Here is a 56,727-nt window from a genome sequence, read left to right as displayed (position 1 = left end):
CGACCGGAAGGGTGCTGGACAGTATCGTACTGACACCGGCGCAGATGATCGAGATCCGCAAGGATCTGCCGGAAGAATTGCAAGGGGCAATCTTCGTCGAAGCGCCCATCGACGAAGGCATGCTCGTCATCCGCTCCTTCGTGCCCGACGACAGCTGGAAGCCGACCGTGTCGCGGTTTCTCGAGCAGAGTTCCTGCGAGGTGCAGGACTACTGACGTCAACCGAAATATGCCGCCGGTTCCGGCCCATGGCTTTGCGAGCCGAACAGGGCTGCGGCGCTCGTTCAAGAGGATAGAGCATCCTTTGCGCGTGGCGCTTTCATTACATGTCGCGCAAGCCGCGACGCGCTTTAATGATGCGGAACAGGCAACGTCCCCGACGTCCCCGGCATCGTCCTTGACGAACCCGGCTTGTCCGGACCGGCGCCTGGCCGCGTCTCGCCCGTCAGTGGCGGTTGCTCGTAGCGGACGCCGGGGAAAATGATCACCGCCGCCGGCGTTCCGGTGTTTCGTTCTGCTCGATTGGTTGCCGCCGTTCGCGGCACGAAAGACAGTACCATTCCCATGGTTCGTGCATTCCTCTCGGTTGCCCCGGAGCACAACGCAACGCCTCCAATCTGATTAAGGAGCCACTAGGTTAACGGAACGCTAACGGATCGCCGCTAATTTGAACTTTGTGCTGAGGTCAGGAAGTCCTGACCCGAGGTAAATGCGAAACCGACACAGCCCCGGTCGAGCATGATCCAGATTGTGTTGAGTGTCAGGCGTATCCTTCGTGTCATCTGCGGATTTCAGGCAAATCGCTATACGGGCTGAATCGGGAAAGGCCGAAAGGCTGTTCCGCGCCACGGTGTCGGCGTTCTGTTCGCTCACCCGCCCTTCGCGCCGGGAGATCGCGCAACTTGAGGACCTGACGCTTCCGCTTTTCGCCGATGTGTCGGTCGAATCGCGCCGCTACGTCGCCGCCGCCCTTTCCGAATGCGAATATGCGCCTGCTGCGCTGGTCCGGCGGCTTTGCGAGGAGCCGGTCGACGTTGCCGCGCCGCTGCTCATCCGCTCGCGCGCGCTCAGCGATATCGACCTCATCGCGCTGATCGGACGCCATGGCCTGCCGCATGCGCGCGCCATTGCGCGCCGCAAGGATCTGAACCCGACCATCGCCCATCTGATCAGGGCGCTTGAAAAGCCGACGCTGGTGAGCGTGCGGCAGCCGGAGGCGAACGCCAAGACGCTGCCCGAAAGCGCCGAGGTCGTCGCCGACAGCCAGCAGGTGCCCAGCGCCGGCGCCGAGAATGCACGGCGCCGGCTGCGGTCGATGATGCGTGATGCCGAGAGCGGCGGCGCGACCATCAATCCGTTCGCCGGCGCTAACACCTATGTCAAACTGCGCGAGACGGCGCTGACCGGCAATGCCGCATTCTTCCAGACAGCGCTGGCCGACGCGCTCGAGATCGATTTTTCAACGGCGCGGTCGCTCACCGCGAACCAGAACTACATGTCGCTGCTGGCCGCCCTGCGCGCGCTCGATCTCGGCGAAGAGAGGGCGTTCCTGATCACCGCCGCCGTCTATCCCGCAGAGTTTTCGCATCCGCAGGGCATCCGCATCTTCCTCGACCGCTACCGGCTGCTGCATCGCGACGCCGCGCTGGACAGGCTAGGCGGCTGGAAAGCCGAGACACTGTCGATGGCTATTCGCAATACCGGACCGATCGCGGCAAACGCCGACGTCCGCAAAGCGGACAGCGACAATACTGCCGCCAGCCCCAGGCGCGTCGCGTCTGAAAAGAAATTCAAGCGAACGCTCTAAGCCTTTGTCTTTCATGCATATCGCTATTGCGACTTGACGGAAATAAGTTTCTCGACGGGAACAGAGCCGGCCTCGATCTCGACCACCCAGATGTCGGGATCGAATTTCTTCTCCCTTTCCAGTCGCGCGTCAAAGACGGCGGCATCGTCGCCGGCACCGAGCAGACTGAAGAAACGATCGTCGGGTTTGGCTGAATCGTAGCTCGTCTGCGGCGCCGGTCCAAACAAAGCAATCTCGCCCATGCGGCCTCGCGCCAGCACGAAGACGGCGCCGGCCTCGGTTGCGCCGCGCTTGACCACGGCGGCAAAGCCGCCGGCGCCGAAAACCCGGCGCAACAGGGCCGACACCCACAGATCGGTGGTTACGCGCATGGCAGGATTCTGAACGACATTGGAGGGTACTTAGAGCGCTTTGCGTTTGGGTGAAACCAAAACCGCGCGCCTCCGCCCATCAGTTGGTCAGGCCGATCTCGCGCATCTTGACGTAGACGACCTCGTCGGGCTCGCCGGTCTCAGGCAGCCCGAACAGCGACTGGAACTCCTTGATCGCTGCCTTGGTGCGGGCCCCGACCACGCCATCGAGCTGCATGTCGTCATTGCCGAATGCCTTCAACCCGGCCTGGATCTTGATGATGCGGGCGTCGGGTGCCTGCGTCGGCGCATCTGCCGGCGCCGAAGCGGAAACGGGAATCGCAGCCATGTCGCCCGGGCGGGGTGCCGGATGCGGCACGACCGTCGAGGCGGTTTGCGTGGCGCCCAGTTGATCGAGCAGAACGCTGTCGATCTCGCCGGAAGCGTTGAGCCCGACCTTCTGCTGATAGGCTTGGATGGCCTTACGCGTGTTGGGGCCGGAAATACCGTCGACGGTGCCGGAATAGAAATCCAGATCCTTCAATATGCCCTGGACCTGCTCGACAACCGGATCGCTCTTGACCGGGGCCGGGTCCGGCCGCACGATGTTGATGGTGGTTTCAGGCTCGTCGGCTGCTCGAGGAAAGCCCTGTATGCTCCTGGTCGCAAAAAAAGCGCCGGCGTGAGGAAAAGGCTGATACCACAAAGCGTTCGCCGAGACGTAGAACAGCGTCACCAGGAAGGCGGTCGAACCGCCAACCAGAACCGGATTGCGTAAAATCTGGCTGCCGACGGCGACCGCGCTGCGCTGGAAGGCATTGCCGCGGCGCTTGACCGCCTTAGGCTGTTTTGCGGAGCGAGCCATGCCTGTCCCCTTTCGTCTCCGCCTTGGCCGCAGGTATCGGCAGTACGCCGGGCTTGTCATTCGAACGTCCTTTCGGTCCGTTCACCGGCAAGCTGATCGTGACCGTGGTGCCCTCCCCCGGCATGCTTTCGATCGACATCGTGCCCTCGTGCAGCGCCACCAGACCCTTCACCAGCGAGAGGCCGAGCCCGGTCCCCTCGAAGCGGCGCGTATAGTCGTTCTGGATCTGCATGAACGGCTTGCCGAGATTGGCAAAGTCTTCCTCGGCGATGCCGATGCCGGTGTCCCTGACCCAGAAATGCAGTCGCGAGCCGATTCGCTTGGCGCCGACGACGACATCGCCGCCATCGGGCGTGAACTTGATGGCGTTGGAGACGAGGTTGATGAGTATCTGCTGCACGGCACGACGATCGGCGTTTATCTCGGCTGCATCCGGTGCGATCTGGGCCTGTAGATCGATGTTCTTTGCCTCGGCCTGCAAGCTCATCATCGACTGGCACATTTCGACCGCTTCCACGAAACGGAATGGTTCCGGCTCGGTTGCGTAGGCGCCGGCTTCGATCCTCGATACGTCGAGTATCGAGGTGACGATCGCAAGCAAATGCTGGCCGGACTCCTTGACCAGGCCGACATATTCCTTCTGGCGCGGATCCTTGAAGGTGCCGAACATCTCATGCAGCAGCATGTCGGAAAAACCGATGATGGCGTTCAACGGCGTGCGCAGCTCGTGGCTGACGACCGCCAGAAACCGTCCCTTTGCCACTTCGGCAGACGCGGCCGCCTCTTTCGCAGCGGCAAGCTCTTCGCGCAAGCCGGCGAGTTCGTCGTTTTCGCGCAGGACGAACGTGAGGACGTCCTGCTGCTCTTCCCCCCGCGCCAATTCAAGCGAAAACGGCCGGTAATTGTCCGCCGTCGGGCCATTGCCGTTTTGCGGCAGCCGGACGCGAAGATCCAGCCGGCGCACCAGCGCGCCATCGCGCATGTCGGCCAGCGCGCTGAGGTATGCGACGCGGTCGGACAGATGGATACGGTCGAACAGGCCGGCACCGAACAGCAGCTCCGGCTGCAGCTTCAGGATCGTGCGCGCCTTTGCCGACGCATCCAGAACCTCGCCATGCCTGCCGGCCCGCAGGACAACGGCGTCGATGATGTTCTCGAGCCGATCGTCGGTCGCCGGATCAAGCTGCGCGCCGGCCGGGCTGCCAAGCGCTGCGACGCGGGGAACGAGGGTAAGCGCCCAGGCCAGCGGCAGCAGCCAATGCCAAGCGGCTGTTACCGCCGGACCGAACGGAAAGACAGAACCGGCAAAAGCCTGCAGCAGGATAGCGACAAATACGGATACGGCACCCCAGAGTGCAGCGCGACGAGACGCGCCGATCCACCAGGCTTCGAACGGCAGCGCCACGACAAGCATGGCGACCGGCGAGGCCATCCCGCCCGCCGCGGCAATGACACCGGCAAGAGCAAGACTGCCCATCACCAGAGCGACCTGGCCGGCGAACGCCATCTTGCCCGATGCTGCCACCAGCAAGGCTGCAAACCAGCAGAGGCCGAACATCGCAAAGATTGCAGCCATGGTCACGGCCACGCCCATGCCCGAAGTGACCAGCGTGACTGCTGCGCCTGCGGCAAAGAACGGAGCGGCCAGCATGACACCGATAAACCGCCTCTGGCACCGGCGGTCGTTCTGTCCGAGGATCGACGGATGAACCATACGTTCGCAACCGGCTGCCATCGCGCCGGGCAACTCAACGTATCTGGCCCTTATCGAACTCAACTCAACGCACTCGCATCTGGTCGTGAACAGCCCTGCTTCGCAGATTGCTTTTGTTGATCTGAAACTCGCATCCAGCGTTTAAGGAATGGATAAGGCAGGACCGATCAATGCCCGGCCCGAGGCAGATATTGGGAGGCCGGCGCGGCCAAACCTTGGCAATTATAGCCATAGTAAATGGAGCGTTATCCGGGCGAACCGCCCTTCCGCCTCCGACAATCGCCCCCGGTACGCCGCGCTTCTGGAAAATAGATATGGAAAACAGCTGGATAGATGGTTAACCTTAAGTAAAGAAAACCGGCTGGATTTGAGACAAATCGATTGCAAAATGCTTCGTTTCGAATTTACCTAAAATTTGAGGAAAATTTTCGCTGACCAGGCAAGCCGTCCTTTGCGCGTCTATGCCACTATCGTAGCCATAAAGAGGTCATGTCGCACGAACGCATGATCCGGTCACGAATGAGGGCATACAGATGGGCTTTCTGATCAGAATGGCTTTCTGGTTTTCGCTGGTGCTTCTGGCGCTGCCGCTGAATGTCGGCTCCGACGAGACAGGCCACCAAAGCGTCGGGCCGATCCAGGCGTTGTTTGCGGCACGCGAAGCGGTTGGCGACATTGCCGGCATATGCGAGCGCAAGCCCGACGTCTGCGAGACCGGCAAGTCCGCGATGCACACGATCACCGCCCGGGCCAAGGAGACAGCCAAGATCGCGGCCGCCATGTTGGACGACAAGACCGCCGAACCTGACACGGCGACAACGACCGGCAGCGTGCCCGAAGACATCGTCTTGCCGGCGAAAGTCGAGTTGCCGGCGAAAAACTGAAATCCTTTCAGCGCAGCTGTCACTGCACCGCAGGCCGTCCGCCCCTAAAGCGCGTCGCATTTGACCGGCCTCCCGCGACGCGCTTCAGGTTGTTGTTTCATGCACGCCGTCATCGCAAAACCGCTGCACACCCTCGGGTCAGGCCCGAGGGCATGCTTTTGCGCGACATGCATTATACGCCTATGGTGTTTTCCTCTTTTTCCGTGACGCAGCGTCGCCGGATGATTATATCCGGGGCTATGACCACGACGATCCAAACGATCCGCGACGACTTCTCCCTGCTTGACGAGTGGGAAGACCGCTATCGCTATGTGATCGAACTGGGCGAGGCCCTGCCGCCATTTCCCGATGAGGAACGCAACCCTGCCAACAAGGTGCCCGGCTGCGTCAGCCAGGTCTGGCTGACCACCGAGTATGGACCGGGGCCTGACCCAGTCGTCACCTTCGCCGGTGATTCGGACGCGCATATCGTGCGCGGCCTCGTCGCTATAATGCTGGCGCTGTTTTCGAGACGACCCGCCAGCGAGATCCAGAAAACCGACGCGGAAGCCACGCTGAAGGCACTTGGCCTCGACGAACACCTGTCGCCGCAACGCGCCAATGGTCTTCGTTCCATGGTCAAGCGCATCAAGCGCGACGCTGAGGCGGCCTTAAAGCAGACCGCCTGATCAGACGAACAGCGCGCGATGGCCCGACATGATCGGAGCCGCAGATGTCGCAACGCATATCGATTGCTCCAGCATCGCCCCAAGATCAAAACGGCGCCGGAGGCGCCGTTGATCATCTAACCCAGGTTGGGAAGAGAGCCGGTATCAGCGCCCCTTGCGCTTGCGGCCGAGACCCATCTTCTTGGCGAGTTGTGAGCGGGCGGCAGCATAGTTGGGAGCAACCATCGGGTAGCTTGCGTCCAGGCCCCATTTTTCACGATACTCATCCGGCGTCAGACCGTAGTGGGTCATCAAGTGGCGCTTCAGCGACTTGAACTTTTTGCCGTCTTCAAGACAGACGATGTAGTCGTCATGGACGGAGCGTTTCGGGTTTACTGCCGGCTTCTGCTTGTCGGCAGGAGGCTGTTCACTGGCCCCGCCCACGCGCCCGAGGGCGGCATGGACATCGGCGATGAGGCTAGGCAGCTCGCCGACCGGCACCGGATTGTTGCTGACATAGGCGGCTACGACGTCGGCCGTCAATTCGATCAGCGCATCACTATTTCTGGAAGGTGATTCGATAATATCCATGGCTTCATAGCCCCAACGTGAGTTGTTTCTACCTGCGCCCTATTTTGACGGGTCGGGCATCGCGCGAAATTTTTGCAGGAAAGAGCCTCTGCGATTCGCGTCGCAGTATCCTAATGAGCCACTAAACCAAGTAAGTCAATTCGCTTCTTGCGCTGTATTCATCGATGGCAATAAAATATACGACGATCAGCTTCACCCTTTCGTGCACTCTGTAATTTTGAGATTTTTTTGGTCCGACCAGCAACGGCTGACGCCATGTCGAGCTACCGTTACATCCTCGATGGCCGGTAAAAGTTTCCAATGCTTGGCTATGCTTGGTTGTGTTACGGGCTATCTGGTTGTTTTCGGAATCTACAAAACCATAGGTTGCGATTTGCTGTTGGAAGCAAGCCTGAAATCAGCCTGCGGACCGCGCCGATCCATCAATGTGGGGTGATATATTTTCCGTAGACCCAGCCGGTGACGAACTTGCCGTTCTGTGCCGGATCGTGCCAGACTTCGCACCAGCGATAGCGGATCTTCTGTTCCTGCGTCCAAACCGGCTGCTTGACGATGTCGAGCAGGTTTATGCCGCCGGTGCATCTCCCGGTCATCTGCAAAACGGCACCGTTGGGATAGGCGGCCTGCTTCTGGGACGATCCCGCCGGATACTTGCGCACGTTGAGCGCGTCGCCAAACGGAACGTTGGTCACTTGCCAAGCTGCGAACACGGTTGCATGAGATGGGCCGGTGAAGGCCAAGACTGTCGAAGCGACGGCGAAAGCCGCAGCAGCGTGAAAACGAAACTTCATTTTTCCCTCTCCTCCGGCTCATCTTCTGGAGCCCGGCAAACATATACTCCGGCTCTTGAACCTGCGCTGATCGGCGTGTTCATTCCCCATACAAGTAACTTCCATAGCGAGACGCAATGACCCGAACCCCAGCATTTCCAACTGTCAGCCCGCCGCAACCAGAGAAGCGACCGGTCTTCGATCTGCATCATGGAGTGACCCGGACGGACGACTATGCCTGGCTGAGAGCCGACAACTGGCAAGAGATGTTCAGGGATCCGTCGCTGCTTGACGCCCAGATCCGCGCCCATCTCGAAGCCGAGAACGCCTATCAGGCAGCGCTCATGGCCGACACCGCCCAGGTGCGGAAGCAGCTTTTCAAGGAGATGAAGGGCCGCATCAAGGAGGATGATTCGTCCGTGCCGATGAAGGATGGGCGGTACGCCTATGGGTCATCTTTCAAGCTTGGCGGCGAGCAGCCGCGTTATTTCCGCACGCCGCGCGACGGCGGCAACCAAGAGATCCTGCTCGACGGCGACCTCGAGGCAGAAGGCAAGGCCTATTTCCGCCTCGGCGGTGTCGACCATTCGACCGATCACCGCAAGCTTCTCTGGGCCTTCGACGACAAGGGTTCCGAATTCTACACGCTTCGCGTCCGCGATCTCGTCGACGGGAACGATCTGGCGGACAGGATTCCGGATACGGGTGGCGGCGGCGTGTGGGATGCCGGAAATGACGGATTTTTCTACACCCGCCTCGATCCCAACCACCGTCCTTCCAAAGTACTGTTCCATGCCCTTGGCGACAGTCCTGAGAACGACCGGCTGATCTATGAAGAAGCCGATCCAGGCTTCTTCATGAATGTCGGCGGCACACGCTCCAACGAGTGGATCATGGTTGGCATCAACGACCATGAGACTTCGGAATATCGCATCATGAGCGCCAAAGAACCGTTCGCCGAACCGAAGCTGGTTGCTCCGCGCGAGACCGGCCTGCAATACGACCTCGAAGAAGGCGGCGATGTCTTCTTCATTCTCACCAACGCCGACGGCGCCAAGGATTTCAAGATCATGACCGCGCCGGCGAGCGACCCGGTGCGCGCCAACTGGCAGGAGTTGGTGCCGCACGAAGCGGGCCGGCTGATCCTTTCGGTGATCGGTTTCAAGGACCACATGGTCAGGCTTGAACGCAAGGAAGGCCTGCCGCGCATCGTCGTGCATGACCGCAACAGCGGCGAGGAACACCTCATCTCCTTCGACGAGGAAGCCTTCTCGCTCGGCCTGTCGGGATCCTATGAATACGATACCGAGATCATGCGCTTTTCCTATTCGTCGATGACAACGCCGGCGCAGGTCTTCGACTACCACATGCGGACCCGCGAGCGCGTGCTGCTGAAGACCCAGGAAGTTCCGTCCGGTCACGACCCGGACCATTACATGACGCGGCGGCTGATGGCGCCCGCAGCCGACGGCGAACTGGTGCCGGTCTCGCTCCTTCATCATCGCGACACGCCGCTCGACGGATCAGCGCCTTGCCTGCTTTACGGCTACGGCTCCTACGGCATCACGGTCCCGGCCGCCTTTAACACCAATTTGTTTTCGCTGGTCGACCGCGGCTTCGTCTACGCGATTGCCCATGTCCGCGGCGGCAAGGACAAGGGCTATGGCTGGTACGACGACGGCAAGCGGGCGCACAAAATGAACACGTTCACCGATTTCGTCGCAGTCGCCCACCACCTCGTCGCCGAACGCTATACGCAACATGATCGCATCGTCGCTCAGGGCGGCTCGGCCGGCGGCCTGCTGATGGGCGCCGTGGCGAATATGGCGCCGGAATGCTTCGGCGGTATTGTCGCCGAGGTTCCGTTCGTCGACGTGCTCACCACCATGCTCGACGCGACCTTGCCGCTGACGCCGCCGGAATGGCCCGAATGGGGCAACCCGATCGCCTCGGAGGAGGACTACCGAACGATCGCCGCCTACTCGCCCTATGACAATGTCGCCGCGCTCGACTATCCGCCGATCCTGGCGCTTGCCGGCCTCACCGACCCGCGTGTCACCTATTGGGAGCCGGCCAAGTGGGTGGCGCGGCTGCGCGACCGCAAGATCGGCGACAATCCGGTGCTGTTCAAGATCAATATGGACTCCGGCCATGCCGGCGCATCCGGCCGGTTTTCCAGGCTCGAGGAAATCGCCTTCACCTATGCGTTTGCGCTGAAGGTGGCGGGCAAGGCCGACCTTGCCACCACAGCGCCGCCCATCCTTTTGGACACGCAAACGGCGCTGTAGGAACTTGATCTTGCGCACGATCCCCAGCGGAGAATTGATTCCGATTCGGCTCAGGGCCTGGTCGATTTTCCGCTCGCAATTGCAATGGCCGCGCGTTACCCAATGCGCGGCTTTTCGCAGCCGCGCCACCCAAAATCATCCAGTCACGTCAAGGGTCCGCCATGTTGCTCGTCGACGTCTACCTCGACAAATCGCCCATCCAGGGCATCGGTGTCTTTGCCAAGAACCACATTCCCCGCGGCACACTGGTTTGGAAGCTCGATCCCAATTACGACCGGCGCATCCCTGTCGAGGTCTATGAGCGCGAAACCGGGCCGATCAAAACTTATCTCGATCGCTATTCCTATCCCGACCGGCGCGACCCGAATTACATCGTCTTCGAAGCCGACGACGCCCGCTACATGAACCATGCCGATGACCCGAATTGCGACGTCTCCTCGCCCGAGGAGACATATGCGTCGCGCGACATCGCGCCCGGCGAGGAAATGACCTGCAACTACAATCATTTCTTCGAAGCCGGCTTCGATTTCCTAGGCGACCGCTGACGCGCCGCCATCCCGCCCGGTTTCGCGTCAGTTCGAAGGCTGCTTGGGCGCCGAATAGCCGTTGGGATGCGGCGGTATGGCCTTCAGATAGGCTGATATCGCCGCCCGGTCCTCGGGCGCCAGCTCGGCCATGTTTCTCTGCACATCGACCATGGCGCCGCCCACCGAATCGAAATCGGGCGTGAAGCCGGTTTCGAGAAAGTAGGCGATGTCGGCCTCCGACCAGTCACTGAGCCCGCCTTCGCCCGAGGTGATGTTCGGCACGATGCCGCTGCCTTCGGCAGCCGCGGCACCCGCCAGCCACTGGCTCTTCCTGGTGCCGCCAGCAAAATCACGCGGCGTGTGGCATTCGCCGCAATGGCCCGGCCCTTCGACCAGGTAGCGGCCGGCCATCACCGGATCCGGCGTGCCATCGGGGAAGGAAACCACCGGCTGGTCACTCAAATAAAGACGTTTCCACAGCCCGATGCCGCGACGGATGTTGAATGGGAATCCCAGCGAATTGGGCGGCGTCTTGCCGGCGACCGCCGGAAGCGTTTTCAGGAAGGCATGAAGATCGGCGATGTCGGCCGGCTTCATGCGTGCGTAGGACGCATAGGGAAACGCCGGATAGAAGTGCTCGCCGCTCGGCGAAACGCCCTTCAGCATGGCGTTGGCGAGGTCTTCGACCGACCAGGCGCCGATACCGTCCTTGGCATCCTGAGAGATGTTCGGTGGCACGAAGATGCCGAACGGCGTCTTGAGTTCGAGACCCCCGACCAGTTGAAGGCGGGCATCGCCTTGCGAGCCTGGCTTCGCATGACAGGATGTACAGCCGCCGGCATCAAAAATGCGCTTGCCCCTGGCGGCATCGCCCGGGCCAAGTTGCGTCGCCAGGGTGTCGGCGTCGAGCCTGACCGGCGCCGACATGAACCAGCCGGCGACCGCGCCGGCGGCGCCCAGAACGAGGGCGGCGCAGACAAGTTTTTTCAGCAGGCGCATCGCCCGCTATCAGCCCTTCTTTATCCTGTATGTCTGGTGGCAGGTGCCGCAATCGCCGCCTATGGTGTTGAACCCCGCCTTCAAGGCATCGACATCGGCAGGAGCGGCGGCCGCGGCAGCCTTGACGTCGGCGAGATATTTCTCTTCAACCGCCTTGAAGCCGGCCATATCTTCCCAGATCTTTGGGGCAGCGGTGGTGTCGCCGGTGTTGCTGCCAGCCGGGAAAAGGGTTTCGACGTTTGCGTGGAATTTCTCGGCGTTGGCCTCCAGCGCCCTCAACGCCGTCAGCACGGCCGCTGCGTCGTAAGGGATCTCGCCCTTGACGACTTTCGACAATTGGCCGGCGATCTTTCCACGTTCCTTCATCAGGGCCTGCCGCTCCTGGATCGGATCGGCAAACGCCGCCGAACCGGTGAAGGCGAGGATCGAGATGGCGAGGATAAGCTTTCTCATTCAATTGGCTCCGTGATGATCATGTTTCGGGTGAAGGTCCGACTGATGGATAACGGCAAAGGTGGCTTGAAAATTCCGGGAATTCGCCTCACGCTTCTGTGAATTTTCGCGACGGTCGTTCTGTGCTGGAAAAGGGCGGCCGATCCTTTGGCACACACAGAAAAGCCCCGGTTTTGCCGGGGCTTTTCTGCAACTCAGTTAGGCCTATACCTTTTCGTAGAGCTCAAGGACATGGTCCCAGTTGATGAGACTGTCGACGAAGGCTTCAAGATATTTCGGCCGGGCGTTGCGATAGTCGATGTAATAGGAGTGCTCCCAGACATCGACGCCCAGGATCGGCGTCGCGCCATGGACCAGCGGGTTCTCGCCGTTCGGCGTCTTCGAGATCGCCAGCTTGCCGTCCTTGACCGAAACCCAGGCCCAGCCCGAACCGAACTGGGTGGTTCCGGCGGCGATGAAATCGGCCTTGAACTTGTCGTAGCCGCCAAGATCGCTGTCGAACGCCTTTTGCAGCGCGCCCGGCAATTTGTTGCCGCCGCCCCCCTTCTTCATCCACTTCCAGAAATGGATATGATTGTAATGCTGACCGGCATTGTTGAAGAGTCCGGGGTTCTTGCCGAAGGACTGTTTGACAACCTCTTCGACCGACAAATCGCCGAGCCCGGCTTCGGCAGCCAGCTTGTTGCCGTTGTCGACATAGGCCTTGTGGTGCTTGTCGTGGTGATACTCCAGCGTCTCCTTCGACATGTAAGGCTGCAAGGCCTCGTAGTCATAGGGCAAGGCGGGCAGTTCAAAAGCCATCGGTCGTACTCCTCGTGGAAAAATCCGGTGTCGGTACCGGACTAACATAGGTCTGGATTGGTGTGGAACAACTCCGGAATGAAGCGCCGGTTCCTCTTTTTGCCAGTCAGCCGGCCGAAGTCGAATGCGCCCAATCCCAATAGAGTTCGCGCGCCTTTTTGGCTACCGGCCCGGGCTGGAGATTGCGATCCTCGATGCGGGTGACCGGCACGACCTTCGAATGATTTCCCGTCGAGAATATCTCGTCCGCTTCGAGGAACTCGCGCACCGACAGCGCCTTTTCGATGGTCTTGAATCCATACTCGTCAAGCAGCGTCATCGTCCGCGAGCGGGTGATGCCGGACAAGAACGTGCCGTTCGGCGCCGGCGTCAGGACATGGCCATCCTTGACCAGGAAAATGTTCGAGGTTCCGGTCTCGGCGACATTGCCCAGCATGTCAAGCACCAGGGCGTTGTCGAAGCCGCGCATCTTGGCTTCAAGGATGGCCCGGCCGTTATTGGGATAAAGGCAGCCGGCCTTGGCGTTGGTCGGCATGGTTTCGATGGTCGGGCGGCGGAACGGCGAGACGGTGACCGAAAAGCCCGCCGGCGAGATCATTGGCGATTCGTAAAGGCAAAGGCAGAAACGGGTCGAGGCCGGATCTGCCGGCACACCCATATAGCCACCATGCTCGGCCCAGTACATCGGCCTTATGTAGACCGCCGTCTTCCCGTTGAACTTCTTCAGCCCGTCCCAGGTCAGCCCGACGATCTTTTCGGCGCTCATGGATGGTTTGAGACCAAGCGCGATCGCCGAAGCGTTCACCCTCGCGGCGTGGCGGTCGAGGTCGGGGGCGACACCCTCGAACCAGCGGGCGCCGTCGAATACGCTGGTGCCGAGCCACATGGCATGACTGCGCGGCCCCAGAATGGCGACGTTGCCCTCGTGCCAGTCGCCATCCACGAAGGTCCATGTCGCGGATTGCGCCGCAGCCGCCAGTGTCATCGCTTGGTTCCGCGTTTCAAAAAGCTGTCCTGTCTCGCCATTGGAAGATGCTTTGGCGCCTGCCGTCAACTGATATGGCTGAGATTTGTTAAGGCCAGCGGCATGCGAATTGCAATCCGTGCTTGCGCCTCGCCTTGCCTCGCCGCAAAACTGTCACCATGCACCATGCGGCTTACGTTTTCGACGCCTACGGCACGCTGTTCGATGTCCATGCCGCCGTGCGCCGTCATGCCGACCAGATCGGGCCAGACGGCCAGCTCCTGTCGGAGATCTGGCGCGCCAAGCAACTGGAATATTCCTGGGTGAGGACGCTGATGGGCGCCTACGCCGACTTCTGGCAACTCACCGAGCAGGCGCTCGATTTCGCCCTGCGCCAGGTTCCCTCCGCGGACAAGGGGCTCAGGGCCAAGCTGCTCGACGCCTATTGGCGGCTGGACTGCTATCCGGAGGTGCCGGCCGTGCTAAAGGCGCTCAAAGCATCGGGCGCCAAGCTGGCGATCCTCTCCAACGGCTCGCCTGAAATGCTGGAAGCGGCGGTCAAATCGGCCGCGCTCGACCAGTTTCTGGACGACATCTATTCCGTCGATGCCGTCAAGCGCTTCAAGGCCGATCCGTCGGTCTACGACATGGTCACGACAGGCTGGCGTCTCTATCCGGGTGCGGTGTCGTTTCAGTCATCCAACCGCTGGGACGTCGCCGGCGCCACCAAATTCGGCTTCCGGACTGTCTGGATCAACCGCTCCAACCAGCCCGAGGAATACCGGGACTTTCCGCCGGCCCTGATCCTGCCCTCGCTCGAAGGCCTGCTCGCCGCAGGCTGACGCATGACGCCAAATCGGAATCGATTTTTTGGAAAGGACCATGTGCAAAATAAAACTGCTACAGCGTTCTTTACCGACGCGCGGCGCTGTGGGGCTGTTGCCTCGGCGCAACAGGGGCGGAACCGTCACAGCTTTGCCTTTGTTTGTTCACCGTCAGGCCAGAATCGGAACCGCCTATCGCGCCAGGCATTGGTAGGGCTGGCGCCGTACTGATCGGCGTATTCCGATCTGAGACCTAGAAAAGGCAACGATGTTCACAACCGAAATCGACTCCTATCGCCTGAGCCGTCGTGGCTTTCTCAACGCCGCTGCGCTCGGCGCCGCCTCGATTGCGGTTTCCGCCTGCACCACGGTGGCGCAGCGGCCGGTCGAGCCGCCGCCGCCAGCCAATGTCGAGCCGCCGTTCCTGGACTATGCAACAATGTACGGTCCGGTCAGCGACAGTGGGTTCGAGCTGCCGGGCATACCTTACGAGAAAATCGACGAGCAATTTCTGCGTCAGATCGTTCCCGATCCGACCGGCCAGCCGCCCGGCACCATCGTCGTCGATACGGCCGGCCACCACCTCTATCTCGTGCGTCCGGGCGGACAAGCCATTCGTTATGGGGTCGGGCTGGGTCGCGCCGGTTTCGAATGGTCTGGTGGTGCCGTCGTCCAGTGGAAGCAGAAGTGGCCGAAATGGACCCCGCCGGCCGAAATGATCGCCCGCCAGCCCGAGCTCGCAGAATACAGCGCCGAGAATGGCGGCATGCCCGGCGGGCTAACCAATCCGCTCGGAGCGCGGGCGCTGTATCTCTTCGAGGGCAACGAGGACACGCTTTACCGCCTGCACGGCTCCCCGGAGTGGTTTTCCATAGGCAAATCGGTGTCATCTGGGTGCGTTCGCTTGATAAATCAGGACATTATTGACCTTTATGACCGTGTGCCCAACAAGACGCCGGTGGTCGTTACCGCCGGTGTCGGTCAGGAACTGGTTGCCACGGCAGACCGCAAAGCCATTCCAATCGATGCGGGCGTGCCGGAAGGATCGATCCTGCTCGGCCCGGCAAGGGCGATCACGGACTCGATCTTTTGAGCTGATCGAAGCGCTGGAGCGGCGGACTTTCGGCGCCGCAATTTTCCGGTCCGATGCTTTTCCCTGAGCATCAGCTTCTCGCAAAACCGGTGCCTGGTTTTGGGTCCGATGCGGTGCTTTCAGCGCCGCCCCCTAGCCAGGCTGCCGAGGATGCCGCGCACGATCGCCCGTCCAACCGACGTGCCGACCGAGCGAACCACCGATTTGATCGCCGCCTCCGCCACCGTCTGGCGATTGGACGCTCGCGGCGCCGGTGCTCGCCTGCCGCCGGTGGGCTGGGGGGCGGGATCGTCATTGCCGAAGCCTGGAATGGTCCAGCGCGAGCCGCCGCTCTCCTGCTGCTGCGCCTCCGCGTCCAAAGCATCCTTGGCTTTTTTCTGCAGCATCTCGAAAGCCGATTCGCGATCGACGGTCTGATCGTACTGTCCCGCAACCGGGCTCTCGGTGATCAGCGTGCGGCGCTCGTCAGGCGTGATCGGGCCAAGTCGCGACGACGGCGGGCGAACCAGCGTCCGCTGGACCATGGACGGAACACCTTTGGCTTCCAGCGTGGAGACCAGCGCCTCCCCGGTGCCGAGTTGCGTGATCACGGTAGCACAGTCGAAGTCGGGATTGGGCCTGAACGTCTCGGCGGCGGTCCTCACAGCCTTCTGCTCCCGTGGCGTGTAGGCGCGCAGGGCGTGCTGCACCCGGTTGCCGAGCTGGGCCAGAACGGTTTCGGGGATATCCAGCGGATTCTGGGTGACGAAGTAAACGCCGACGCCCTTCGAACGGATCAGGCGGACCACCTGTTCGACGCGGTCGATCAGCACCTTAGGCGCGTCGTCAAACAGAAGGTGCGCCTCGTCAAAGAAGAAGACCAGCTTTGGCTTGTCGGGATCGCCGACTTCGGGCAGTTCCTCGAACAGTTCCGACATCAGCCACAACAGGAATGTCGCATAGAGCCGAGGATTCATCATAAGCTTGTCGGCGGCCAGCACGCTGATCGCGCCGCGCCCGTCGCGGGTGGTGCGCATGATGTCGGCGATCCGTAATGCCGGCTCGCCGAAGAAATTCGTCGCGCCCTGCTGCTCAAGAACCAGCAGCGTGCGCTGGATTGCGCCAACCGAAGGTTTCGTCACATTGCCGTAGCGAGCGCCGATTTCTTCGGCGCGTTCGGCGATGTTGGCAAGAAGCGCTTGCAGGTCCTTCAGGTCCAGCAGCAACAAGCCTTCCTCGTCGGCGATGCGGAAGGCGATGTTCATGATGCCTTCCTGCGCCTCGGACAGGTTCATAAGGCGCGACAGCAGCAGCGGCCCCATTTCCGAGACAGTGGCGCGGATCGGATGGCCCTGCTCGCCGAAAAGATCCCAGAAGATGACCGGAAATTCCTGGAAATCATAGGGATCGAGCTTGACCTGCTCGGCGCGCTTGACCAGAAAATCCTGTGCCGTGCCCATCATGGCGATACCGGACAGATCGCCCTTAATGTCGGCGCAGAAGACCGGCACGCCGGCATTGGAGAAACCTTCCGCCAGAATCTGCAAGCTCACGGTCTTGCCGGTGCCGGTCGCGCCGGTGACCAGGCCGTGACGATTGCCATACTGAAGCAGCAGATTTTCGGCGCGCTGGTAGCTGTCATCAGGCTTTCGGCTGGCTCCGATGAAAATACTGGTGTCGTCAACCATGTGTTCGGTCTCCGCAAGCCTGAAGTGTTGAATGCCCCTGATCTATTGAAAGTAACGGGGCTCGCCGCAGGTATAATGACGCCATTGCGCAGCGACAATGGCCATGGTCGAAATTGGGCTTTTTGGAGCTTGCGGATTTTGCGCATGTTTGGCAATCGGTTGGCGGTTCCCCGTAGCAGGACGCGTGTTGCATTGTGATATGCGACGGGGAACCGTAGACTGACGTTCCAGGCCTATCGGCCGAGAAGACGAGGAAAGCGGATGGCCGGTGCCTTGAACCACGATGCCGAACTTCCGAACCCTGACCGGCAGCGGTGGCTGGCCGTTGCGGAAAAAGCCTTGGCCGGCGGATCCTTCGAGGAAAAGCTCGTAAGCCATACGGACGATGGCATCCGCATCGAGCCGCTCTATGATCGTTCGGTCACCGCAGAGCCTCTCGCGCGGGCAAATCCCGGATCGCCCTGGATCGTCAGCCAGCGTATCGACGACCCCGATGTCGGCCGCGCCAAAGCCCAGGCCCTGGAGGACGTCGCACAGGGGGCCACCGGACTGTCGCTTGTCTTCGAAGGCGCGCCGAATGCGTTCGGCTACGGCCTGCCGAGGACTGCCGAGGCGCTGGAGACCGTGCTCGACAGCGTGCCGCTCAACCGGATCCAGGTCCGCATCGACGCGCATCCCTGGAGCCGCGCCGTGGCCGACTGGCTGGTTGCGTTCCTGGGCAAGCGCCGGTCAGACCCGGCAAAGCTCAACCTGTCCTTCGGTATCGACCCGGCGGCGATCTTTGCCGGAACCGGCCGGTTGCGGATGTCGATCGAGGCCTTGCAGGCGTCGATGCCGCAGTCCCTGGCGCACTTTTTCTCGATGGGCGTGCCCGGGGTCCTGCTGGAGGCAGACGGGCGCGTCTTCCACAATGCCGGCGCCACCGAAGCGCAGGAGCTGGGCACCATGATGGCTTCGGCGGTCTCCTATCTCCGGATGTTCGAGGAGGCGCGCCAGCCGCTTGTCTATGCGGCGCCCCATATCGGCTTTGCGCTCAGCGTCGACCAGGACCAGTTCGCGTCGATGGCCAAGGTCAGGGCTTTGCGCAGGCTGTGGGCGCGGGTCCAGGAGGCATGCTCGATCGCGGCTTCCACCGCCAACGTCCATGCCGAAACGTCGTTCCGTATGATGACTTCGGCGGACCCGGAGACGAACATCCTGCGCACCACGATCGCCAGTTTTGCCGCGGCAGCCGGCGGAGCGGATTCGATCTCAATCCTGCCGCATACAATCGCGCATGGCCTGCCGGCGGGCTTTGCCCGCCGTGTCGCCCGCAACACGCAACTGATCATGGCCAACGAAAGCCATATCGATCATGTCGCCGACCCTGCTTGCGGTTCGGGCGCCGTTGAAGCGCTGACTGCTGAACTCTGCGAAGCGGCCTGGGAAGAATTCCAGCGGATCGAGGCGGAAGGCGGCGTGCTGTCCAGCCTGCAGCAAGGGCATATCCAGAAACGGGTTCAGGCCGCCTCCGCCCGCCGCAATGCCGCCTATCAGGCATGCGAGCGGGCCATCATCGGCACGACGCTTCACCCGTTGAAGAGCGAACGTCCGGTCGAAACCTTGGCGGCGGAGCGGCGGCCCGCTGTCACCGAGGGCGTCGCGGTGTGCGAGCCGCTGTTTCCGATCCGCCTCGATCAATCGATCGGAGCAGCATCATGATCCCGGATTTCAGCCAAATCGGCTGGTCGGCGCCGCGCCGGGCGCCGATCGAGGTCAAGGGCCAGCGGATGACCCCGGAAGGACTGGCCATCAAGCATCTCTACAACCAGGGCGACCTCAAGGGGTTGCCGTATCTCGACACTTATCCGGGCCTGCCGCCATTCGTGCGCGGCCCCTACCCAACCATGTATGTTCAGCAGCCGTGGACGATCCGGCAATATGCCGGCTTCTCGACGGCGGAAGAGTCGAACGCCTTTTACCGGCGCAACCTCGCGGCCGGCCAGAAGGGACTGTCGGTCGCTTTCGACCTTGCCACGCATCGCGGCTACGACAGCGATCATCCGCGCGTTGCCGGTGATGTCGGCATGGCCGGCGTCGCCATCGATTCCATCCTCGACATGCGCCAGCTCTTCGACGGCATCCCGCTTGACGAGATGACGGTGTCGATGACCATGAACGGCGCGGTGCTGCCGATCATGGCGCTCTACATCGTCGCCGCGGAGGAACAGGGCGTTGAGCAAAAGGACCTCGCCGGGACCATTCAGAACGACATCCTGAAAGAGTTCATGGTGCGCAACACCTACATCTATCCGCCAAAACCTTCGATGCGGATCGTGTCGGACATCTTCTCCTACACGTCGCAGCACATGCCGAAGTTCAATTCGATTTCGATCTCCGGCTATCACATGCAGGAGGCAGGGGCGACCGCCGACCTCGAGCTCGCCTACACCATCGCCGACGGCATCGAATATGCCCGCGCCGGTGTCGCGGCGGGTCTCGATATCGACCGTTTTGCGCCGCGCCTCTCCTTCTTCTGGGCGATCGGCATGAACTTCTTCATGGAGGTAGCCAAGCTGAGGGCAGCCCGCCTTTTGTGGTCGACCCTGATACTGAAAAACTTTTCGCCGAAGGACGAGCGCTCGCTGTCGCTACGCACCCATTGCCAGACTTCGGGCTGGTCGCTGACGGCGCAGGACCCTTACAACAACATCATCCGTACCATGATCGAGGCGATGGCGGCGACGCAGGGTCATACGCAATCGCTGCACACCAACTCCTTCGACGAGGCGATGGCGCTGCCGACCGACCATTCGGCCCGCATCGCCCGCAACACGCAGCTCATCCTGCAAAAGGAGTCCGGCACCGCCCGCATCATCGACCCGTGGGGCGGCTCTGCCTATCTCGAACGGCTGACGCATGACCTGGCGGCGCGCGCGCTTGCCCATATCGAAGAGGTCGAGAGCCTGGGCGGCATGGCCGCCGCAACCGAAAAAAACATACCGAAGCTGCGCATCGAAGAGGCCGCCGCGCGCACGCAGGCGCGGATCGATTCCGGCGAGCAGATCCTGGTCGGCGTCAACGCCCATCGTCCCGAGACGGATATCAAAGTCGACGTGCTGAAGATCGACAACGCCGAAGTCAAAGCCCGGCAATTGTCGAAACTGCAGCGGCTGAAAGGCACGCGCGACGTCGGCGCCGTCGAGAGCGCACTGAGTGCGCTGAGCCGGGCTGCTGAGAGCGGCGAAAATCTGCTGGAGTTCGCCATTCGCGCCGCGCGCGCCAACGCCACGGTCGGCGAGATCTCGCTGGCGCTGGAAAAGGTTTTCGGCCGCCATGTCGCCTCGGTCCAGACGATCTCCGGCGTCTATCGCAAGGCGCTCGGCGACAATCCGGTGGTCGATCGGCTGCAGGACAAGATCGTGGCGTTCGAGGAGAAGTCCGGCGGCAAGCCACGCATTCTCGTCGCCAAGATGGGACAGGACGGCCATGATCGCGGCCAGAAGGTGATCGCCACCGCCTTTGCCGATCTCGGCTTCGACGTCACCGTCGGGCCGATGTTCCAGACGCCGGACGAGATCGGCAGGCTCGCGGTCGAGCACGACGTGCATATCATCGGCGCCTCGTCGCTGGCGGCGGGCCATTTGACGCTCATTCCCGAACTCAGGGACGCGCTGAAGAAGCTTGGCCGCGACGATATGCTGATCGTTGCCGGTGGCGTCATCCCTCCGCAGGATTACGATGCTGTGATGCAGGCGGGGGCGGCGGAGATCTTCCCGCCGGGCACGGTTATCCCCGAGGCCGCCGACCGGCTGATGGATCGGCTGTTGCAGGCCAGATGAGCCTGTTATAATATTCGTTGCAACTAAGAACGGATGGCGTTATAATTGTTGTTGCAACAAGGGTGCAGCGCCATGAACACGACTATCCGCAAGATCGGCAATTCCGAAGGCGTGATCTTGCCCAAGGAAATTCTCGACCGCCTGAACCTGAAGGCCGGCGACAGCATCGTCATCGTCCAAGAGGGGGATGAGCTTCGCCTGCGCCGCACCGAAGACACTGCCGAGGAATTTGAGCGCAAGATGAAAATCGCGCGCGAGCGTATGAAGAAGTATGAGGTTGCCTACCGCGCGCTCGCAAAATGACCGAGCATCATTCGAGGGAGTTCGTGGAGGCGCTTCACGCCGAGCAGTTGCGCCTCCACGGAGGAGCAGCGGGTATCCGCGACGAAGGAGTGCTGGAGTCGGCGCTTTATCGACCGCAACAGAGGGAGATTTATGGCGACCCCGACCTCTGCGAGCTGGCATCCGCTTATCTTTTCGGCATCGCCAAGAACCATCCATTCGTCGACGGCAACAAGCGCACCGCTTTTGCCGCAGCCGATCTTTTTCTTTATTTCAATGGGCTAAGCATCGAAGCCGAGCAGGCGGACATCATTCAACTGGTCATGATGGTCGCCGCCGGCGAGATCGACGAGGCTGGTGCTGCGGCGTTCTTCCGCGACCATGTCATCAACATCGAGGACTAAAACCCGTCGCATTTGAAATGGATTCACGCGACCCGCTTTAAGTTCTCGTTGTTATGCATGTCGTTATAGCTAAGCCGCTGCGCACCCTCGGGTCAGGCCCGAGGGCATGCTTTGCGCGCCATGCATTAGTTGTCGGAGAGCTTTACAATCTCCCATTCCCTGCCGTTCACCACGGCAGTTTCGCCGACCTTCTTGCCGAACAAGGCCAAGGCCATCGGTGAAACATGGGAAATCGTCCCCTTGGCCGGATCGGCCTCATCCTCGCCGACGATCTTCCAGTGCACCTTCCTGCCGTCGTCGCATTCCAGCGTGACGCCCATGCCGAAGCGAACCAGGTCGCTGCCCGACTCCGGCACGGAAAGCTCGGCGCTTTCACGCCGCGCGGTCCAGTAGCGCAGGTCGCGTGAGATAAGCGCGATGCGCTCGCGGTCGGCCCTCTTCTCCGCCCTGCCCAGTTCATCGCGCAGGGCCGCCAGTTCGGCGTCGATCATTGCCAGGCCGCGTTGCGTCACCAGATTACGGTGGTGGCTGATCGGCCGCTCGCCGATGCCGGCGATGGCGTTTTCGCTATCCTCTTCGCGCGTGAAGGCTCTGCTCATTGATCGAGCTTATGCCTCGCGCGGCGACTTCACAAGCTATTGCCGGCAAAGGATCGGCCGATCCGGTCTGGCCTCATCAGGCAATGCCGGCTATGCGCATCTGACCATCGGACGCAATCCTGTGAGCTGAATGCCGTTTTCAGCTCAGCGCAGCAGTGGCGCGGAGTGAGCCTACCTTGGCGCCGATCCGGCTTTCTATCGGCGGATGTGCCTGGTCGATCAGTATCGCCGCCAGCGCCTCGTCGGCGTGCAAAACCCTGGCCAGCACGGCAGCGACCATGACTTCAGCGGCGCGGCCGGCGCCATCATCGCATTTCAGCGCAATGCCAAGGCCAAGCTCGGGAAGTGCCGCGCAATAGACGCCTTCGGCTCCTCCCTTCACAAAAATCCTGCCTGACGCGGCCTGCGTCAGTGCCACATCAGCCCTGCCCGTGCCGGCGACCAGAAATGGCTCGGCCATGCAGGCGGAAAGCAGCCTCCTTGCGGCTTTGGCGCGAATGGGTTCAAAGCCGATACCTGTCGCCATGCGGGCAAATCCGAGCGCGAAGCTGCGCAGCGGCACGGCATAGGTCGGGATCGAGCAGCCGTCAGTGCCGCAATGGTCGAAATCATGGGCAGCACCGGTCACCGCTTGCATTGCATCACGCACCATCTCCTGCGAGGCATGGCCTGATTTGACGTAGCCGCGATGGGCGATGCCGGCGTGGACGCAGGTGCAGAGAAAGCCCGCATGCTTGCCTGAGCAGTTGTTGTGCAGCGCGTTTGGTGCCTTGCCGGCACGGGCGAGCGCAACTGTTGCCGCATGGCTGGACGGCCAATGGCCGCCGCATTCCAGCGCCGCCACGTCCAGCCCGGCCTTGGCCAGCATCGCCCGCGCCAGTTCGACATGCGCCGGCTCGCCGGAATGCGAAGCGCAGGCTAGCGCCAGTTCGTGGTCGCCGAAACCGTACGCATCGGCCGCGCCGCTTTCGACCAGCGGCAGCGCCTGGATCGCCTTGACCGCCGAGCGCGGAAACACCGGGCGAGCCGTATCGCCGATCTCCAGGAACGGCTTGCCATCGGCATCGAAGACCGCAATGGCGCCACGATGCGCGCTCTCTACCGCAGCGCCGCGCAAAACTTCGACCAGAACCGGATTTGTCATGAATCCCCGCTAACGCATGACCTCTTTCGAAAAGGATCATGCGGAAAATCGAAGTGTTACAGCGTCCTTCGCGCGCCCCAAAAGGGCGCGCGGCGCTGTAATGCGGGCCGCTTTTATCTGATCCGATCGAGAATGGAAACGTAGTTGGCGACCGCGGCACCGCCCATGTTGAAGATGCCGCCGAGCTTGGCGCCCGGCACCTGGATGCCGCCGGCCTCGCCGACGAGCTGCATGGCGCTCAGCACATGCATCGAGACGCCGGTGGCGCCGATCGGATGGCCTTTGGCTTTCAGCCCGCCTGACGGATTGACCGGCAACCGGCCGTCCTTCGCCGTCTCGCCGTCCAGCGCCAGTTTTGCGCCCTCGCCCGGTTTCGCCAGACCCATCGCCTCATATTCGATCAGCTCGGCGATGGTGAAGCAGTCATGCGTCTCGACGAAGGACAGATCGTCGAGCGTGACGCCGGCCTTCTGCAGCGCCTGGTTCCAGGCCTGTTCGCAGCCTTCGAACGCCAGGATGTCGCGCTTCGACATCGGCAGGAAATCCTGCACATGCTCGTTGGCGCGGAAGGCGACGGCGCGGCGCATCTTCAATGCAGTCGCGGTGTCGGCAAGCACCAGGGCGGCGGCGCCGTCCGAGACCAGCGAGCAGTCGGTGCGTTTCAGGGGACCGGCGACGAAGGGGTTCTTCTCGCTCTCGTGCCGGCAGAACTCATAGCCGAAATCCTTGCGCATCTGTGCATAGGGATTGTCGACGCCGTTCCTGTGGTTCTTGGCGGCGATCATCGCCAGCGCGTCCGATTGATCGCCATAGCGTTGGAAATAGGCCTGCGCGATCTGGCCGAAAACGCCGGCGAAGCCTGCCGGGGTCTCGCCCTCCTCGGGCAGATACGAGGCCTTGAGAAGATTCTTGCCGATTTCCGGACCTGGTGTCGTCGTCATCTGCTCGGCGCCGACCACCAGCACGATGCGCGCCGCATTGGCGTCGATGGCGCGGACGCCTTGCCTGACCGCCGCCGAGCCGGTGGCGCAGGCGTTCTCGACGCGCGTCGCCGGCTTGAAGCGCAGCCGGTCGTCGGCCTGCAAGACCAGGCTTGCGGTGAAATCCTGTGCGGAAAAGCCGGCATTGAAGTGTCCGAGGACGATCTCGTCGACCTCGTCGGGACCGATGCCGGCATGATCGAGCGCCTCGCTGGCCACCTTGGTGATCAGGCCCTCCAGCGTCTCGCCTTCGAGCTTGCCGAAGCGCGAATGCGCCCAGCCGACGATGCATGCTGTCATGGTTATCTCCATCCTGCGGGCCGGGCTACGCGATGTCGCGGCGCGCTATCGACATTGTTCAAGCATGAACCGTTCCAGCGACTTCGTGAAGGGCCAGAACCACACAATCGCTTGATCTTGATATCTGGTCACGGCAGCTGACATTTGCCACACAATCGCGTCGGATTTTTGTTGATTGATCCGTCAATAAAAAATAATCTTGCCGCAACGGACCGGAGCAAAGATGCCGAAAATCGGAATGGAGCCGCTGCGCCGCAGGGCGCTCATCGACGCGACGATCTCGGCGATTGGCGAGCGCGGTTCGCTTGATGTGACGATGTCGGAAATCGCCGGACGCGCCGGCGTGTCCTCGGCGCTCGCCCATCACTATTTCGGCGCCAAGGACGAACTTTTGCTGGCGACGATGCGGCACATCCTGGCTGAGCTGACCGCCGACATGCGGCGCGCGCTTCGATCGGCCAGCACGGCACGCCAGCGCGTTTCGGCCGTGGTCGCCGTCAATTTCTCCGACGCCCAGTTCCAGCCGGAAACGATAGCCGCCTGGCTCGCCTTCTATGTCGAGGCGCAGAAATCGGCAGCGCTGCGCCGGCTGCTCAAGGTCTATGCGCGGCGCCTGCATTCCAATCTGTTGAGCGGGCTGACCGGCATCCTGCCGAGAAGCGAAGCTGACCGCACCGCTGAGGCGACAGCGGCGCTAATCGACGGGCTCTACATCAGGCGCGCGCTGAAGGACGGCGTGCCCAATGCCGCGACCGCCATCGCACTGATCGAGGACTATCTGGAAACGAAACTCGGCCGGCGGAGCGCGCAGTGACGTCCAAGCGACCCAATTTTCTGATCGTCATGGCCGATCAGCTCAACGGCACATTTTTCCCGGACGGACCTGCGGACTTCCTGCATGCGCCGCATCTGAAGGCGCTGGCTGCGCGGGGCGCGCGCTTCAAGAACAATTACACCGCCTCGCCGCTCTGCGCGCCGGGCCGCGCCGCGTTCATGAGCGGCCAGTTGCCGTCGCGCACCGAGGTCTATGACAATGCCGCCGAATTCGCCTCTTCGATCCCGACCTATGCACATCATCTGCGCGCCGCCGGCTACCACACCTGCCTGTCCGGCAAGATGCATTTCGTCGGGCCGGATCAGTTGCATGGCTTCGAGGAGCGGCTGACCACTGACATCTATCCGGCCGATTTCGGCTGGACGCCGGATTATCGCAAACCCGGCGAGCGCATCGACTGGTGGTATCATAATCTCGGTTCCGTGGCCGGCGCCGGTGTCGCCGAGATCACCAACCAGATGGAGTATGACGACGAAGTCGCCTTTCACGCGGTGCAGAAGCTTTATGATTTCGCCCGCGTCTCCGACGATGCCGCGCGCCGGCCGTGGTGCCTGACCGTCTCCTTCACCCATCCGCACGACCCGTATGTCGCGCGCCGGCGCTACTGGGACCTCTACGAGGATTGCCCGGCGCTCGAGCCCGAGATCGGCTTTATTCGCTACGACGAACAGGATCCGCATTCGCAGCGGCTTTACCGCGCCAGCGATCACGACAGTTTCGACATCACGGGCGAGCAGATCCGCCGCGCGCGGCGCGGCTATTTCGCCAACATCTCCTATCTCGACGACAAGCTCGGCCAACTTCTGTCGGTGCTCGAGCGCACGCGGATGCTCGACGACACGATCATCCTGTTCTGCTCGGATCATGGCGACATGCTCGGCGAACGCGGCCTGTGGTTCAAGATGTGCTTCTTCGAAGGCTCGGCGCGGGTGCCGCTGATGATCGCCGGCAGGGGTATACACGCCACCCTGATCGACGCGCCGGTCTCCAATCTCGACGTGACGCCGACGCTTTGCCACCTCGCCGGCATCGACATGAGCGGGATTGCGCCATGGACCGACGGCCAGTCGCTGCTGCCGCTGCTCGACGGCAAGGAACGCACCGCACCGGTGCTGATGGAATATGCGGCCGAAGGCTCCAACGCGCCGATGGTGGCGATCCGCGAGGGCCGTTACAAATTCATCCATTGTGAGATCGATCCGCCGCAACTATTTGATCTTGAATCGGATCCGCAGGAATTGACCAACCTCGCCGCCGATCCGGCGCACGCGGCTTTGGTGGCTTCCTTCACGGACAAGGTTTTGGCGCGCTGGGACATGGTTGCCTTCGATGCCGCCGTACGCGCCAGCCAGGCGCGCCGCTGGGTGGTCTATCCGGCGCTGCGCAACGGCACGCATTACCCCTGGGAATTCCAGCCGCTGCAGAAGGCGTCGGAACGTTACATGCGCAACCACATGAACCTCGACCTGCTCGAAGAGCAGAAGCGCTTTCCGCGAGGCGAATGATGACAACCCTTGTCCCCTCCCTCGATCACCTCAAACAGGCCTATGCCGTCACCGCCAAGGCGACGCAGATCACGCCGCTGCTGGAGTCAGCGGCCTTGGCCAGAGAGACCGGCGCCGCGCGCGTCTTCGTCAAGCCGGAGTCGCTGCAATGGGCGGGTTCATTCAAGGTGCGCGGCGCCTATTGGCGGCTGAAGCGGCTTTCGCCCGATGAAGCCAGGAAGGGCGTCGTCGCCTATTCGTCCGGCAATTTCGCGCAAGGCCTGGCCGCCGCCGGCCAGACGCTGGGCATTCCGGTGACCATCGTCATGCCGATCGACGCGCCGGCCGCCAAGCGCGACGCAACGACCGGCTATGGCGCGCGCGTGGTGCTGACCGAGCATGGCGAGCGCGCGCGTGAGGAGGTTGCCGCCGCCACGGCGCGCGAGATCGCCGAGACCGAGGGGCTGGCGCTGCTGCATCCGTTCGACGACCCCGAGATCGTCGCCGGCCAGGCTGGTGCCGGGCTGGAGGCACTCGAGCAACTCGATGCCAGGAATGCCAGTGTCGATCTTCTGTTCTGTTCGGTCGGCGGCGGCGGGCTGATCGGCGGCGTTTCGCTGGCTTTCCACTATCTGTCGCCGGCGACCGAGATCATTGGCGTCGAGCCGGAAGGTTTCGACGGCATGGGCGCGTCGCTGGCGCATGGCGTCATCGAAACCATGCCGATCGGGCCGAAATCGATATGCGACGGGCTGATGGCGCGCAAGCCCGGCGATGCGCCGTTCGCGGCGGTCAGAACCGCGGGCGTTCGCGGCATCACCGTCGACGATCAATCGGTGCGCCGCGCGATGTGCATCGCCTTCGAACGGTTGAAGCTGGTGCTGGAACCTTCGGGCGCTGCATCGCTGGCGGCGCTGCTCGGCGGCAAGGTGGATGTGAGCGGCAAGAGCGTGCTCGTGGTGGCAACCGGCGGCAATGTCTCGCTCACCGATTTCATGACGCATACGAACGATGGGTTCATATGAACCATGCTTGAGGCGGATTTCGTCATCATCGGCGCCGGCTCGGCCGGCTCGGCTACGGCCTACCGGCTGTCGGAGGACGGCAAGCATTCGGTGATCGTCATCGAATTTGGCGGCAGCGACATCGGGCCGCTGATCCAGATGCCCTCGGCGCTGTCGATCCCGCTCAATATGAGCCTCTACGACTGGGGTTTTGCCAGCGAGCCGGAGCCGCATCTCGGCGGCCGTGTGCTGGCGACGCCGCGCGGCAAGGTCATCGGCGGCTCGTCCTCGATCAACGGCATGGTCTATGTGCGCGGTCACGCCCGCGATTTCGACCATTGGGCCGAACAGGGCGCGGCTGGCTGGGGGTTTGCCGACGTGCTCCCCTACTTCAAGCGCATGGAGGACAGCAACGGCGGCGAGAATGGCTGGCGCGGCCACGGCGGCCCGCTGACCGTGCAGCGCGGCTCACGGACGAATCCACTCTACGGCGCCTTCGTCGAGGCAGGCCGTCAGGCCGGCTTCGAGCTGACCGACGACTATAACGGCGCGAAGCAGGAAGGCTTTGGGCCGATGGAACAGACCATTCGCGGCGGCCGCCGCTGGTCGGCGGCGAGCGCCTATCTCCGGCCGGCGCTCAGGCGGAAAAATGTTAGCCTGGTCAAAGGTTTCGCCAGGCGGGTTATCATCGAGAATCAACGCGCCACCGGCGTCGAGATCGAAGCGGGCAAACGGATTCGGGTGATCAGGGCGCGCCGTGAAGTGATCGTTGCCGCCTCCTCGATCAATTCGCCCAAGATCCTGATGCTGTCCGGCATCGGCCCGGCCGAACATCTCAGCGAATACGGCATTCCGGTGATCGCCGACCGGCCCGGCGTCGGCCGCAACCTGCAGGACCATATGGAACTCTACATCCAGCAGGAATCGACGCAGCCGATCACGCTGAATTCGGTGCTGAACCCGTTCTCCAAGGCGCTGATCGGCGCGCAATGGCTGTTCTTCAAGTCGGGCCTTGGCGCAACCAACCATTTCGAGGCGGCCGCCTTCGTGCGCTCGCGCGCCGGCGTCGACTATCCCGACATCCAGTATCATTTCATCCCGGCGGCGGTTCGCTATGACGGCAAGGCGGCGGCGAAGGCACACGGCTTCCAGGCGCATGTCGGGCCGATGCGATCGAAGTCGCGCGGTTCCGTCACGCTGCGCTCGCCGGATCCCAAATCGAAGCCGGTGATCCGCTTCAACTACATGTCGCATCCGGACGACTGGATCGAGTTCCGCCACTGCATCCGGCTGACGCGCGAAATCTTCGACCAGTCGGCCTTCGACCCTTATCGCGGCAAGGAGATCTCGCCGGGCTCGCACGTGCAGTCGGACGACGATCTCGATGCCTTCATCCGCGATCACGCCGAAAGCGCGTACCACCCTTGCGGCACTTGCAAGATGGGCCGCAAGGATGATCCGATGAGTGTCGTCGATCCGGAATGCCGTGTCATCGGCGTCGACGGGCTGCGGATCGCCGATTCTTCGATCTTCCCGCGCGTCACCAACGGCAATCTGAACGCGCCGTCGATCATGACCGGCGAGAAGGCCACCGACCACATTCTCGGCCGCACGCCGCTGGCGCCGTCCAACCAGGAACCATGGATCAATCCGCGCTGGCAGGTGTCTGACAGATAGGCGATGATCCGGCGGACTGTCCGCCCCGCCGGTCCCATCGAAAGACAGTTTGGAGAAGGTCCCATGCGCGCCCAGCCAAAGGCATCGCACTATGTCAACGGACGCTACATCGACGATGAGCAAGGTGCGCCGCTGCCGGTCGTCTATCCGGCGACCGGCGAGACCATCGCGATGCTGCGTTCGGCGACGCCGAACGTGCTGGAACTGGCGATCGAAGCAGCGCGTGCAGCACAACCGGCCTGGGCGCGGCTGAAGCCGGTCGAGCGCGGGCGCATCCTGCGCCGCGCCGCCGAAATATTGCGCGCGCGCAACGCCGACCTGGCGCGCCTCGAGACGCTGGATACCGGTAAGGCAATCCAGGAGACGCTGGTGGCGGATGCGCCATCGGCAGCCGACTGCCTCGAATATTTCGGCGGCGCGGTCGCAGCCTATAATGGCGAGTTCATCGATCTCGGCGGACCCTTTGCGTATACACGGCGCGAGGCGCTGGGCGTCTGCGTCGGCATCGGCGCCTGGAACTACCCGATCCAGATCGCCGGCTGGAAATCGGCGCCGGCCCTCGCCATGGGCAACGCCATGGTGTTCAAGCCGTCGGAGAACACGCCGCTGTCGGCGCTGGCGCTCGCCGAAATCTATACCGAGGCCGGCCTGCCCGACGGGCTGTTCAACGTCGTGCAGGGCTATGGCGATGTCGGCGCCGGCCTCGTCGACCACGATGTCGTCGCCAAGGTCTCGGTGACGGGCTCGGTACCGACCGGCCGCAAGGTGCTGTCGCTCGCCGGCTCGAAGATGAAGCATGCCACCATGGAGCTTGGCGGCAAGTCGCCGCTGATCGTCTTCGACGATGCCGATCTCGAAAATGCCATCGGCGGCGCCATGCTCGGCAATTTCTATTCGACCGGCCAGATCTGCTCCAACGGCACGCGGGTGTTTGTGCAGAAGGGCATCCACGACCGTTTCGTCGAACGGCTGGTCGAGCGGACCAAGAAAATCCGTATCGGCGATCCGCTCGACCAGGAAACGCAGATGGGGCCGCTTGTCTCCAAGGCCCAGCACGAGAAGGTCATCTTCTATATCGAAGCCGGCAAGCAGGATGGTGCTGTGCTCGCCTGCGGCGGCAACGTGCCGTCGCTGCAGGGTTTCCAAGGCGGCTTCTTCGTCGAGCCGACGGTCTTCACCGGCGTCACCGACACGATGCGCATCGCGCGCGAGGAGATTTTCGGGCCTGTGATGAGCGTGCTGAAATTCGACGGTGAGGACGAGGTGATCGACCGCGCCAACGATACCGAATTCGGCCTTGCCGCCGGCGTGTTCACGCGCGACCTGCCACGCGCCCACCGCGTCATCGCCGAGCTGCAGGCCGGCACCTGCTGGATCAACGCCTATAATCTGACGCCGGTCGAGATTCCCTTCGGCGGCTTCAAGCAGTCGGGTATCGGCCGCGAAAATTCGCTGGCGGCGCTGGCGCTCTATTCGCAGCTGAAGTCGGTCTATGTCGAGACCGGGGATGTGGCGAGCTCCTATTGAGGCTCGCGGCTACTGCTGGTCAGCCGCTGTATTTGCCCGACTGGAAATCCGGTCGGATGCGAGCTCGATGAATGCCTTGACGAGGGGCGAAAGATGCCGGCTGCTCGGATATAGGACATGCAGCCCGCCGACCGGAGTCGTGTAGTCCCGGAGAACGCGGCTCAGCCGCCCCCCATTGATGAGGGGCTCGGCGATGCTGTGCGGCAATTGGGCGATGCCGAAGCCTGCGAGCGTGGCCGCAACGACCGCCTGCATTTCATTCGCGGCGAAGCGCCCGGCCACCGTGACCGTTTCCTGACCGTGTGGCCCGTCCAGCACCCAATGGGTGCCCGAGGTCGAAGGGCCTGCGATGACGCACTGGTGGTGCGCGAGATCCGCCAGGCGTTCCGGCATCCCGTGCCCTGCGAGATAGTCCGGGCTGGCGCAGAGCAGCCTGTGCGTGGAACCGAGTTTGCGGGCAATCAGCGTCGAATCCTGAAGGACGCCGGTTCGGAAGGCGAGATCTATACCATCCTCAACCAGGTTGAGTTTGTCGTCGGTCAGGCGCAGTTCGACCTTGGTTTTTGGATACATCGCAAGAAAGTCGACCATCGCCTGGGTGAGGAAATAGCCGCCGAAGCCAACGGGCGCCGAAATGCGAATCGTGCCCGATGGCTCCGCTCTTGCCTCCGCGAGGCGCAAATTTGCTTCCTCGATCGTCCGCAGCGCCTGGCTGCTCTGCTCGTAATAGAGACGCCCGGCATCCGTCACGTTGAGGCTGCGCGTCGTGCGCTGCAGCAGGCGGACCCCAACCTCACGCTCGAGCGCGGCAACGCGTCGACTGACCGTCGTCTTGGGCATGGCAAGTAGCCGCGCGGCAGCGGTGAAGCTGCCAGCTTCGACGACGCGAGCGAACACGACGATATCATTGAGATCAAGCATTGTATCCACATATGGGACAAAGTTTTCCAATTATAGGCAATTATGCATCAATGTGACAAACCCTAATTTTGCTCCATCGGAAAAAGAAGGAGCAAGCACATGACCACCAAACTAAGCGTTCTAGTGACCGGCGCCACCGGCCAGCAAGGCGGCGCAGTTGCGCGTGCTTTGCTGTCGAGTGGACATAGCGTCAAGGCACTGACCCGCAAGCCGGACAGCGATGGCGCACGGCAGCTGGCGTCGGTAGGCGCCGAGATCGTGGCCGGCGATCTCGGCGATACGGCCTCCATTGTGAAGGCAGTCAAAGACGTCGACACCATGTTCTTGATGGGCAACAGCTACGAAGCCGGAATGGAAGAGGAGACCCGCCAGGGGATTCTAGCCGCCGATGCAGCCAAGGCTGCAGGTGTCGGGCATCTGATCTATTCGTCCGTTGCCGATGCCAACAAGAAAACCGGCATCCCGCATTTCGAAAGCAAATATCTCGTCGAGCAGCATGTCGAACGGCTCGGCATTCCCTATACGATCAGCGCCCCGGTTGCCTTCATGGAGAATTTCGTCGCGCCGTGGTCGATCGGCGCGCTCAGCCAGGGCACGCATGCCTTTGCAATGCCCGCCAAACGTGTCCTCCAGCTGGTCGCCCTTGCCGACATCGGAACCTTCGTTGCTGCCCTGGTCGAGCGGCGCGAGCGCGTGTTCGGCAAGCGCTTCGATATTGCGGGAGATGAGTTGTCCGGCGAAGACCAGGCCAAGATCCTTTCGCAGTCCATCGGCCGCCCGATCATCTATCAGGCAATTCCAATCGCGGTGGCTCGCCAACAAAGCGAAGATACGGCGCTGATGTTCGAATGGTTCGACCGCGTCGGCTATGACGTTGATATCGCTGCCTTGCACAGGGATTTCCCGGAGGTCCTCTGGCACAGTTTTGCTGACTGGGCGCGGAAGTTCGACTGGCGTGCCCTTGAGCGGGCTTATTCCGCTGCCTGAGTCCCGTAGACATCATCGGCCGATGAAAACCTGAGGGAGCGGACCAACTGCAACGCGAAACACTTGGTCCGCTTCCCATCGTGGCCTTCTCACGCCGCGATGAAATGAGAGAACCTAGAAGGTCTGGTTATAAGCGCCGACTTCCGGGCTGCGGCGCAGCACTGCATCGACGGCTTCGAACATCTGCCGGCGCCGCTCCGACGACACCGGGCTCTCCACCACCACGACCAGCTCCGGCTTGTTCGACGACGCCCGCACCAGGCCCCAGGTACCGTCCTCGGCCACTACGCGCACGCCATTGACGGTTATCAGGTCGGCGATCTTCTGGCCGGCGAAGTCCGTGCCGTCCTGCTTCATTGCCTGGAAATCGGAAACGACCCGCTCGACCACGCCGTATTTCAGCTCGTCGGCGCAGTGCGGCGACATGGTCGGCGTGCCGAAGGTCAGCGGCAGGTCGCGATAGAGATCGGCCATGCTGCTGGTCGGGCTGCGATCCAGCATCTGGCAGATGGCGATGGCTGTGATGAGACCATCGTCATAGCCGCGCCCGATCGGCGGATTGAAGAAGAAATGACCGGATTTCTCGAACCCGGCGATGGCGCCAAGCTCAGCCACGCGGCGTTTTATGTAGGAGTGGCCGGTCTTCCAATAGTCGGTGACGGCGCCTTCGGCACGCAAGGCGGCGTCGGTGTTGAACAATCCGGTCGACTTGACATCGACGACGAAGGTCGAGCCCGGATGCAGTCGCGCGATGTCGCGCGCGAGCATGACGCCGACCTTGTCGGCGAAGATCTCGTTGCCTTCATTGTCGACCACGCCGCAGCGGTCGCCATCGCCGTCGAAGCCAAGTCCGACATCGGCTCCAGTTTCCAGCACCTTGTCGCGGATCGCGTGCAGCATCTTCATGTCTTCGGGGTTAGGATTGTAGTTCGGAAACGTATGATCGAGTTCGACATCGAGCGGCACCACCTCGCAGCCGATCCGTTCCAGCGCTTCCGGTGCAAAGGCGCCGGCAGTGCCGTTGCCGCAGGCGGCGACCACCTTGAGCTTTCTCGATATGCGCTTGTCCCGGGTCAGGTCGTCCAGATAGGTTTTGCGGAAATCCGCAACGAATTCATAGGAGCCGCCGCCGACCAGATCGAAGTCGCCGGCAAGCACGATCGTCTTCAATGCGCTCATTTCCTCCGGGCCGAAGGTCAGGGGACGCGCTGCCCCCATCTTGACGCCGCTCCAGCCGTTTTCATTATGCGAGGCGGTGACCATGGCGACGGACGGCGTATCGAGCGCGAACTGGGCGAAATAGGCCATCGGCGACAGCGCCAGCCCGATATCCCTGACCCGCGCGCCGGCGGCCATCAGCCCGGAAACCAGCGCCAGCTTGATCGCCAGCGAATAGGAGCGGAAATCATGCCCGGTCACGATGTCCGGCCCGGCCCCCAAGCGCCGGATCAGCGTGCCGAGTCCCATGCCGAGCGCCTGGACACCGATCAGGTTGAGCTCCGGCGGCTCGGCAGAGCCAGGATGGCCGAACCACCAGCGCGCATCATACTCACGAAAGCCGGACGCCTTGATCAGCGCCGAGGTTTCGAACTCGAAGGTGTTGGGAACGGCTTCACTAACGATCTTCAGGGACAAGACAGCAACTCCAAGCGACTGGATTCAGAGTGGTTTCAAGGCGGGTGGCCATGCCTATTACACGAGCCGTTAAGCGGTGTTTATCGCGCGGGGAACTTAAACCTGTATGACGTTAAGGCGAAACGGCAAGAAATGCGATAGAAGCGCTGCCATTGGCGCTTGCAGGAACGAAGCACGGCGGCTATAAGCCCGCGGTCTGGTCACGGAGTGTAGCGCAGCCTGGTAGCGCACATCGTTCGGGACGATGGGGTCGCAGGTTCAAATCCTGCCACTCCGACCAGAAAAAACAAATACTTAACGTTCCCGAAACCGCCCGCCTCTGGCCGGTGGACTGACCGAGGTCCGCGCCAGGCTGACGGCTAACGCGCCATAAGGATCGGCATCGACGGGTCTTCAAGCATCGAGACGGTGACGCCGCCGAAGATGCGCTCGCGCAACTGGGAATGACCATAGGCGCCCATCACCAACAGGTCGGCCGCGATGTCGAGTGCGTGTCGACGACTGAATGGTCCAGGCTGGGTAGCCGGTCGACCGTGACATTCACGCCATGCCGCGCGAGATAGGCAGCGGCGTCGGCTCCGGGTTCGGCCCCGTGGCGGTATTCGTCCGCCACCGGATCGACCATGACAAGGTGCACCTCGTCGGCGTCTGGCAGCATGTCGAGGGATTCGCGGACGGCACGCGATGCCTCCAGACGGGCATCCCAGGCGACCAGCACGCGCTTCGGCTTCATTGTCGGCCGCGACCCCTCGGGGACGAGCAGCAAGGGCTTTCCCGAAGAAAACAATGCGCCTTCGATCGCTTTGCTTTTCAGCGTTTCGCTGGCAAGCAGCTCCGGTCCAATGACCGTGATGTCGGCGTAGCGGGCACGGCGGCCGATGGTGTGGTCGACCCAGCCGGGTTCCGGATATTCGCTCGAAACATCGGCCGAAAGCACGCTGCCGGCGAGAAAAGCCGACAGGTCAGCAGTTCGCTTCTTCAACAGTTCCTCGACGGCCCGACGCTCGTCGAGCCAGGCTCCTGAAACGACCGCGGCATACTCCCCTACTGGTGGCGGCGCAGCTACGGCAACCACCAGAACAGCAAGATGGCCGCCGATCTCGTTGCATAGATCGGCAGCAAGCTTGAGATCACCGTCTCCCTCGTTCGGTCCCGTAACGGCAAGTATCGTCCTGAAAGCCATTGGCGGCTGCTCCCGATCTAAAAGCTAATCGTCGTTGCAACAACAGCGAGACGGCTCGGCGCTCCTTGCGCCGAGTGAAGAACGCCGCCGGGCATCATTCGATCCGTATCAACGTGACCCACGGGCCGGCGCCAACAGGTTCCAGGCCGCCGGAGGACGCCAAGAAATACGCCCCGAACACCGGAGCAGCAGCATCACGGAACGCATCCGTGACCTGGCTGGTTATATCCAAGCATATCCAGGCGCTGTGGCAGCAAGGGCCTGATGGCGCGGAATTTCAGCGACCACGCTCGCTGGTTTCCCCAGGTTGGATACGAAACAGAGAGGCGTCCGATGATCGTCGAGGATCAGCAATCCGTGGCCGCGATGTTGATGGACCCTGCCGCATTTGGCGAGAGCGGGCCGGTCGAGGCGATCGAAACCCACATCTCGCGCATCTTCCTGGTTGGCCAGCGCGCCTACAAGATCAAGCGAGCTGTCAGGCTGCCCTATGTCGACTTCTCGACCCCGGCGCTGCGGCTCGCCGCCTGCGAGAAGGAGGTCGAGCTCAACTCCAGGACCGCGCCCGGCCTCTATCTCGGGGTGCGGCGCATCACCCGAGAGGCCTGCGGCAGGCTCGCCTTCGACGGAAGCGGCAAACTGGTCGATGCGGCGATCGAGATGGTCCGCTTCGACCAGTCGAAGCTGCTCGATCGAATGGCAGTCGGCGGCGAACTGACGCCTGCGCTGATGACGGCGGTCGCGCGCATAATCGTGCGCTATCATCGCGGCGCGCTGGAGGTCCACAGGGGCAGCGGATCCGCGAACCTGGCAGGCGTGCTCGCCATCAACGAAGCCGGTTTTGCCACCAGCCATGTTTTCGACGAAGCCGAGATCAAGGCACTCACCGGGGTTTTCCGCACCGCCCTCGCCCGCCATCGCGAGTTGCTCGACCGGCGGCAGACGGCGGGCAAGATCCGGCGATGCCACGGCGATCTGCATCTGCGCAATATCTGTCTCCTCGACGGAGAGCCCCGCCTCTTCGACTGCATCGAATTCAACGATCAGATCGCCAGCATTGATGTGCTCTACGACCTGGCCTTCCTGCTGATGGACCTCTGGCATCGCGGCTTTCCGGAACTCGCCAACCTGGTGATGAACCGCTACCTCGACGAGGCAGACGACGAGGACGGCTTCATCCTCCTGCCGTTTTTCATGGCAGTGCGAGCCGCAGTGCGCGCGCACGTCACCGCAACCCAGATCGAGGAAGGCAGTGCTGATTCCGGCGGTCTGAGTGCCGAGGCCAGAACCTATTTCGAGCTTGCCCGAACACTTCTCGATGCAAGACCTCCTCGCCTGATCGCCATCGGCGGCTTGAGTGGTTCCGGCAAGACGGCCGTTACCGAGGCACTTGCCGCACATATCGGCGCGCCGCCAGGTGCCCGCATTGTCGAGAGCGACCGCATCCGCAAGGCGATGCATGGGGTGCCGGCCGAGACGAAGCTGCCGGACAGGGCTTATCGACCGGAGGTGTCGGACCGCGTCTACCATGAAATGGCATGGCGCGCCGGCCTGATCCTTTCCGAAGGCGGTTCGGTGGTCGCCGATGCCGTCTTTGACAGGCCGGCCGATCGCGACCGCATCGAGAAGGCGGCCAATGGCAGAGACGTTGCTTTCGCCGGATTCTGGCTGGAGGCGGATCCGCTCGTTCTTTGGCAGCGCGTGAGCGAGCGCAGCGGCGGTCCTTCTGATGCCACGGTCGATATCTTGTCGCGGCAATTGCAGCGACAGGCCGCCCCGTCCACCTGGCGCAAGGTCGACGCCGATCGGAAGCTCGCCGATATTGCCGCAGAATTGGCCAAGCTTTCGGACGCGGCCGCTTCTGCGCGGGATGTCCACTCAAGACCGCATCCTGACGGCGACGAACGACGCGCATAAAGATGGGTAAATGGGCATGACGCGGGAAAATTTGGCGGTTTGCGGCAAATGCGGCGGGGTCAATCGCCTGCCGCCGGCACGCAATGCCGGGGACGCGAAATGCGGAAAGTGCGGCTCCAAGCTGTTCTCGGGTCACCCGGCAGACGTCGATGCACAGAGTTTCGATCGCCAGGTCACGCGAAGCAGCCTCCCCGTCGTCGTCGATGTATGGGCACCATGGTGCGGCCCGTGCAAGATGATGGCGCCGGCCTATGAAGCGGCAGCCAACGAATTGGAGCCGCATGTTCGCCTGATCAAGCTCAATTCCGACAATGAGCCGGCCGTTGCAGCCAGGCTCGGCATCCGCGGCATCCCGACCATGATCCTCTTCCATGGCGGACAGGAGGTTGCGCGCACATCCGGTGCAATGACGGCGGGACAGATCGTCAGGTGGGTCCGCGATCACCTGCCGGCCGCAGCCTGAAAGTTGCCACTCCCGTGGATTTCGCTGATCGCGTGCTCAGCACGACGGAAGCGAGCCAGGCGACTCGACGGCCGACGCTGAGCACAGAAGGCATACGATGACTTTAAGACATTCTACATCGGACGACGAATTTCCAGGCCGAACTCAGGACCAGGCTCGGCCTCTGGTCCGTCCGAGATCGGGACAATGGCTGACGGGACAAACAACAGAGCAGCGCTGACGCTGTTCAGCCACTCATCGCCGAGCCGCTGCGTAAATGCCTCCCGTTGTCGCCAATCGCCCGGGCCTGGGGCCACAAAGCAATTTCGGTTCCGCTTCGCCGAAATATGGATCCTGCGCTGGCGGTGAAACTTCCCCATTGGCGGAACACCGCGCCGGCTTGCCTAGGCGATGTCGTCGCGAATGCAGGCCTTCAGATGGCCGTCGGACGTTGCCCGCAATGGCGGGACGACGCCGGCGCAAGCGTCCAGGGCAACCGGGCAACGGGTTCGGAAAACACACCCCGTCGGCGGATTTGCCGGGCTTGGAATGTCGCCCTTCAGCACCTGCCGGCCTTGCCTGGCCAGCGGGTCGAGCGACGGAATGGCAGAGAGCAGCGCGCGCGTATAGGGATGCTGCGGCCTGGCATAGAGCGCGGCAGCAGGCGCGACTTCCATGATCCGGCCGAGGTAGAGAACGATCACTGTGTCGCAGATATATTCGACGACGGCCAGGTCATGCGAAATGAACAGCATGGTCAGACCGAGCCTGACCTGCAGGTCGCGCAAAAGATTGATGATTTGCGCCTGGATCGAGACATCGAGGGCAGAGACCGGCTCGTCGGCGACGATGAATTCGGGTTCGAGCGTAAGCGCCCGGGCGATGCCAATGCGCTGGCGCTGCCCGCCCGAAAACTCGTGGGCGTAGCGGTCATAGGCGTCGACCGGCAACTCGACCGCGGCAAGTGCCTTCTCCGCCCTCGCCCGCCGCTCGCGCCTGTTGCCGATGCCCTGAATATCCAGGCCTTCGGTCAGGATCTGTCCAATGGTCATGCGCGGCGACAGACTGGCGAACGGATCCTGGAAAATATACTGCATCTTGCGGCGCTGGCGAGCCAGTGGCCCTGCGCTCAGGCTGGTGATATCGACGCCGTCAAACCTTATTTCGCCGGACGTCGGCTCGATGAGACGCAGCACCGAGCGGCCGATCGTCGTCTTGCCCGATCCGGATTCGCCGACGAGACCGACCACCTGGCCGCGCGCAATGTCGAAGGAAATATCTTGCAGCGCCCTGACCGCGGGACCGCGCGAGAACGCCGTCGGCGCAAAATGCTTGGTCAGGTTCCTGACCGAAAGGAAGGGAGCGTCCACTGTCAAAGATCCTCCCAGCGCAAACAACGGCTCTGCTGGGTCGACGTCGCCGCGAACAATGGCGGTACAGCAGTGCGGCAGGCATCGACAGCCAGGGCGCAACGCGGCGCGAAAGAGCAGCCCTTGGGCAGCAAGGCCAGCGATGGGACATTGCCGGCGATGGTTGGCAACGGCGTTCCTGCTGCCTTCAGCGTAGTGGCCTGGCCAAGCCGCGGCACCGAACGCATCAGGCCGGCGGTGTAGGGATGACGCGGACGGGTGAACACCTCGCTCACCGGACCCGATTCCACGATGCGCCCGGCATACATCACTGCGACCCGGTCGGCGATCTCGGCAACGACGCCGAGATTGTGCGTGACGAACAGAATGCCCATGCCGCGTTGCGCCTGCAGCGCGGCCAGCAGGTCGAGAATCTGGGCCTGGATGGTGACGTCGAGCGCGGTGGTCGGCTCGTCGGCGATCAGCAAGGTCGGATCGCAGGACAATGCCATGGCGATGGTGGCGCGCTGCCGCATCCCTCCCGACAGCTCATGCGGGTATTGCCGCGCCCGCCGATCGGGATCGGGAATGCCGACCTGAGCCAGAAGTCGCACGGCATCAGTGGCCGCATCACGATGCGACTTGCCGAGATGGATGCGGATCGGCTCGGCGATCTGTTCGCCGATGCTGTAGACCGGATTGAGGCTGGTCATCGGCTCCTGGAACACCATGCCGATGTCGTTGCCGCGCACCTTGCGCAGCGACTCGGGATCGAGGCCGGTCAGCTCGGTGACCGTGCCGTCCCTACGCCGCAGCGCGATCGATCCCTCGGCGATGCGTCCGATCTTCTTCGGCAGCAGCCCGATGATCGACAGGCTGGTGACCGACTTGCCCGATCCCGACTCGCCGACCAGCGCAACCGTCTCGCCCGAGCCTATCACCAGATCGACGTCCTGCACGGCGGCGATGTCGCGTCCGGGGATACGGAACACCGCCCGCAGACCGGAAATCGAGAGGATCGGAGCGTCCACGGTCAGCGCAGCAAGCCGACGTCGCGAAGGATAATGTCGACCTTTGCGGCTTCCTCGTCGTTCAGGCTGCGTTGCGGCCGCGCCATGGTATTGGAGGCGATGATGCCGAGGCTCCTCATCGCGGTCTTGAAGGCGCCGACCCCGGCCGAGCCGGCGCTCGTCCTGCCGAGCGAGATCCAGACGATCTCAAACAACTTCAACAGCCGCTCCTGCTCCAGGCGGGCTTCGGCGTGCTGACCCGCCTGCATCAGGTTCCACAGCCTGACGTAACCGTGCGGGTCGACATTGGCGAGGCCCGGCACGACACCATGCGCGCCCATGGCAAGCACGCTGTCGACCAGGATCTCGGACCCGGTCATGCCGAAGAAACTCGGATCGTTGGCCATGTCCTTGAGCACATACCGTAGATTGCCGTCGTCACCGCTGGAATCCTTGATGCCGGCGATAGCGCCCTCGCTGGCAAGGCCGACGGTGGTCTGGCGCTCCAGCTTGACATGGACGCAGACCGGGATGTCGTAGGCGATGATCGGGATGTCGACCGCGTCCTTGATGTAGCGGAAGTGATCCCCGATCTCGGGCTGGCTGGTTCGGGCATAGAACGGCGCGGTGACCACGACTGCGTCGGCGCCGGCCGATCTGGCTGTCAGGGCGTGGTTGATGACGCGATCGGTTGTCGGGTCGATGACCCCGGCGAAGATCGGAACGCGGCCATTGTTGACCTTGACCGCGTGCTCGATGATCGCCCGGCGGCCGGCCTCGTCATGGAAGACAACCTCGCTGGTCGAGCCGAGCACGAACAGGCCGTGAACGCCGCCGTCGAGCAGGTTTTCGATGGTCCGCGTGAACGACGCAAAATCGACACTGAAATTGGCATTGAGCGGGGTGACGACAGGTGGCACGACGCCGGTAAACAGGGGCATTTTTCAAAAACCTTCAGGTCAGTTGAGATCGGAACGAGGGTCGAATGCATCGCGCAGGCCATCGCCGATGAAGTTGATGGCCAGCACGGTGAGCACGAGTACGGCGCCGGGAAACATCCATTGCCAAGGATATTGCTCGAGCACGACGGTCGAGCGGGCGAGATTGAGCATGTTGCCCCAGCTGGCTTGGGGCGGTGCGATGCCGAGGCCGAGGAAGGAAAGGCCGGCTTCGAGCAGAATGGCATTGGCGATCTGCAGCGTGGCGTAGACGACAAGAATGTCGATGCAGTTCGGCAGGCCGTGACGAAACAGGAGATGCGGCAGCCCCGCCCCCATGCCTCGCGCGGCGACGACGAAGTCGCGCTCGCGCAGTTCGAGCAGCCGGGCGCGCACCATGCGCGACAGCACCGGCCATGAGAGCAGCGAGATCACCAGGATGGTCGGCGCAATGCCGGTGCCGGCGATCGAAGCGAGCACGAGCAGGAAGATCACCGGCGGCAGCGTCATTGCGAGGTCGACGAAGCGCATCACCGTGCCGTCGACAAGGCGCCCGCCGAAGCTGGCGACGGCGCCGACCAGGAAGCCGATGACGATCGAGATGGCGACCGAGCAGACGGCGACCAGCAGCGAGATCCGTCCGCCTTGCAGAAGCCGGGCCATGACGTCGCGGCCGACGCCGTCGCTGCCTAGCCAATGAATGGCGGACGGCCCCTTGTTGATCGCCCTGAGATCGATGGCGTTGGGGCTGAACGGCCACCACAGGGAATAGGTCGAAACCGCCAGCAGGATGGGGACGACGATAAGCAGACCGGCGCGCGCCGCACGATTTTCAAAGAAGCGGTCGAGAGCGCGGCGGAGCGGTCCCTTGGTTTGCGGCCCGGCTGTCGGGACGACTGTCGGATCAATTTTCGGATCTGGTGCGGTGATCGTCATCACGACACCTGGATGCGCGGGTCGACGACGGCGTAGACGATATCAGTCAGGAGATTGACCAGAATGACGCAGATGCCGATCACCAGAGTGGCGCCCATGATCACCGGGTAGTCCCTTGTGCCGACGGCGTTGACCAGCAGCAGGCCCATCCCCGGCCAGTTGAACACGCTTTCGAGGAAGATGGCGCCGCCGATCGCGATGCCGACCGTTGACCCGATCAGGGTGATAACCGGTAAAAGGGCATTGCGGGTTGCATGCTTGATGATCACCCAGAATTCGCGCACGCCCTTGGCACGTGCGGTCCGCACATAGTCCTGGTTGAGCACTTCCAGCAGCGACGCGCGCATGTAGCGCATGATCAGCGCGGCGTGTCCGATGGACAGCAGGCAGGCGGGCAGGACCAGGTGCGCGAGCACGTCCGATACGGAAAAGGGTGCGCCGGCGGTCTGCATGCCGCCTGATGGCGCCCAGCGCAGCAGCACCGAGAAAAAGTACAGCCCGAGAAGTGCCGTCAGAAAAGCCGGGCTGGAGATGCCGACGAAGGAAACCACCGACAGCGCGATGTCGGGCAGCGCGTTACGGCGGACGGCGCTGAAGATGCCGGCGGAAATGCCGAGCACGATGGCGATGGCCAGGGCCGTGCCCATCAACAGCGCGGTTGGGCCGATGCGCTCCATGACCAGCGGCAGCACGGCAACACCGCCGCGCTGGATCGAATAGCCGAAGTCGCCGCCGAGGGCAGCGCGAAGCCAGGCGAGATATTGCACGGGAAGCGGCTGGTCGAGCCCAAGCCGGTCGCGCAGGACTTCGAGGTCGGAAGCAGACATCGGGCTGGACGGATTGATATAGGCGTCGATCGGATCGCCGGGCGCCAGCCGCAGAAGGATGAAGATGAGGACGCTCAGGGCGACCAGCATCAACAGTCCTGTAGCGCTGCGGCGGGCAATGAAACTCAGCATTGGCTGTCCGTGGCGATGGTGAGCGGAGCCGGCATCGCGCCGGGCCCGTTTCGTTGGCGGGCCGGAATGGCCCGCCAGGCCGTTTTACTGGATGTCCCAGCGTTCCGGGTGAGCCGCATATGGACCGCCGGCCGGCGCCGGCGTCCAGACAAAGTCACGCAGCTTGCTGGAGGCTACGCCATAGCGGTTGGCCACCCATAATGTCGCCCAGGGCAGATCTTTGTTCATCACCTTGCATACTTGCTGCCAGGATTGATCGATCTTAACCGGATCGGTCTGGGCGAGCGCAGCGTCTAATGCGGCGCTGAGATCGTCGAACTCGATGCGCATGGTGTTGAAGCCTGCCGGCGGAATCTGCGACTTGTTGAGACCCGGGCTGATGCCAGCCGGATTGGGACCGTTCTGCAGACCGGCATAGACCATCGCAAACGCGTTCCAGTCGGGCGTGCCTTCCTTGTAAACGATGCCGTTGTAAGTCGGCGTATCGACGACGCGCGGCACCACATTGATGCCGACCTCGGCCAGCATCGACTGGATGGCGGCCATCACATTGGCGGCTTGCGGCGAGCCGTAATAGGTCAGCAAGGTGATCGGCTTGTCGCCGTTGATCTTGTCCCAGCCCGCCTCGGCAAGCAGAGCCTTGGCCTTGGCCGGATCGTAGGCATAGGGTTCGAGGCCTTGCGGGAGCAGATGCGGCGCGACGTAACCGCAATTGGCCGGCTTGGCCGCGCCGCCATAGAGGCTCTCGATGATGGCATTGCGATCGATCGCATACATGATCGCCTGGCGGACGCGAACATCCCTGAACAGCTCGACCTTCTGGTTGAGGCCGATGTAGTTGACCACATAAGAAGCGCCCTCGATCACCTTGAAATTGCTGTCGCCCTTGAACGATACCGCATCGTCGGGCTCAACATAGGTGAACTGGATCTCGCCGGCGCGCAGCGCCGCAACGGCGGCCGCCGGGCTCTCGAAATACCGGTTGATGAGCACGTCGACCTTCGGCTTGCCGCCGCGATAGTCGTCATCCGCGGCCAGTTCGACATATTGGTCGCTGACATAACGCTTGAACGTGAAGGGGCCGGTGCCGACCGGCGTGGTGGACCACCAGGTGCTTGTGGCCAGCGTTTCCGGCGGCATCGCGGCCAGGGCATGCTCCGGCAGGATCATCACCTGCGAGAGAATCGACAGGAAAGAGCCGTTGGGCTTCGACAATTTGACGACCACGGTGCGACCGTCCGGCGCGTCGACCGACGCGATATCGCCGAGACGCGCGGCAAACAGACTGCCGGATGCCTTGTTCCTGGCGAGCTCAAGCGTGAACTTGACGTCCTTGGACGTGAACGGCTTGCCGTCGTGCCAGGTCTCCTGGGCAAGGTTGAACGTGTAGGTCAGCTGGTCGTCGCTGACCTTGTAGTCCTTGGCCAGATCGCCTTCGAGTTCGGTCAGTTCGGCGTTGTAGATGACCAGCGGTTCAAAATAGGTGCTGAGCCAGGTAAAGCCGCCGGTCGCAGCCAGTGGATTGAAGTTCTTGGGAAAGCCGCCGGGGCCGACGTCGAAGCCCCCGGTTATGGTCTTGGCGTCCTGTGCCTGGACGCTGGTGGCTTGGCCGCCGAGCAGCAGCCCCGCAACAGTCAGGTGACGAGCTATGGTCTTGATGCGCATGGTTTCCTCCCTTGGCATTGTCAGGTAGTCCGGCGTTGGGTCAGGCAATCCGGTTTTTGGCGATCACTTGCTGAATCCCCCTGTAGTGGTCGTCGAGGCGCTGACGCGCCCGGTCGACGTCCTTGGCGGCGACCGCCTCGACGATCTCGTGATGGTCGCGCCAGGTCGCCAGCGGCGTCGGATTGTCGAGGCTGGTGAAATTCGAGGCCTTGTTGAAGGCCACCCAGAAGATGTCGATCAGCGCGCTCAACATGTGATTGTTCTGGCAGCGGAACAGCAACTGGTGAAATTGCTGGTCCTCTTCGGCAAAGCTCTCCTGGCGCTCGGCGCGCCGCCGCATGCTTTCGGTTAGCTGGCGCAGCGCGGCGATGTCTTCGGCGCTGATCATCTCGATGGTCTTGGCGATCAGGCCGGTCTCAAGGACGCGGCGGATCTCGCGCAGTTCCTCGACGTCGCGCAGCGAATCCTGCAGGCCGTATGCCAGATTATCCAACAAGGGCTTAAACGAGAATTCCTTGACGAACACGCCGATGCCGCGACGCGTCTCCAGAATGCCGATCGACTCCAGCGCCTTGATCGCTTCGCGCACCGAGTTGCGGCCGACGCCGAGCCGCTGCGCCAGGAAGGTCTCCGGAGGCAAGGGGTCCCCCGCCTTGAGCTGGTTGCTCTGGATATATTTCCTGAGGCTCTCCTGCACGCTGACGTGAAGCAGCGGCGGTCGGGTCAGCGGTTCGATCGATTTTTGTTCCGAGTTCAACTTGGTTTCCGGGCTCGATTTGGGTTCCGACATTTTGCTCCCGCTGCAATTGCGGCCGATGGCCCGCCGCAACGCGGTCGATGCTTGTAGCATAGCGACTTGTAGGATATCCTGCAAGCAAGAGGAACACATCGCTGAATGAAAATCGTCCTGGCCGGCTCAAGCCATTGGCACGCCGAAATGCATCTCGACGCTGCACGTTTTTGCGGCGCCGCGATTGCCGGCATCTGGGATGAGGACGCGCAGCTTTCGCGCGCCTTCGCGACGCGCCATCATTTGCCGTTCATCACCGACTTTGCGAAAATCCTTTCCGGCCCGCCGGACGCGATCCTGCTGATGGGACACCCTTCGACGGTGCCAGCGCGGGCGCGCACCGTCATCGAAGCCGGCGTACCGCTGATCCTGGAAAAGCCGGCGGCCAGCAGCACCGCAGCGTTGGCCGCGCTCAGCGAACTGGCGAGGCAGCACCAGGCCTTTGTCAGCGTTCCCCTGCCCAACCGCTTTGGGCCGGCCGCCACTGCCTTTGAACGGCTGCGCAGCCAAGGCCGCGCCGGTGCGGTTGCGCATTGCCATTTCCGGCTGGTCAATGGCCCGCCGCAGCGCTATGCGGCGGACGGCGTCGCCTGGGTGGTGGATCCGGCGATCGGTGGCGGCGGCGCGCTGAGGAACCTCGGCATACACGGCGTTGACGCCGCGCTCGGCCTGGCAACCGGCGGGCTTGGGCTAAAAACCGTCTCGATCGAGAACCGCATTCACCGCGCCCCGGTCGAGGACCATGCGCTGCTTGTACTGGAAGACGCTGCCGGAGCGTTGTTCGTCGTCGAGGCCGGATACACTTTTGCTTCGATGCGCCCCGGCGGCGATTTCGAATGGCGTATCGTCAGTGAGAATGCGACCCTCATCGACTATGGCGAGCGCGCCTTCTGTGCGACGCTCGACGATGGCGCTATCGTCGAATTGCCGATCGAATTGCCGGCGACGCGCTACCGCCTGTGCATGAGCGACACGCTCGACCGGCTGGCTCGAAAAGCGCCGCCGGCGACTTCAATCGAAGACTATGTTGCGGCGATGTCGCTGATCGACGCCGCGTATGAAAAGGCAGGACGATGATTGGAATAGGCATTATCGGAGCGGGCGATTTCGGCGCCGCCCACGCAAGGGCAATCAAGCAGGTGCAGGGCCTGCATCTCGTCGCATCGTGCCGCGGGAATAACGATGCCCTGGCCGCCTTCACCAGCGAACATGGTGGTCGCGGCTACACCGACTGGCGCAAGCTGCTCGACGACAAGGATGTCGACGCTGTCCTCATCGCCAGTCCTCACCATCTCCATGCCGAAATGGCGATCGGCGCGGCAAAGGCCGGCAAGCACGTCATGCTCGAAAAGCCGATGGCGCCGACTGCGGTGGCCTGCGATGCGATCAACGCCGCCGTGGCCGCCGCTGGCGTCAAGCTGATGGTCGCCCATCTCATGCATTTCGCGCTGCCTTGCATGGTGGCCAGGCAAATGCTTGAGCAAGGAACGCTCGGCCGGCCGCTGGTCGGATCGAGCTGGATCATCAAGCTGTGGATGGAGCACAATCGCCGCGACTGGCATCTGCGCAAGGCCACCGGCGGCGGCATGCTGTTGACGGCCGGCATCCATGCGCTCGACCGTCTGGTCTGGCTCATGGATGACGACGTCGTATCGGTGAGCGCCATGCTTGGCGCCATGTCCCATGACCAGGAAGCCGACGACACCGCCCTGCTCGGACTGCGCTTCGCCGGCGGCGGGCTCGGCCAGGTGCAGAGCGTCGGCTATCGCAATGGCGCGGCCGGCTACGCCATGGACCTGGTCTGCGAGCATGGAACGCTGCGCATCGACATGGACCGCGGCACGATGCTTGGCCGCGACACAGCCTGGACCGACCTACCCGGCTCATTCGAGCCGAACTGGATGCATGCTGCGCTGGTGCGCGAATGGAGCGCGATGCGCGATGCCATTGCCGACGACAAGCCGGTGCCGGTCGACGGCGCCTATGGCCGCAAGATCATCGGCATTATCGAGGCCGCCTTTGCGTCGAACGAAACGCGCCGAGAGCACGAGATCGCCGGTGCGCCCTGAGTTCGACGACCACGTGAGCCACTTGCCCGCACACGCGCCGCGCGGCGTCTGGGGCGCGGTGATGCTGGCCATCGACGATCGCGGGGCAATCGACTGGGAAGCGACGGAGGAAACGATCGCCCGGCTCTGCGCATCAGGTGTCGACGGCATCTATTCCAACGGCACGGCCTGCGAATTCCACTGCCAGACCGAGCCCGAGTTCGACCGGCTTTGCGCCCTGGTGGCCGCGATTGCCGGCCGCGCGCGCCTGCCCTTCCAGATCGGCATCAGCCAGTCCAATCCGCGCGTCGCGCGCGAGCGGCTGATGCGGGTGTCGGCGCTTCGCCCGGCGGCGGTGCAATTCACCTTGCCCGACTGGTGGCCGCCCAGCGACGGCGAGGTTATGCGCTTCGTCGGCGGCCTGTGCGAGACCGCGCCCGACATGCCGCTGGTGCTGTACAATCCACCGCATGCCAAGCGCCGCCTGACGCTCGAAGGCATCGCCAGGCTGCGTGCAGCGGTGCCGTCGCTGGTCGGCGCCAAACTGCCGGGCGGCGATGCCTGTTGGTACGCCGACATGCGCGCCGAACTGCCTGGATTTTCGGTCTTCGTGCCCGGCCATACGCTGGCGACGGGATTTGCCCAAGGAGCGCATGGCAGCTATTCCAACGTCGCCTGTCTTAACCCCGAGGGCGCGGTAATGTGGTGGCAGACGATCCGCACCGACGCGGCAGCCGCTGCCGAGGTCGAGACGCGCATCCAGGCCTTTCTCGCCACACAGGTTCTGCCCTTTCGCGCGCGCTACGCTGTCAGCGATGCGGCGCTCGACAAAGCGATGGCGGCAGCCGGCGGCTGGGCGCCGCTTGGCCCGCGACTGCTCTGGCCCTACAGCTCGGTTCCCGACGAGGCGATCGCAACGCTGGCCCAAGCCGCACGAACGGCCTTCCCCGGATGGTGGCAGTGACCTCGGCTAATCGCATCTGCCTGCCCCCTGATCCAAGAGGAACAACCATGGCCTGTTCCGGATTTGACGCCTGACGGACTCGTGGTCATGCTGGACCGATGACAAGAGGTGTACTGCTGGACCTCGCAGGCGTCCTCTATGATGGCGAGACCGCCATACCAGGCGGGTTCGACGCCGTCACGCGTTTGCGCCAGGCCGGCTTGGCCATACGCTTCATAAGCAATACCACGCGCTCGTCGAAACAGAGCGTTCTCGAACGTCTGCAGGCGATGGGGCTCACCGTTACCAAGGCAGATGTTTTCACCCCGGCGCACGCTGCACGCGAATGGCTGCTTCGCAATGGCCGTGCGCCATACTTGCTGGTTCACCCCGACCTTGCGCCGGACTTTTGCGAACTGCCGGATCGCGACAAGCGCGCCGTCATCGTCGGCGATGCCGGAGACGCCTTCACCTATGCGGCGTTGAATGACGCGTTCCGCGAGCTGGGCGCCGGGGCCGAATTGCTGGCCCTTGCCACCAACCGGACCTTTCGGGATGCCGACGGCGAGCTCAGCCTCGATGCAGGGCCATTCGTCGCGGCATTGGAATTTGCCTCGCTGAAACGCGCAACCGTTCTCGGCAAGCCGTCATCGGAATTCTTTCTGTCGGCGCTGGCAAGCATGGACTGTCCTCCAGACCAGGCGATCATGGTCGGCGACGACGCCGAGGCCGACATAGCTGGCGCGCTGCACGCCGGACTGTCGGACGCATTGCTGGTGCGGACAGGCAAATACCGGCAGGGCGACGAGAAACGGTTTGATCCGCGCCCGACCGCAACTGTCGCCGATCTCGCGGCCGCGACCGACTGGATTCTTGCGCGCCGGGACTGATTGCGCGGGCTGAACCGGCCGAACAGCGCCCGCAGCCCCGGACCTTAGTGCTGCGCGGAATGAGCGAAGCGCAATTGAATGCTGACCGCCACGGAAGGCGCATAACAGTGGGCGATTTGATACCGGTGGACGGCAAGAAACCGCCCCATAGCCGGGGTGCCAATGGCTTTTCCAGAGTGCAACGTTATAGTGCTCGAAACTGGCGGGGTGGTGTGATGTCGACCATACTTGTGACTGGGGCAACGGGTGGGATCGGGCAAGCAATTTGCGAACGGCTTGCGGCCGGTGGCGCGCGGCTGATGGTGGCGGCCCGCAATCAGGTGCGGCTTGAGTCGCTGGTTTCGACCCTGCCTGCACCGGCCGACGGTTCGCATGAAGCTATACCGGTTGATATGGCATCCGATGCCGCGTTGGGCGAGTTTGATCGACACCTCGCCACGTCGGGCCTCAAGCTTGATGGGGTCGTTCTTATGCCGCCCCAACCGCATGCGTCCGCTGACCCTATGCCCGAACCGGACGTCTGGCGAACGCTGTTTCAGACAAGCTTCGTTGGGCCGTTGTCCCTGTTGAAGTCGGCTATCGCTCGGATGGAACCGGCCCCTGAAGCAGGCCGTCGCTGCAAGGTCGTAATCATTTCCGGCATTTCTTCGGCTCAGGTTCTTAGCCACTACGCTACCGCAAACGTCATCCGCACCGCTTGGCTTGGAGAAGCGAAGACGCTTGCCTTTGCTCTGGGCGAAAGAGGTATTCATGTGAACACTCTTTCACTCGGTGGCACACTGTCGCCCTGGTATCGGGATGCAATTGGCAGGCGAGCGCAGGACGCAGGCTTGACATTTGAAGAAAGGATTGCGGTCGAGACCGACAATATTCCACTCAAAAAGTATGGGACGCCGTCTGAAGTTGCCGTCGTCGTCGAGGGCTTGTTGTCGCCTCTCACTGATCACATGACAGGCTTGAACATTCTACACGACGGCGGATTCACTCGGGCTTATTGAGGACGCCCTGAGCGCGATTGCGGGGGCTGACCTTTCATCTTGTCCGTGGTTGCCCGATCGGCGGTCTTTCAGCCTGAGCTGCCCCACACGTCGGGTGCCAAGTGTCAGGCTTTTACCACTAGGTCATTTGGCGCTCCATCTCCACCTCGGCGCCTAGATTCTCGACGTCGCGGAAGATCGAAGCGACAGCCAGCGTGCGCCCTTCGCGCTTGAAGCGGAGCAGGCAATCCTTGGCAATGATGTCGCCATCGACCGCGATCTCGTCCCATTGCGCGGCATGGCCGACATAGTTGATGGGAACATCGTAGTGCTGGCTCCAGAAGAACGGCACGGCGACGAATTTCTCGCGATGGCCGAGCATGTTGAGGGCCGCGGTTCGCCCCTGCCTCTCCGCAACCACCCAATGCTCGACCCGAATGTTCTCGCCACTGTGAGGATCCGGCCACCGCGCAATGTCGCCGGCCGCGAAGATGCGCGGTGCGCTCGTCTCCAAGAAGGCGTTTACCACGACACCGCGGTCAAGGATGAGCCTCGCCGTTTCGGCAAGCCCTGTCCGCGGTCGCACGCCGATGCCGGCGACGACGAGATCCGCCGCCAACGTATCGCCACCGCTGAGTTTCACCTTGCTGGCGTCGATGCTGCTGGCGGTGTCCTCGAGATGGAATACGACACCATTCTCCTCATGGAGGGCGCGGATAAAGTCGGCCATTTGCGGCCCCATGATTCGTTCCATGGGCCGTTTTTCCGGTGCCACGACATGAACTTCGATCGCGCGCGAGCGCAGCGCCGCGGCAACCTCCAGGCCAATGAAACTGGCGCCAAGCACGACGGCGCGGCGCGCAGTTTTGGCTCGCTCGATGATCGCCTTGCAGTCTGCGAACGAGCGCAGCGTGTGAACATGTGGCTGGTCGGCGCCTTGTATGGTCAGGCGAACCGGTTCGGCTCCGGTCGCCAGGAGTAGCCTGTCGTAGGCAGTCCGGGCCCCGTCCGCGAGCACAACCTCGCCAGAACGTGCATCGATGCTGGCGACGTCCGCATTAAGGCGCAGGTCGATATCGTTCTTCGAATAGAAGCTTTCTCGGCGCAGCGGAATCCAATCCTCCGGTGCTTTGCCGGCGAGGTAGTCCTTGGAAAGATTGGGCCGATCAACCGGCGGCGCTTCGTCGTTGCTGAGCATGACAATGCTGCCTTGATAGTGTTCGCGCCGCAGTGTTTCTGCCGCCGCGAAACCGGCGGCGCCGCCACCGACGATGACGACCTTCTCCGGAACCTGGCCCGAGCTTCCATTGCGCTGCTTGGGTGCTGTCGGTTTGCACTTCTCGCCCACGACTATCCGATCATCGCGTTGTTCCACCGACCAGCATGCGAGTGGACTGAAAGCGGGGGCGCGCAAGGCCTCGCCTGTCCGCAAATCGAAGCACGCGTGATGCCAGGGACACCGGACAGTGTCTTCCACCACAAGACCGTCGACGAGCGGCCCGCCATAATGTGTGCATGTCGCTCCGATGGCGAAGACCTCGGCCCCGCGGCGCACCAGCAGCACCTCGTCATCGCCGCAATGGCCGAGGAGCTTTCCGCCATCGGCAAGGTCGGATAACGCGATGCCCTCGACCAGGTCCGGCCCGCTCGGTCCGGCATGACCTTCAGCCATTTTCCTCTCCCTTGGCGCGATCCAGTGGCAAAATCGCCTGTACGGCCGAGTAGCGGGACATCGTCAGGTCACCAGCCTCGGAATACCTTCTGCCTGGCTGGCGCGCCTTCAGGTTCTCGGACACCGCTTGTGCCCAAACGTCCGGCCGCGTCATTCGTTGCCAGTTGGGCAGTACACGCCGTCGATTTCCTGGCGTTTGGATTCGTTACTGAAGGAATGACGCCGTCGAGTAAACTTTTTGGCCGGACATGCGTTGTTCGTTCTTCAAGCCAAGGAGACAGCCATGCAGATGAAATCGGAAATCGCCGGCGAGGCCGCCAAGCAACGCCACATCCAGCGCGGCATCGACGCCAAGGACGAATCGAAAGGCAACGGCAAGCAACAAGGCGCCATGCAGGCCGGAGCACGCAAATATCCCGAGCCGCCCTTTCCCGAGCAGCACCAACCGAAGCCGGGGCACGAATGGGCGATTGAGCCGGCACCGCTTTACGACGCGCCATTCTATATCGGATCGAAAAAGCTGGATGGCAAAGTGGCCGTCATCACCGGCGGCGATTCCGGCATCGGCCGAGCCGTGGCCGTGCTCTACGCGCGCGAAGGCGCCGATGTGGTGATCGTCTATCTGTCCGAGGACAAGGATGCTGAAGAAACGAAGAGGGCCGTCGAAGCCGAGGGCCGGCGCTGCATGTTGGTCAAGGCCGACGTCAGCGAACGCGACCACTGCCACAATGCTGTGGCTGAGGTGGTGAAGGAATTTGGACGGATCGACGTGCTGGTCAACAACGCCGCTTTCCAGATCCATTCCAGCGACTTCAGCGAACTGACCGAGGAGCATTTCGACACGACGCTGAAGACCAACCTCTACGGCTATTTCCACATGGCGCAGGAGGCCGTTCCGCATATGAAGCCTGGTTCGGCTATCATCAACAGCGGCTCCATAACCGGCATAGAGGGCTCGAGGCAGCTGGTCGACTATTCGATGACCAAGGGCGGCATTCATGCCTTCACGCGCGCACTGTCCGGCAACCTCATCGAAAAGGGAATTCGGGTGAACTGCGTGGCGCCGGGCCCGGTGTGGACGCCGCTCAACCCATCGGACAAGCAAGCCGGCGACGTTTCGAAATTTGGCGCTGACACGCCGATGAAACGGCCGGCGCAACCGGAGGAAATCGCGCCCGCCTATGTGTTCCTCGCCTCGCCGCATTGTTCAAGCTACATCACCGGCGAGATATTGCCGATCATCGGCGGCTACTGAAAGCTTGTCGCCGCCCTGCCCGATCATCGTGGACCTCTCGCCTGTGACGGTGGTAGCGGCGATCTCAGATATGAAATGGTCGACAGATGTATTTCATTGCCTTGGCGACTGACTATGACGGCACGCTGGCGCACGACGGGATCGTAGCTGAAAAGACGCTTGCAGCCCTCGAACGGTTCAAGAAAAGCGGCCGCAAGCTCATCCTCGTCACTGGCCGCGAGCTGCCCGACCTCAAGCGGGTTTTTCCCGAGCTCGGCGTGTTCGACAAGGTCGTCGCCGAAAATGGGGCGTTGATCTACACGCCTGCCAGCGAGGAAGAACGTGCGATCTCACCGGCACCGGCGCCGAAATTTGTGGCCAAGTTGAAGAAACGCGGCGTCAAGCCGCTTTCAGTCGGACGGTCGATCGTTGCGACCTGGGAACCACACCAGGCAACAGTTCTTGACGTCATTAGGGAACTCGGGCTGGAGCTGGAAATCATCTTCAACAAGGGCGCGGTGATGGTGCTGCCCAGCGGCATCAACAAGGCAACCGGGCTGGCAGCCGCACTTGAGGACCTCAGGCTGTCGCCACACAATGTGGTCGGTATTGGCGATGCTGAAAACGATCATGCGTTCCTGCAGGCCTGCGGCTGCAGCATCGCTGTCGCCAATGCACTTGCAGCGGTCAAGGATACAGCGGATCTTGTAACGCGCGGCGCGCGTGGAAAGGGCGTCGAGGAACTGATCGAAAAGCTGGTAAAGCGTGATCGGGAATTTGTCCGAAAAGCCCGTGACGGCATCCTTCTCGGTTCGGTCGGCGGCGACGAAGTCTATCTGACGCCGACCGACACGGTTCTGATCACCGGAAGCTCCGGGATCGGCAAATCCACCTTGGCCACCGCGCTGACGGAACGCTTCGTCGAGAACGGATTTCAATTCTGCGTTTTCGATCCGGAAGGCGACTATGATGGCCTTGAAGGCGCCGTCCGGATAGGCGATGGCTCAAGCGAACCGACAAAGGCACAAGTGCTCGACCTGATCGAAAAGCCCGACACCAATGTGGTCGTCAATGGGCTGGCCTTGCGGGTCAATGAGCGACCAGACTTCTTTGCCGACCTGCTCCCCGGTCTTGGCAATTTCCGCTACCGTACGGCGAGGCCGCATTGGCTGGTCATCGACGAGGCGCATCATCTTCTGCCCAAGAAGCGCGACGACACGCGCGCCATCCTGTCGTTGGAATTGCCGGGCACTGTCCTGATCACCGTTCATCCGGAAGCGATCTCGACCGACGCCCTGCGTCTGGTCACTGCCGTCATTGCGCTCGGTCCCAAGGCCAGGAATGTCATCAAGGCCTTTTGTCAGGAGACAGACACCAAGCCGCCCAAGGATATTCCATTGCCAGAAGGCGAGCGCGTGCTGTTCTGGCGGCCGCAAACCCGCAAGAAAATTGCCATGGTCAAAGCGATCGAGCCGCGCCAGTCGCTCAAGCGTCACAGCCGCAAATATGCAGAAGGTCAACTCGACGAGGCCGGCAGCTTCTATTTCAGAGGTCCCGACAACGCGATGAACCTCCGGGCCCACAACCTGATGATCTTCGCTCAGATTGCCGAGGGCATCGACGACAGAACCTGGGAGCATCACCTGCGCGCCGGCGACTATTCCGAATGGTTTCGCCGACAGATCAGGGACAAGGAGCTGGCGCGCGAGACCGCCGAGGCGGAAAAGGACGAAAAGCTGTCGGCGCAGGAGAGCCGCAAGCACGTTCTGGATGCGGTACGTCGCCGTTATACGGCTCCTGCCACCGCCCCGGAGGAATAGGGAGGTTCTGCTGCAGCGATGTCGCTTTTACAGCAGGGCGAAGCACAATCTTGCCCTTCTTGTGCATCCGGGTGGCGCGCGCCCCTCGCGTTGCGGCGAAGCGCGAGTGCTATGCCACGGATTCATCCTCCTTCCATCCACCAAAAGTCGCACTGGCAATCTTGATATAGACAGTTAAGCTGGAATGTCGGTCACGCTCTGGGGAAAGGCATTACAAACTATGCACACGATCCGAGTACTCAGCGCCGCCATGCTTTTTCTCACCGGTCCGGTCTGCGCGGCCGACTTGCCGCAGATGGACCAACCGCAGCTGGTGATGCCGGTCAGCCATGGCGTTTCACTGGCCGAACGGCCCACCGTCAACCGCTGCAACGCGGCAATCGCCGAATGGGCCGCGCAATACAATCCAGTTGCCATCGAGACCAGTCTGACCGAGCCGCTGCGCAGAGGTCCCGGCGGCGCGCGGGTCGCCACGCTGTTCGTCAAGATCGACTACCTGCGCGCGGGTGGCATCGAGCCGCGCTCGGCGACCATCGCCTGCACGGTGGCGGCGAACGGCCAGGTCAGTGTCGGCCTGCTGTAGCCGGACACCTTGCGGTCACCGCGCTCGACCCAACCCAATCGAAGGCCGAGGCTGATCTCGTCGACATCCTGAACGTTGACGGCACGATTAAGCCTCCCAAGGATTGGCCCCCGATCTGGCGCACCGGTCTCTCGTCACCGGCATTGAGGTCCGCGAGCTTTTTGGCGTGAACGCGCTAGGCGAGCGCGTCGTGATCGGTACAGCCAAGAAGCTGAAGCTCGCCGATCGGATAAGGCGCGTCGAACTGATCGGCCGCCATACAGGTGTCCAGGCATTCAAGGAGCGCGTCGGCGTGGCCACCGCCGACCCGTTGAAGAAGCTATTCGAGCAAATCTCCGGTCACGCTATCAGGCCGCGCCTGGAGGATGAGGATGTCGATGAGCCAGGATCGCACAAAGTACTGAGATGCAGTAGCCGCTCGGCGCGATCGCCGGTCCAATCTTATTCCGGTCATCCCAGCGGGGATATGCAGACGGAAGCGCACGTCGACCTGACCTAACCAGAACTAGAGCGTTTCCAGATTTGACG

Annotated in this window: 53 protein-coding genes and 1 tRNA gene (1 of these 54 only partly in view); 30 read left to right on the top strand and 24 right to left on the bottom strand. The window is 62.5% G+C overall.

Going from position 1 to position 56,727, the window contains the following annotated elements; translation table 11 throughout:
- Together NMG70_RS05960 and NMG70_RS05955 are read left to right on the top strand one after the other, a co-directional pair.
- Positions 1-215 carry the final stretch of a DUF1254 domain-containing protein gene (locus NMG70_RS05960; RefSeq protein ID WP_254023673.1) on the top strand. Its footprint begins 334 nt before the window's first position, so only the last 215 of its 549 coding nucleotides appear in the window; its start codon lies beyond the left edge, outside the window; it ends in the stop codon at positions 213-215.
- A gap of 559 nt (positions 216-774) precedes the next feature.
- Positions 775-1,806: a hypothetical protein gene (locus NMG70_RS05955; RefSeq protein WP_254023672.1), complete on the top strand. Its 1,032-nt coding sequence runs from the start codon at positions 775-777 to the stop codon at positions 1,804-1,806.
- 23 nt (positions 1,807-1,829) lie between these two features.
- Here the strand turns inward: NMG70_RS05955 and NMG70_RS05950 are convergent, their stop codons facing one another.
- The 3 genes from NMG70_RS05950 to NMG70_RS05940 form a co-directional block, all read right to left on the bottom strand.
- Positions 1,830-2,177: a DUF1491 family protein gene (locus NMG70_RS05950; RefSeq protein ID WP_254023671.1), complete on the bottom strand. Its 348-nt coding sequence runs from the start codon at positions 2,175-2,177 to the stop codon at positions 1,830-1,832.
- A gap of 79 nt (positions 2,178-2,256) precedes the next feature.
- Positions 2,257-3,021 carry a peptidoglycan-binding domain-containing protein gene (locus NMG70_RS05945; RefSeq protein WP_254023670.1) on the bottom strand — a complete coding sequence of 255 codons (765 nt, stop codon included), beginning with the start codon at positions 3,019-3,021 and terminating at the stop codon, positions 2,257-2,259.
- Positions 2,996-4,735 (bottom strand): ATP-binding protein, encoded by a 1,740-nt coding sequence (locus NMG70_RS05940; RefSeq protein WP_254023669.1) that lies wholly within the window; start codon positions 4,733-4,735, stop codon positions 2,996-2,998. The genes NMG70_RS05945 and NMG70_RS05940 overlap by 26 nt, the downstream gene beginning before the upstream one ends.
- 533 nt (positions 4,736-5,268) lie before the next feature.
- Between NMG70_RS05940 and NMG70_RS05935 the strand changes: the two genes are divergently transcribed.
- Positions 5,269-5,619: a DUF5330 domain-containing protein gene (locus tag NMG70_RS05935; RefSeq protein WP_254023668.1), complete on the top strand. Its 351-nt coding sequence runs from the start codon at positions 5,269-5,271 to the stop codon at positions 5,617-5,619.
- Positions 5,620-5,858: 239 nt separating this feature from the next.
- Positions 5,859-6,287, top strand: coding sequence for a SufE family protein (locus NMG70_RS05930; protein WP_023800835.1), 429 nt, complete (start codon positions 5,859-5,861; stop codon positions 6,285-6,287).
- Between the two features lie 144 nt (positions 6,288-6,431).
- Here the strand turns inward: NMG70_RS05930 and NMG70_RS05925 are convergent, their stop codons facing one another.
- Positions 6,432-6,857 carry a Ros/MucR family transcriptional regulator gene (locus NMG70_RS05925; protein WP_254023667.1) on the bottom strand — a complete coding sequence of 142 codons (426 nt, stop codon included), beginning with the start codon at positions 6,855-6,857 and terminating at the stop codon, positions 6,432-6,434.
- A gap of 422 nt (positions 6,858-7,279) precedes the next feature.
- Entirely contained in the window at positions 7,280-7,648 is a 369-nt protein-coding gene (locus tag NMG70_RS05920) for an SH3 domain-containing protein (RefSeq protein ID WP_254023666.1), read from the bottom strand.
- 116 nt (positions 7,649-7,764) lie between these two features.
- Between NMG70_RS05920 and NMG70_RS05915 the strand changes: the two genes are divergently transcribed.
- Together NMG70_RS05915 and NMG70_RS05910 are read left to right on the top strand one after the other, a co-directional pair.
- Positions 7,765-9,915 (top strand): S9 family peptidase, encoded by a 2,151-nt coding sequence (locus tag NMG70_RS05915; RefSeq protein WP_254023665.1) that lies wholly within the window; start codon positions 7,765-7,767, stop codon positions 9,913-9,915.
- Between the two features lie 161 nt (positions 9,916-10,076).
- Positions 10,077-10,460 carry an SET domain-containing protein gene (locus NMG70_RS05910; RefSeq protein ID WP_254023664.1) on the top strand — a complete coding sequence of 128 codons (384 nt, stop codon included), beginning with the start codon at positions 10,077-10,079 and terminating at the stop codon, positions 10,458-10,460.
- 27 nt (positions 10,461-10,487) lie between these two features.
- Here the strand turns inward: NMG70_RS05910 and NMG70_RS05905 are convergent, their stop codons facing one another.
- The 4 genes from NMG70_RS05905 to NMG70_RS05890 all read right to left on the bottom strand — a co-directional run bounded on the left by NMG70_RS05905 (position 10,488) and on the right by NMG70_RS05890 (position 13,680).
- Positions 10,488-11,441 carry a cytochrome c gene (locus NMG70_RS05905; RefSeq protein WP_254023663.1) on the bottom strand — a complete coding sequence of 318 codons (954 nt, stop codon included), beginning with the start codon at positions 11,439-11,441 and terminating at the stop codon, positions 10,488-10,490.
- A 9-nt stretch (positions 11,442-11,450) separates the two neighbouring features.
- A complete protein-coding gene (locus tag NMG70_RS05900) occupies positions 11,451-11,894 on the bottom strand; it encodes a c-type cytochrome (protein WP_254023662.1) in 444 nt (147 codons plus the stop codon).
- Between the two features lie 204 nt (positions 11,895-12,098).
- Entirely contained in the window at positions 12,099-12,695 is a 597-nt protein-coding gene (locus tag NMG70_RS05895; protein WP_254023661.1) for a superoxide dismutase, read from the bottom strand.
- A gap of 106 nt (positions 12,696-12,801) precedes the next feature.
- Positions 12,802-13,680: a branched-chain amino acid aminotransferase gene (locus NMG70_RS05890; protein WP_254023660.1), complete on the bottom strand. Its 879-nt coding sequence runs from the start codon at positions 13,678-13,680 to the stop codon at positions 12,802-12,804.
- A gap of 158 nt (positions 13,681-13,838) precedes the next feature.
- Between NMG70_RS05890 and NMG70_RS05885 the strand changes: the two genes are divergently transcribed.
- Together NMG70_RS05885 and NMG70_RS05880 are read left to right on the top strand one after the other, a co-directional pair.
- Positions 13,839-14,501: a haloacid dehalogenase type II gene (locus NMG70_RS05885; RefSeq protein WP_254023822.1), complete on the top strand. Its 663-nt coding sequence runs from the start codon at positions 13,839-13,841 to the stop codon at positions 14,499-14,501.
- A gap of 250 nt (positions 14,502-14,751) precedes the next feature.
- The gene (locus NMG70_RS05880) at positions 14,752-15,576 is read left to right on the top strand and encodes a L,D-transpeptidase (protein ID WP_254023659.1); all 825 of its coding nucleotides are present in this window, start codon (positions 14,752-14,754) and stop codon (positions 15,574-15,576) included.
- Between the two features lie 119 nt (positions 15,577-15,695).
- Here the strand turns inward: NMG70_RS05880 and NMG70_RS05875 are convergent, their stop codons facing one another.
- Positions 15,696-17,243, bottom strand: coding sequence for a helicase HerA-like C-terminal domain-containing protein (locus NMG70_RS05875; RefSeq protein WP_254023658.1), 1,548 nt, complete (start codon positions 17,241-17,243; stop codon positions 15,696-15,698).
- Positions 17,244-17,504: 261 nt separating this feature from the next.
- On the opposite strand from NMG70_RS05875, the gene NMG70_RS05870 reads away from it, so the two are divergent.
- The 4 genes from NMG70_RS05870 to NMG70_RS05855 all read left to right on the top strand — a co-directional run bounded on the left by NMG70_RS05870 (position 17,505) and on the right by NMG70_RS05855 (position 21,750).
- On the top strand, positions 17,505-18,944 hold the full coding sequence (locus tag NMG70_RS05870) for a methylmalonyl-CoA mutase subunit beta (protein WP_254023657.1): 1,440 nt from the start codon (positions 17,505-17,507) through the stop codon (positions 18,942-18,944).
- Positions 18,941-21,064 carry a methylmalonyl-CoA mutase gene (gene scpA / locus NMG70_RS05865; protein ID WP_254023656.1) on the top strand — a complete coding sequence of 708 codons (2,124 nt, stop codon included), beginning with the start codon at positions 18,941-18,943 and terminating at the stop codon, positions 21,062-21,064. The genes NMG70_RS05870 and scpA overlap by 4 nt, the downstream gene beginning before the upstream one ends.
- A 72-nt stretch (positions 21,065-21,136) precedes the next feature.
- Positions 21,137-21,367 (top strand): AbrB/MazE/SpoVT family DNA-binding domain-containing protein, encoded by a 231-nt coding sequence (locus NMG70_RS05860; RefSeq protein WP_127289086.1) that lies wholly within the window; start codon positions 21,137-21,139, stop codon positions 21,365-21,367.
- The gene (locus NMG70_RS05855) at positions 21,364-21,750 is read left to right on the top strand and encodes a type II toxin-antitoxin system death-on-curing family toxin (protein WP_254023655.1); all 387 of its coding nucleotides are present in this window, start codon (positions 21,364-21,366) and stop codon (positions 21,748-21,750) included. The genes NMG70_RS05860 and NMG70_RS05855 overlap by 4 nt, the downstream gene beginning before the upstream one ends.
- Positions 21,751-21,875: 125 nt before the next feature.
- Here the strand turns inward: NMG70_RS05855 and greA are convergent, their stop codons facing one another.
- From greA to NMG70_RS05840, 3 genes are all read right to left on the bottom strand, one after another.
- Complete coding sequence (greA, locus tag NMG70_RS05850; protein WP_254023654.1) at positions 21,876-22,349, bottom strand: transcription elongation factor GreA; 474 nt, start codon at positions 22,347-22,349, stop codon at positions 21,876-21,878.
- 139 nt (positions 22,350-22,488) lie between these two features.
- Positions 22,489-23,493: an asparaginase gene (locus tag NMG70_RS05845; RefSeq protein WP_254023653.1), complete on the bottom strand. Its 1,005-nt coding sequence runs from the start codon at positions 23,491-23,493 to the stop codon at positions 22,489-22,491.
- 113 nt (positions 23,494-23,606) lie between these two features.
- Positions 23,607-24,773, bottom strand: a complete 1,167-nt coding sequence (locus NMG70_RS05840) for an acetyl-CoA acetyltransferase (RefSeq protein ID WP_254023652.1) — start codon at positions 24,771-24,773, stop codon at positions 23,607-23,609.
- 223 nt (positions 24,774-24,996) lie between these two features.
- On the opposite strand from NMG70_RS05840, the gene betI reads away from it, so the two are divergent.
- The 5 genes from betI (at position 24,997) to betB (ending at position 31,300) form a co-directional block, all read left to right on the top strand.
- Positions 24,997-25,587 carry a choline-binding transcriptional repressor BetI gene (gene betI, locus NMG70_RS05835; RefSeq protein ID WP_254023651.1) on the top strand — a complete coding sequence of 197 codons (591 nt, stop codon included), beginning with the start codon at positions 24,997-24,999 and terminating at the stop codon, positions 25,585-25,587.
- Positions 25,584-27,113 (top strand): choline-sulfatase, encoded by a 1,530-nt coding sequence (betC, locus tag NMG70_RS05830; protein WP_254023650.1) that lies wholly within the window; start codon positions 25,584-25,586, stop codon positions 27,111-27,113. The genes betI and betC overlap by 4 nt, the downstream gene beginning before the upstream one ends.
- Positions 27,110-28,117, top strand: a complete 1,008-nt coding sequence (locus NMG70_RS05825; protein WP_254023649.1) for a threonine/serine dehydratase family protein — start codon at positions 27,110-27,112, stop codon at positions 28,115-28,117. Before betC ends, NMG70_RS05825 begins: the two co-directional genes overlap by 4 nt.
- A 3-nt stretch (positions 28,118-28,120) precedes the next feature.
- Positions 28,121-29,773, top strand: a complete 1,653-nt coding sequence (gene betA, locus NMG70_RS05820; protein WP_254023648.1) for a choline dehydrogenase — start codon at positions 28,121-28,123, stop codon at positions 29,771-29,773.
- A 63-nt stretch (positions 29,774-29,836) separates the two neighbouring features.
- Positions 29,837-31,300, top strand: coding sequence for a betaine-aldehyde dehydrogenase (betB, locus tag NMG70_RS05815; protein ID WP_254023647.1), 1,464 nt, complete (start codon positions 29,837-29,839; stop codon positions 31,298-31,300).
- A 9-nt stretch (positions 31,301-31,309) separates the two neighbouring features.
- Here the strand turns inward: betB and NMG70_RS05810 are convergent, their stop codons facing one another.
- Positions 31,310-32,221: a LysR family transcriptional regulator gene (locus tag NMG70_RS05810; RefSeq protein WP_254023646.1), complete on the bottom strand. Its 912-nt coding sequence runs from the start codon at positions 32,219-32,221 to the stop codon at positions 31,310-31,312.
- A gap of 99 nt (positions 32,222-32,320) precedes the next feature.
- Between NMG70_RS05810 and NMG70_RS05805 the strand changes: the two genes are divergently transcribed.
- Positions 32,321-33,208: an NmrA/HSCARG family protein gene (locus NMG70_RS05805; RefSeq protein ID WP_254023645.1), complete on the top strand. Its 888-nt coding sequence runs from the start codon at positions 32,321-32,323 to the stop codon at positions 33,206-33,208.
- Positions 33,209-33,322: 114 nt separating this feature from the next.
- Here the strand turns inward: NMG70_RS05805 and NMG70_RS05800 are convergent, their stop codons facing one another.
- Positions 33,323-34,843 carry a phosphomannomutase/phosphoglucomutase gene (locus tag NMG70_RS05800; protein ID WP_254023644.1) on the bottom strand — a complete coding sequence of 507 codons (1,521 nt, stop codon included), beginning with the start codon at positions 34,841-34,843 and terminating at the stop codon, positions 33,323-33,325.
- 203 nt (positions 34,844-35,046) lie between these two features.
- Here NMG70_RS05800 and NMG70_RS05795 point away from each other — a divergent pair.
- Positions 35,047-35,123 (top strand) — tRNA-Pro (locus tag NMG70_RS05795).
- Between the two features lie 180 nt (positions 35,124-35,303).
- On the opposite strand, the gene NMG70_RS05790 is transcribed toward NMG70_RS05795, so the two are convergent.
- Positions 35,304-36,026, bottom strand: a complete 723-nt coding sequence (locus NMG70_RS05790) for a universal stress protein (RefSeq protein ID WP_367185504.1) — start codon at positions 36,024-36,026, stop codon at positions 35,304-35,306.
- Between the two features lie 333 nt (positions 36,027-36,359).
- Here NMG70_RS05790 and NMG70_RS05785 point away from each other — a divergent pair, with 333 nt between their 5' ends.
- A complete protein-coding gene (locus NMG70_RS05785; protein WP_436798354.1) occupies positions 36,360-37,943 on the top strand; it encodes a bifunctional aminoglycoside phosphotransferase/ATP-binding protein in 1,584 nt (527 codons plus the stop codon).
- Positions 37,944-37,959: 16 nt separating this feature from the next.
- On the top strand, positions 37,960-38,406 hold the full coding sequence (gene trxC / locus NMG70_RS05780; RefSeq protein ID WP_254023643.1) for a thioredoxin TrxC: 447 nt from the start codon (positions 37,960-37,962) through the stop codon (positions 38,404-38,406).
- Positions 38,407-38,789: 383 nt separating this feature from the next.
- Here trxC and NMG70_RS05775 read toward each other — a convergent pair whose 3' ends face one another.
- The 7 genes from NMG70_RS05775 to NMG70_RS05745 all read right to left on the bottom strand — a co-directional run bounded on the left by NMG70_RS05775 (position 38,790) and on the right by NMG70_RS05745 (position 46,032).
- Positions 38,790-39,755, bottom strand: coding sequence for an ABC transporter ATP-binding protein (locus tag NMG70_RS05775; RefSeq protein ID WP_254023642.1), 966 nt, complete (start codon positions 39,753-39,755; stop codon positions 38,790-38,792).
- Between the two features lie 2 nt (positions 39,756-39,757).
- Positions 39,758-40,765 carry an ABC transporter ATP-binding protein gene (locus NMG70_RS05770; protein ID WP_254023641.1) on the bottom strand — a complete coding sequence of 336 codons (1,008 nt, stop codon included), beginning with the start codon at positions 40,763-40,765 and terminating at the stop codon, positions 39,758-39,760.
- 2 nt (positions 40,766-40,767) lie between these two features.
- Entirely contained in the window at positions 40,768-41,685 is a 918-nt protein-coding gene (locus NMG70_RS05765; RefSeq protein WP_254023640.1) for a dihydrodipicolinate synthase family protein, read from the bottom strand.
- 18 nt (positions 41,686-41,703) lie between these two features.
- On the bottom strand, positions 41,704-42,618 hold the full coding sequence (locus NMG70_RS05760; RefSeq protein ID WP_254023639.1) for an ABC transporter permease: 915 nt from the start codon (positions 42,616-42,618) through the stop codon (positions 41,704-41,706).
- Positions 42,618-43,577 (bottom strand): ABC transporter permease, encoded by a 960-nt coding sequence (locus tag NMG70_RS05755; protein ID WP_254023638.1) that lies wholly within the window; start codon positions 43,575-43,577, stop codon positions 42,618-42,620. Before NMG70_RS05755 ends, NMG70_RS05760 begins: the two co-directional genes overlap by 1 nt.
- 84 nt (positions 43,578-43,661) lie before the next feature.
- A complete protein-coding gene (locus tag NMG70_RS05750; protein WP_254023637.1) occupies positions 43,662-45,242 on the bottom strand; it encodes an ABC transporter substrate-binding protein in 1,581 nt (526 codons plus the stop codon).
- A gap of 40 nt (positions 45,243-45,282) precedes the next feature.
- The gene (locus NMG70_RS05745) at positions 45,283-46,032 is read right to left on the bottom strand and encodes a FadR/GntR family transcriptional regulator (protein ID WP_254023636.1); all 750 of its coding nucleotides are present in this window, start codon (positions 46,030-46,032) and stop codon (positions 45,283-45,285) included.
- Between the two features lie 105 nt (positions 46,033-46,137).
- On the opposite strand from NMG70_RS05745, the gene NMG70_RS05740 reads away from it, so the two are divergent.
- The 5 genes from NMG70_RS05740 to NMG70_RS05720 all read left to right on the top strand — a co-directional run bounded on the left by NMG70_RS05740 (position 46,138) and on the right by NMG70_RS05720 (position 50,911).
- Positions 46,138-47,109 carry a Gfo/Idh/MocA family protein gene (locus NMG70_RS05740; RefSeq protein WP_254023635.1) on the top strand — a complete coding sequence of 324 codons (972 nt, stop codon included), beginning with the start codon at positions 46,138-46,140 and terminating at the stop codon, positions 47,107-47,109.
- Positions 47,106-48,101, top strand: coding sequence for a Gfo/Idh/MocA family protein (locus NMG70_RS05735; RefSeq protein WP_254023634.1), 996 nt, complete (start codon positions 47,106-47,108; stop codon positions 48,099-48,101). The genes NMG70_RS05740 and NMG70_RS05735 overlap by 4 nt, the downstream gene beginning before the upstream one ends.
- Positions 48,091-49,044: a dihydrodipicolinate synthase family protein gene (locus tag NMG70_RS05730; protein WP_301555128.1), complete on the top strand. Its 954-nt coding sequence runs from the start codon at positions 48,091-48,093 to the stop codon at positions 49,042-49,044. Before NMG70_RS05735 ends, NMG70_RS05730 begins: the two co-directional genes overlap by 11 nt.
- Positions 49,045-49,142: 98 nt before the next feature.
- Positions 49,143-49,913, top strand: a complete 771-nt coding sequence (locus NMG70_RS05725) for a TIGR01458 family HAD-type hydrolase (protein WP_254023633.1) — start codon at positions 49,143-49,145, stop codon at positions 49,911-49,913.
- Positions 49,914-50,128: 215 nt separating this feature from the next.
- The gene (locus NMG70_RS05720) at positions 50,129-50,911 is read left to right on the top strand and encodes an SDR family NAD(P)-dependent oxidoreductase (protein WP_254023632.1); all 783 of its coding nucleotides are present in this window, start codon (positions 50,129-50,131) and stop codon (positions 50,909-50,911) included.
- Positions 50,912-51,029: 118 nt separating this feature from the next.
- Here NMG70_RS05720 and NMG70_RS05715 read toward each other — a convergent pair whose 3' ends face one another.
- Positions 51,030-52,562: an FAD-dependent oxidoreductase gene (locus NMG70_RS05715; RefSeq protein WP_254023631.1), complete on the bottom strand. Its 1,533-nt coding sequence runs from the start codon at positions 52,560-52,562 to the stop codon at positions 51,030-51,032.
- Positions 52,563-52,845: 283 nt separating this feature from the next.
- Between NMG70_RS05715 and NMG70_RS05710 the strand changes: the two genes are divergently transcribed.
- The 4 genes from NMG70_RS05710 to NMG70_RS05695 all read left to right on the top strand — a co-directional run bounded on the left by NMG70_RS05710 (position 52,846) and on the right by NMG70_RS05695 (position 56,698).
- Complete coding sequence (locus NMG70_RS05710; protein WP_254023630.1) at positions 52,846-53,817, top strand: SDR family oxidoreductase; 972 nt, start codon at positions 52,846-52,848, stop codon at positions 53,815-53,817.
- A gap of 86 nt (positions 53,818-53,903) precedes the next feature.
- Complete coding sequence (locus NMG70_RS05705; RefSeq protein WP_254023629.1) at positions 53,904-55,616, top strand: HAD family hydrolase; 1,713 nt, start codon at positions 53,904-53,906, stop codon at positions 55,614-55,616.
- A 220-nt stretch (positions 55,617-55,836) separates the two neighbouring features.
- Entirely contained in the window at positions 55,837-56,199 is a 363-nt protein-coding gene (locus NMG70_RS05700) for a hypothetical protein (RefSeq protein WP_254023628.1), read from the top strand.
- A gap of 166 nt (positions 56,200-56,365) precedes the next feature.
- Entirely contained in the window at positions 56,366-56,698 is a 333-nt protein-coding gene (locus NMG70_RS05695; RefSeq protein ID WP_254023627.1) for a hypothetical protein, read from the top strand.
- Positions 56,699-56,727 lie beyond the last annotated feature (29 nt).

Origin of the sequence: Mesorhizobium ventifaucium (assembly GCF_935822925.1) — a bacterium.
GTDB classification, from domain to species: Bacteria; Pseudomonadota; Alphaproteobacteria; order Rhizobiales; family Rhizobiaceae; genus Mesorhizobium; species Mesorhizobium ventifaucium.
Note: the sequence above shows the minus strand (reverse complement) of the source record. Positions and strands in the feature narration are given on the sequence as shown.

Coding starts and splice junctions, on each gene's coding strand:
- NMG70_RS05860 (WP_127289086.1), top strand. CDS start 21,137: ATGAACACGACTATCCGCAAGATCGGCAATTCCGAAGGCGTGATCTTG.
- NMG70_RS05845 (WP_254023653.1), bottom strand. CDS start 23,493: ATGACAAATCCGGTTCTGGTCGAAGTTTTGCGCGGCGCTGCGGTAGAG.
- betI (WP_254023651.1), top strand. CDS start 24,997: ATGCCGAAAATCGGAATGGAGCCGCTGCGCCGCAGGGCGCTCATCGAC.
- NMG70_RS05855 (WP_254023655.1), top strand. CDS start 21,364: ATGACCGAGCATCATTCGAGGGAGTTCGTGGAGGCGCTTCACGCCGAG.
- NMG70_RS05920 (WP_254023666.1), bottom strand. CDS start 7,648: ATGAAGTTTCGTTTTCACGCTGCTGCGGCTTTCGCCGTCGCTTCGACA.
- NMG70_RS05910 (WP_254023664.1), top strand. CDS start 10,077: ATGTTGCTCGTCGACGTCTACCTCGACAAATCGCCCATCCAGGGCATC.
- NMG70_RS05785 (WP_436798354.1), top strand. CDS start 36,360: ATGATCGTCGAGGATCAGCAATCCGTGGCCGCGATGTTGATGGACCCT.
- NMG70_RS05725 (WP_254023633.1), top strand. CDS start 49,143: ATGACAAGAGGTGTACTGCTGGACCTCGCAGGCGTCCTCTATGATGGC.
- betB (WP_254023647.1), top strand. CDS start 29,837: ATGCGCGCCCAGCCAAAGGCATCGCACTATGTCAACGGACGCTACATC.
- NMG70_RS05930 (WP_023800835.1), top strand. CDS start 5,859: ATGACCACGACGATCCAAACGATCCGCGACGACTTCTCCCTGCTTGAC.
- NMG70_RS05790 (WP_367185504.1), bottom strand. CDS start 36,026: ATGGCTTTCAGGACGATACTTGCCGTTACGGGACCGAACGAGGGAGAC.
- NMG70_RS05755 (WP_254023638.1), bottom strand. CDS start 43,577: ATGCTGAGTTTCATTGCCCGCCGCAGCGCTACAGGACTGTTGATGCTG.
- NMG70_RS05705 (WP_254023629.1), top strand. CDS start 53,904: ATGTATTTCATTGCCTTGGCGACTGACTATGACGGCACGCTGGCGCAC.
- NMG70_RS05745 (WP_254023636.1), bottom strand. CDS start 46,032: ATGTCGGAACCCAAATCGAGCCCGGAAACCAAGTTGAACTCGGAACAA.
- NMG70_RS05915 (WP_254023665.1), top strand. CDS start 7,765: ATGACCCGAACCCCAGCATTTCCAACTGTCAGCCCGCCGCAACCAGAG.
- NMG70_RS05950 (WP_254023671.1), bottom strand. CDS start 2,177: ATGCGCGTAACCACCGATCTGTGGGTGTCGGCCCTGTTGCGCCGGGTT.
- betA (WP_254023648.1), top strand. CDS start 28,121: ATGCTTGAGGCGGATTTCGTCATCATCGGCGCCGGCTCGGCCGGCTCG.
- NMG70_RS05925 (WP_254023667.1), bottom strand. CDS start 6,857: ATGGATATTATCGAATCACCTTCCAGAAATAGTGATGCGCTGATCGAA.
- NMG70_RS05945 (WP_254023670.1), bottom strand. CDS start 3,021: ATGGCTCGCTCCGCAAAACAGCCTAAGGCGGTCAAGCGCCGCGGCAAT.
- NMG70_RS05825 (WP_254023649.1), top strand. CDS start 27,110: ATGATGACAACCCTTGTCCCCTCCCTCGATCACCTCAAACAGGCCTAT.
- NMG70_RS05895 (WP_254023661.1), bottom strand. CDS start 12,695: ATGGCTTTTGAACTGCCCGCCTTGCCCTATGACTACGAGGCCTTGCAG.
- scpA (WP_254023656.1), top strand. CDS start 18,941: ATGATCCCGGATTTCAGCCAAATCGGCTGGTCGGCGCCGCGCCGGGCG.
- NMG70_RS05900 (WP_254023662.1), bottom strand. CDS start 11,894: ATGAGAAAGCTTATCCTCGCCATCTCGATCCTCGCCTTCACCGGTTCG.
- greA (WP_254023654.1), bottom strand. CDS start 22,349: ATGAGCAGAGCCTTCACGCGCGAAGAGGATAGCGAAAACGCCATCGCC.
- NMG70_RS05905 (WP_254023663.1), bottom strand. CDS start 11,441: ATGCGCCTGCTGAAAAAACTTGTCTGCGCCGCCCTCGTTCTGGGCGCC.
- NMG70_RS05765 (WP_254023640.1), bottom strand. CDS start 41,685: ATGCCCCTGTTTACCGGCGTCGTGCCACCTGTCGTCACCCCGCTCAAT.
- trxC (WP_254023643.1), top strand. CDS start 37,960: ATGACGCGGGAAAATTTGGCGGTTTGCGGCAAATGCGGCGGGGTCAAT.
- NMG70_RS05760 (WP_254023639.1), bottom strand. CDS start 42,618: ATGACGATCACCGCACCAGATCCGAAAATTGATCCGACAGTCGTCCCG.
- NMG70_RS05840 (WP_254023652.1), bottom strand. CDS start 24,773: ATGACAGCATGCATCGTCGGCTGGGCGCATTCGCGCTTCGGCAAGCTC.
- NMG70_RS05710 (WP_254023630.1), top strand. CDS start 52,846: ATGCAGATGAAATCGGAAATCGCCGGCGAGGCCGCCAAGCAACGCCAC.
- NMG70_RS05890 (WP_254023660.1), bottom strand. CDS start 13,680: ATGACACTGGCGGCTGCGGCGCAATCCGCGACATGGACCTTCGTGGAT.
- NMG70_RS05805 (WP_254023645.1), top strand. CDS start 32,321: ATGACCACCAAACTAAGCGTTCTAGTGACCGGCGCCACCGGCCAGCAA.
- NMG70_RS05885 (WP_254023822.1), top strand. CDS start 13,839: ATGCACCATGCGGCTTACGTTTTCGACGCCTACGGCACGCTGTTCGAT.
- NMG70_RS05935 (WP_254023668.1), top strand. CDS start 5,269: ATGGGCTTTCTGATCAGAATGGCTTTCTGGTTTTCGCTGGTGCTTCTG.
- NMG70_RS05750 (WP_254023637.1), bottom strand. CDS start 45,242: ATGCGCATCAAGACCATAGCTCGTCACCTGACTGTTGCGGGGCTGCTG.
- NMG70_RS05700 (WP_254023628.1), top strand. CDS start 55,837: ATGCACACGATCCGAGTACTCAGCGCCGCCATGCTTTTTCTCACCGGT.
- NMG70_RS05740 (WP_254023635.1), top strand. CDS start 46,138: ATGAAAATCGTCCTGGCCGGCTCAAGCCATTGGCACGCCGAAATGCAT.
- NMG70_RS05720 (WP_254023632.1), top strand. CDS start 50,129: ATGTCGACCATACTTGTGACTGGGGCAACGGGTGGGATCGGGCAAGCA.
- NMG70_RS05870 (WP_254023657.1), top strand. CDS start 17,505: ATGGCCGGTGCCTTGAACCACGATGCCGAACTTCCGAACCCTGACCGG.
- NMG70_RS05715 (WP_254023631.1), bottom strand. CDS start 52,562: ATGGCTGAAGGTCATGCCGGACCGAGCGGGCCGGACCTGGTCGAGGGC.
- NMG70_RS05810 (WP_254023646.1), bottom strand. CDS start 32,221: ATGCTTGATCTCAATGATATCGTCGTGTTCGCTCGCGTCGTCGAAGCT.
- NMG70_RS05940 (WP_254023669.1), bottom strand. CDS start 4,735: ATGGTTCATCCGTCGATCCTCGGACAGAACGACCGCCGGTGCCAGAGG.
- NMG70_RS05875 (WP_254023658.1), bottom strand. CDS start 17,243: ATGGTTGACGACACCAGTATTTTCATCGGAGCCAGCCGAAAGCCTGAT.
- NMG70_RS05880 (WP_254023659.1), top strand. CDS start 14,752: ATGTTCACAACCGAAATCGACTCCTATCGCCTGAGCCGTCGTGGCTTT.
- NMG70_RS05735 (WP_254023634.1), top strand. CDS start 47,106: ATGATTGGAATAGGCATTATCGGAGCGGGCGATTTCGGCGCCGCCCAC.